The sequence below is a fragment of the Massilia sp. TS11 genome, assembly GCF_022012445.1.
Classification (GTDB): Bacteria; Pseudomonadota; Gammaproteobacteria; order Burkholderiales; family Burkholderiaceae_D; genus Telluria.
Window position 1 is genome coordinate 1 of the sequence record NZ_JAKLTS010000019.1, and the last position, 55,621, is coordinate 55,621.

The window sequence follows — 55,621 nt, forward strand, 5'->3', positions numbered from 1 at the left end:
TTTTTTCCCGCCAGATAAATGGGGTCTGACCCCGATTTGTTTGGCGGGCAAGGGGGGCGGGCTCAGATCAGCAGGGCAGCGGCCAGCGCGGCCACTTCGTCTTGCGACTCGGCCAGAATTTGGGCCAGGGTGCCGTCGCCGACGGCAAAGTCGATCGTGGTCGCTTCCTGCAGCGTGGTGGCGCCGGGGCGGTGGTGCAGGGGGGAATGCACGGGCGCCAGGTCATTGGCCAGCATCAGGGTGTCGCCCAGAGTCTCGGGCGGCAGCGCGCGCATGCCGACCCACAGGGCATTGATCGCCTGCATGACGGGGCCGGGCACGTTCAGTTCGTTCAGCACGGCGCGCCCGATCGTCATCTCGCCATGCGTGGTCCAGTCTTCCGGGTCGCCATCGAGAATCTCGGGCATGGCCTCGGCCTTGGACAGCAGATAGAAGCCGCCGACTTCGTGCACGATGCCGGCGAACAGGGCGGTGTTGGCGTCGACCTTCGACACGCGCCGCGCGATGATCGCGGCCAGCGCCGCCACGTGGGCCGAGTGCTGCCACAGCTGCTCGGCATGCTGGCGCACCAGCGGGTGGGTGATCTCGCCCTCGAGCTGGCGCACGATGGTGGCCGCGACCAGGGCATTCAGGGTGGAAAAGCCGAGCCGGCTGACGGCGGCCTTCACATGCGTGACGTCCGGGCCGCCGCGGCTGTAGGCGGCCGAATTGGCGATCGCCACCGTGCGCGCCGCCAACAGCGGCTCGGCCTGCACCAGGCGCGCCGCCTCGTCCACATGGCAGCCGGGATCTGCCAGGGCCTCGCGCAGCTTCAGCGTGGCCTGGACATGGGTCGGAAAATGCAGCTCGCCGCGCGCCGCCTGGTGCGCGATATGTTTGAAGGCGTCGATCCTGTTCAAGAAAGCCTCCTTGCCTGGTTGGCGCCCTAGCCGGCGCTGAAGATCGCGTCGCAGCCTTCGCGCGTGCCGTCCTCGCCGTCCAGCTCGTCGCTCAGGTCCAGGTCGATCAATTCCTCGACCGCATTGGTGAAGCTATTGGCCTTGGTGGCGCCGATCAGGCGGTAGATCTCGCCGTCGGCATTGCGCAGGCCGATGATCATTTTTTCCTTGCGCACTTCGTCTTCGCCGACCGTTTCGAGCAGCAGGTTGGCGGTGATTTTCTTGTCGAATTTGGCGGGGGCCTTACCGGCAAGCAGACAGGTTTTCAGCATTCAGGGGCCTCATCCGATAGGGGATCGGCAGCCGTGCGGCCGGCCGCGATCCGTTCTTTTAATTGCTGGAGCTGGGCATCGAGGGCGCCAAACTCCGCGTCGCTGTAACTGGCAAACAGCAGCTTGCCGTAATTGACCACTTTCGGGAAGGCCTCGGCAAACATCGCCTCGCCCTTGGGCGTCAGGCGCACGAAGAACGAGCGCTTGTCGGTGCTGCTGCGTTCGCGCTCGACCAGGCCTTTCTGTTCCAGCCTTTCGATCACGCCCGTCAGCGTGCCCTTGGTGATCAGGGTTTTTTCGCCGAGCTGCTTATAGCTCATGCCGGACGTATTGCCGAGCGTGGCGATGATGTCGAACTGGGGCGGCGTCAGATCACACCCGCGGATGGCCTCCGCCGTGTGCCGTTCAAAGCCTTGCATGCATTCCGCCAGCAGGCGGATGCTCTTCAGATAGCGCTCTCCCATGGGCCGATTATAGCTGGCTTGGCCGGGGCCGGTTACCATTATGCCCTTGTGACATTTTCCGGCGCCCTCCGTATGAGCCAGCATCTGCGCGGCATTTTTGCCCTGATCGTCGTCACCCTTGTGTGGGGAACAACTTTTCCGGCGATGAAAGACCTGACCAGCCATTTCTCGCCGCTGTGGATCATCTTCAGCCGCTTTCTGCTGGCGGCCGCCGTGCTCAGCCCGTTTTTATGGGGGGCGCGCCTGCGCGACCTCGGCCTCGGGCTTGGGATCGGGGTGCTGTTGTTCTTCTGCTATGTGTTCCAGGTCGAGGGCCTGGCTCTGACGAGTTCCAACCGCAATGCCTTCATCACCGGCCTGAATGTGCTGGTGGTGCCCCTGCTCGGTGTGCTGGCCGGGCGCCTGCCGGAAAAGCGCATCGTGCTGGCGCTGGCCCTGGCCCTGGGCGGCCTGTTCGCGCTCTGCTACGACGACGGCGCCTGGAGCCGGGGCGACACCCTGGCCCTGTGCGGCGCGCTCAGCTTCGGGCTCTACATCAAGTGCATGGAAGTCGGCACGCGCCGCGTCGAACGCCTGATGAGCCTGACGGCGGCCCAGATCCTCTCGGTCGCCCTGTGCGCCGGCCTGTGGCTGGCCGTGCGCGAGGTCCCGGGCGCGGCCGACGCGGCCGGCTACTGGCGCGCGCTCGGCGCCGGCCTGCAGCAGTCCTGGCCGTATGTGGCCTATCTGGGCCTGGTCTGCACGGCCGCGATCATCTCGCTGCAGAGCTGGGGACAGCGCCACGCCTCGGCCAATGAGGCGGCCGTCATCTATGCGTTCGAACCGGCCAGCGCCGCCTTCTTCGCCTACTTCTGGCTGGGCGAGACGATGACGGCGCGCGCCTGGCTCGGCGCGGCGCTGTTGATCTCCGGTATGATAGTCAGCCAATGGAACGCCGACAGCCGGCCGGCCGCCGCCCTGGCGCCCGAGTGAAGGCTGCGCCCCCTCGATGCCGTTTTCCCATCTTGCCAGTCTTGCCCATGAGAGCCCGCTGCGCCTGCTGCTGATCAATGCAGGCGAGCCGGATGCCTTGTCCTGGGCGGGCCTGCTGCAGCCGCTGCGCCTGGCCGCCAAGTTCGCCGGCCCGCAGCGCCTGATGGTGGACGTGCGCACGCCCGACAAATTCGCGGCCGAGGCGCGCCGCCACTGGCATCTGGTGATGCTGGTGGCCGAGGAGGACCAGGCCGCGCGCCGTCCGCCCCAGCTGCGCCAGACCATCGAGGGCCTGCGTGCGGCGCCGTTCTGGGGCGGGGTCGGCGCGGCCGTGCTGTGGCTGGCCGATGCGGGCGTGCTCGACGGCGTGCGCGCGGCCCTGCCCTGGCAGCTGGCCGACGAGGTCGGCGGCCAGGCCGAGCGCGCCATTCTCAGCCAGCATCTGTACGAGGCCGACGGCGCGCGCCTGTCCTGCTGCGGCGGGGCGGCCAGCCTTGACTTCGCGCTGGTGCTGATCGATGCCGTGTTCGGCCCCGATCTGCAGGCCCAGGTCAAGGAGGCCCTGTGCATCGACAAGGTGCGCGGGCCCGAGGAGCGCCAGCGCGTGGCCCTGCAGGCGCGCTTCGGCGCGCTGCAGCCCAAGCTGTCCGAGGCCGTGACCTTGATGGAGGCGAATATCGAGGAACCGCTCTCGGCCGACGATATCGCCCAGCTGGTCGGCATCTCGCGGCGCCAGCTGGAACGCCTGTTCAAGCAGTATCTGGGCAGCCTGCCCTCGCGCTACTACCTCGAGCTGCGCCTCAAGCGCGCGCGCCAGCTGCTGCTCGATACCAACTACTCGATCGTCCAGGTGGGCCTGATGTGCGGCTTCTCCTCGGGCTCGCATTTCTCGACCGCCTTTGGTCAATTGTTCGGCAATACCCCGCGCGAAGAGCGCCAGCGCAAGATGGACGCGCGCGCCTGAACGGCGGCATTGGCATTCGGACAAGCCCCAATTCTGAAAATGCCTGTCGCGTTTTCAAAAGAATCTGCCGGGGGCGCTTCCTATAATCGCCAGACTGTCCACCGTTTGTAAGGAATTGCCATGACTGCTATGCACGACCTGACCACCCGCCCGGTCACCCGCCAGACTTTTGACGAAGTCATCGTCCCCACTTATGCGCCGGCGGCCATGGTTCCCGTGCGTGCCCAGGGTCTCGATCTGTGGGACCAGTCTGGCAAGCACTACCTCGATTTCACCTCGGGCATCGCCGTCAGCAGCCTCGGCCACTGCCATCCGGGCGTGGTCGACGCCGCCACCAAGCAGATGAACACGCTCTGGCACCTGGGCAATGGCTACACCAATGAGCCGGTGCTGCGTCTGGCCTCGGCCCTGGTGGAAGCGACCTTCGCCGACCGCGCCTTCTTCTGCAACAGCGGCGCCGAAGCCAATGAGGCGGCCCTGAAGCTGGCGCGCAAATACGCGCACGAGAAGTTCGGCCCGCACAAGTCGCGCATCGTGTCCTGCCTGTCGTCCTTCCACGGCCGCACCCTGTTCACCGTCTCGGTCGGCGGCCAGCCGAAGTACACCGAAGGCTTCGAGCCGCTGCCGCCCTCGCTCGACCACATCCCCTACAACGACATCGCCGCTGCCAAGGCCGCCATCAAGGATGACGTCTGCGCCGTGATCGTCGAGCCGATCCAGGGCGAAGGCGGCGTGGTGCCGGGCGACGTGGCCTATCTGCAGGCCCTGCGCGAGCTGTGCAACCAGACCGGCGCTCTGCTGATTTTCGACGAAGTGCAGTCGGGCGTGGGCCGCACCGGCCACTTCTACTGCTACCAGGGCAAGGGCGTGACCCCGGACATCCTGACCTCGGCCAAGGCGCTCGGCAATGGCTTCCCGATCGGCGCCATGCTGACCACCAACGAGATCGCCAAGCACCTGGGCGTGGGCTCGCACGGCACCACCTACGGCGGCAATCCGCTGGCCACCACGGTGGCCCTGAAAGTGGTCGAGACGATCAATCAGCCGGCCTTCCTGGCGCGCGTGCGCGAAGCCTCGGCCAAGCTGTTCACCCAGCTGGCGGCGCTGGCCGGCGAGTACCCGCAGGTGTTCGGCCAGGTGCGCGGCGAAGGCCTGTTGATCGGCCTGCCGATGGCCGGCGACTTCAAGGGCAAGGCCAAGGACCTGCAGAAGGCCGCCGAAGCCGAAGGCCTGATGGTGCTGATCGCCGGTCCCGATGTGCTGCGTCTGGCCCCGGCCCTGATCGTCAGCGACGCCCAGATCGACGCCGCCATGGCGATGCTGCGCACGGCCACCGCCAAGCTGGTCGCCGCCCAAGCCAAGTAATCCCTTCCCATGGCCCGGCCAGTGCGCCGGGCCCGCCTGGAGCCACTATGTTTGTAGTCCGTCCGGTTCAAGTTTCGGATATCGACGCGCTCGAAGCGATGGCCAGCAGCAGCATGCCCGGCGTGCACACGCTGCCGCGCACGCGCGACCGGATCCAGGAAGCGATCGAGACCTCGCTGGCTTCGTTTGCCGCCGCCGTCGACATCCCGAGCGAAGAGCGCTACCAGTTCGTGCTGCAGTCGCTGGCCGATGGCCAGGTGCTGGGCACGGCCACGATCCACGCCTCGGCCGGTTCGAACGGCACCTATTTCGCCTTCCGTAACGATGTGATCCAGCAGGTCTCGCGCGACCTGAACATCTGCCACAACGTGCACGCGCTGACCCTGTGCTCGGAGCTGACGTCCTACTCGCAGCTGTCGGGCTTTTACATCGCCCACCGCGCCAATGCCGGCCTGGAGGCGGCCCTGCTGTCGCGCGCGCGCCTGATGTTCGCCGCGCTGGCGCCGCACCGCTTCGCCGACCACTTCTTCGTGCCGCTGGCCGGCGTGACCGACAGCGACGGCCGCTCGCCGTTCTGGGAGGCGCTCGGCCGCAAGTTCTTCAAGAAGGACTTCCTCGAAGTCGAGCGCATCATCGGCGGCGCGCGCAACCGCACCCTGATCGTCGAGCTGATGCCGCACTACCCGGTGTATGTGCCGCTGCTGCCCGAGGACGCCCAGGCCGTGATGGGCCAGATCCATCCGGGCTGCGAGCTGCCGTTCCGCCTGCTGACGGCGGAAGGCTTCCAGGCCGACGAATACATCGACATCTTCGACGGCGGCCCGATTCTGCAGGCCCACAAGCATGGCCTGCGCACCTTCAGCAGCGCCAGCGTGAAGAAGGCCGTGCACGGCGAGGGCGCCGGCGCCCTGGTGCCGTATGCGGTGGCCAGCGCGCGCCAGCAGGACTTCCGCGTGGTGACCGTGCACGTGCCGGCCATCGAAGCCCAGGACACGATTCCCCTGCCGCCCCAGGTGTTCGAAGCCTTGCGTATCGGCCTGGGCGAGCCGGTCCTGTGCGTGCGAATCTGAGAGAGACACCTATGCTAGTTGTACGTGCAATCCGCGCTTCCGATCTCGATGCCATGATCGTCATGGCCAGCCAGGTCGGCAGCGGCATGACCACCCTCAAGCCGGACCGCAAGATGCTGGGCGACCGCATCGAGGTGGCGGTGGCCTCGTTCGCCGGCAGCATCGCGCCGGACAAGCGCGACTACATGTTCGTCATGGAGGACCTGGAGAACCAGCGCCTGGCCGGGGTGTGCGCGATCAAGGCCGCCGTCGGCCTGGACGAGCCCTTCTACAACTACCGGATCGGCACCCTTGTGCATTCGAGCCGCGAGCTGGGCGTGTTCTCGCGCATGGAGACCCTGTACCTGTCGAACGACCTGACCGGCGCCACCGAACTGTGCTCGCTGTTCCTGCATCCCGACTACCGCGAGGGCTATAACGGCAAGTGGCTGTCCAAGTGCCGCTTCCTGTTCATCGCCCAGTATCCGCAGCTGTTCACCACCAAGATCATCGCCGAGATGCGCGGCTATATCGTGGGCGAGCGCTCGCCCTTCTACGAGGGCCTGGGCCGGCACTTCTTCAAGATGGACTTCAATGCCGTCGACGCGCTCACCGCCAAGGGCAAGAAGAGCTTCATCGCCGAACTGATGCCGCGCCAGCCGCTGTACGTCGATTACCTGCCCGAGGAGGCGCGCGCCGTGATCGGCAAGGTGCACGACAACACCGTGCCGGCGCGCCGCATGCTGGAAGCCGAGGGCATGCACTACGAAGGCTATGTCGATATTTTCGACGCCGGCCCGGTGCTGCAGGCGCGCGTGTCCGAACTGCGCGCCCTGCGCGAATCGACCCTGTGCACGGTCGACGCGGCGGCCGCTTCGGCCGACAGCGAGCCGCTGCTGGTGTCGAACACCGATATGCAGAACTTCCGCATGATCGTCGCGCGCAGCAATCCGGTGGGCGGCCGCATCGCCCTCAGCGCCGCCGAGCAGGACCTGCTGCAGGTCGGCGCCGGCGCCAGCGTGCGCACCCTGTCTCTCAATATCCGGAAACCGAATCATGGCTAATCTCTCCAACTTCATCGACGGCGTCTGGCTGGCCGGGCATGGTGCCGAACTGGTCACCGTCGATCCGTCCACCGGCCGCCAGACCTGGACCAGCAATGCCGCCAGCGTAGAGGATGTGAACGCCGCCGTGGCCGCGGCCCGCGCCGCCTTCGAAGACTGGGCCCTGCGCCCACTCGAGGAGCGCATCGCCATCGCCACCCGCTTTCGCGATCTGCTGAAAGCGCAGGCCGAGGACCTGGCCCGCACCATCGCCGAAGAAGTCGGCAAGCCGCTGTGGGAAGCGCGCACCGAAGTGACGACCATGGCCAACAAGGTCGACATCTCGATCCAGGCCTACCACGCGCGCACCGGCGAAACGGCGGCCAGCGTGGCCGACGGCACGGCCGTGCTGCGCCACCGCCCGCACGGCGTGTTCGCCGTGTTCGGCCCGTATAACTTCCCCGGCCACCTGCCGAACGGGCATATCGTGCCCGCCCTGATCGCCGGGAACACCATCGTCTTCAAGCCGAGCGAGTACGCGCCGCGCACCGCCGTCAAAACCGTCGCCCTGTGGGAGCAGGCCGGCCTGCCCAAGGGCGTGCTGAACCTGGTCAATGGCGCGCGCGACAGCGGCGTGGCCCTGGCCAATGCGGCCATCGACGGCCTGCTGTTCACCGGCTCCTGCCAGACCGGCGTGGCCCTGCACAAGGCCTTCGGCGGCCAGCCGGGCAAGATGCTGGCGCTGGAGATGGGCGGGAATAATCCGCTGGTCGTGTGGGACGTGCAGAACCTCGACGCCGCCGTGCACCACGCCGTGATGTCGGCCTTCCTGTCGGCCGGCCAGCGCTGCACCTGCGCGCGCCGCCTGATCGTGCCGGACAATGCCTTCGGCCAGGCCTTCATCGCCCGCGTCACCGAGGTGGCCGCGCGCCTGGTGGTCGGCCCCTCCGACGCCGAGCCGCAGCCTTTCATGGGTCCGGTGGTCTCGAGCGCCGTGGCGGCCCGTCTGGTGCAGGCCCAGGCCGCGCTGGCGGCCAAGGGCGGCAAGGTGCTGCTGCAGATGCGCCAGCTGGACCCGAACACCGGCTTTGTCACGGCCGGCATCGTTGATACCACCGACGCCGTCGGCGTGCCCGACGAGGAGTGGTTTGGCCCGCTGCTGCAGGTGATCCGCGTGAAGGACTTCGACGCCGCCATCGCCAAGGCCAATGACACCGCTTTCGGCCTGTCGGCCGCCCTGCTGTCCGACGACGAGGCCCTGTGGAAGCGCTTCAGCGTGCGCGTGCACGCCGGCGTGGTGAACTGGAACCGCCCGACCAATGGCGCCGCCTCCTCGGCCCCGTTCGGCGGCGTCGGCCAGTCCGGCAACCACCGTCCGAGCGCCTACTACGCGGCCGACTACTGCGCCTATCCGGTGGCCTCAATCGAAAACCCGAAACTCGAACTGCCGGCCAAGCTGTCGCCTGGTCTGAGCCTGTAAGGAGAGCCTGATGCCGCTCGCGCGCGAATTCAATTTCGACGGCCTGGTGGGCCCGAACCACAATTACGCCGGTCTGTCCTTCGGTAATGTGGCCTCGTTCAGCAATGTGAAGAGCGCCTCGAACCCGAAGCAGGCCGCCCTGCAGGGTCTGGCCAAGATGCGCGCCCTGGCCCAGCGCGGCTTCGGCCAGGGCCTGCTGCCGCCGCAGATGCGCCCCAACTTCCGCCTGCTGCGCAGCCTGGGCTTCACCGGCAGCGACGCCGCCGTGATCAGCAAAGCCTGGAAGGAAGCGCCGGTGGTGCTGGCCTGTGCCTATTCGGCCTCGCCGATGTGGACCGCGAATGCGGCCACCGTCAGCCCCGGCGCCGACACCGACGACGGCCGCCTGCACTTCACGGCCGCCAACCTGAATAACAAGCTGCACCGCGCCTTTGAGCATCCGCAGTCGACCCGCACGCTCAGGCAGATCTTCGGCGACGAGCGCTATTTTGCCCACCACGAGGCGCTGCCCGGCTGCCCGGCCTTCGGCGACGAGGGCGCGGCCAACCACACGCGCCTGTGCGCGCGCCACGAGGACGCCGGGGTCGAATTCTTCGTCTACGGCCGGGTGGAGTTCGACCCGAACGCCGCGGCCCCGAGCCGCTACCCGGCGCGCCAGACGCTCGAAGCCTCGCAGGCCATCGCCCGTCTGCATGGCCTGAACCCGGCGCGCACCGTGTACGCCCAGCAGAACCCGGGCGTGATCGACCAGGGCGTGTTTCACAATGACGTGATCGCCGTCGGCAGCGGCCAGGTGCTGTTCTATCACGAGCAGGCCTTCCGCGACGAAGCCGCCACCCTGGACGATCTGCGGCGCGCGATGGACAGCGTCGGCAGCGCCTTGATCCCGGTGCGCGTGGACACGGCCGATGTGCCGGTGGCCGACGCCGTCGCCAGCTATCTGTTCAACAGCCAGCTGCTGATGAAGGACGACGGCAAGTACGCGCTGGTGGTGCCGCAGGAGTGCAGCGAAACGGCCAGCGTGGCGCGCTACCTCGACCAGCTGATCAAGTCGGGCGGCCCGATCGACGAGCTGCTGACTTTCGACCTGCGCCAGTCGATGCGCAACGGCGGCGGGCCGGCCTGCCTGCGCCTGCGCGTGGTGCTCAGCAATGAGCAGGCCGCGGCGATGCACCAGGGCGTGCTGATGACCGAGGCCCTGTACCCGCGCCTGGTGGCCTGGGTCGAGAAGCATTACCGCGACACGCTCGCCCCGCAGGACCTGGCCGACCCGCAGCTGGCCATTGAATGTCAGAGCGCGCTGGAAGACCTGGCGCGCCTGCTCGAGCTGCCGATGCTGTATCAGGATTGAAGACGTAGAGGAAGACGCGGCGCACCCGGTTTGATTCGCCGCAGAAGAACTGGTCTAATAGCGGGCATTTCAGGGCGGAGACCCCGCCTGGGAAGCAAGCCTGAAGCCCTCCACAAGTGGGCGACCGGCACAAAAAACACATCACCAAAAGCATGGAGAAGTTATGAAACAGACGCCTCAAGAACTGCGCACGCAGACGCTTGATCTGGTCAACGCCAACGCGGGCACCATCCCGGCCCCGGTGGCCAAACTGATCGCCGCCTGGATCGGCGCGCTGGACGACGAAGACCTGGCCGGCATCGCGCCCGCCGCTTTCGCTCCCGTCCTGGCCGACGCCTTCACCCAGGCCGGCACCCGTGCCGCCAAGGGCTGCCAGATCGTGCGCAGCACCTACGCGGACGGCCGCGGCGGCCAGGCCAGCGCTCTGTTGATCATCAACGACGACATGCCCTATCTGGTCGATTCGATCGTGATGGCGATGCGTAAGCAGCGCGTGGCCGCCGCCGGCGTGATGAACGCCGTGCTGGGCGTGCGCCGCGACGCGCAGGGCGTGCTGACCAGCGTCGGTGAAGCTGGCGCCCCGGCCGAATCGCTGGTGCTGGTGCTGCTGCAGGACACCCTGCCGGCCGAAGAACTGAATGCCCTGGTGGCCAAGCTGGAGATGGTGGCGAAGGACGCCGCCGTGGTGCGCCGCGACGCCGTCGCCATGGCCGACCGCCTGACCCAGATCGCCGCCGCAAATGCCGGCAAGGGCGCCGAAGGCCAGGAAACCGCCGCCTTCCTCGAGTGGGCCAAGAACGAAGGCTTCGAGCCCTTCGGCTATGCCTACTACGTGGTCAAGGCCGGCCAGCGCGAACTCGAACGCGATCTGCCCAGCCGCGTCGGCGTGCTGCAGGATACCGCCCATCCGGTGTACGGCGCCTGCATCGCCAACATCCCGGGCGACCTGGAAAATCTGAAGGCCCGCGCCGACGCCCTGTCGATCGTGAAGGCCGACGTCGAAGGCACCCTGCACCGCGACGAGCAGCTCGACTTCATCGGCGTGCGCGACACCAATGACAAGGGCGAGGTGATCGGCGAACACTGCTTCGTCGGCCTGTTCACCCGCGCTGCCCGCAATACCCCGCTGAACCGCCTGCCGTTCGCGCGTGGCCGCGTGGCCAAGGTGCTGGCCATCGCCGGCGTGCGCCAGGAAGGCTTCCGCGCCGAGAAGTTCGTCGAGATCCTCGAATCGCTGCCGCGTACCGAAGCGATGGAAGGCGAGCCGGAATGGCTGGCCCAGGTGTGCTCCTCGGTGGTGTCGCTGTACAAGCAGCCGCGCGCCAAGGTGTTCGCCCGCCGCGACGTCTACCAGCGCCACCTGAACGTGCTGGTCTACCTGCCGCGCGAGCGCTATTCGGCCGCCGTGGCCCAGGCCCTGGCCGCCGCCCTGAAGGATTCCTCGGGCGCCGCCGACGTCAAGGTGCAGACCCTGGTGGCCGATGGCCCGCTGGCGCGCGTCTACCTGATCGCCCACGCCGCGCGCTATCCGCTCGACCTCGAAACCGACATCCAGCAGCCGCTGCTGAACGTGCTCGATGGCTGGCATGACGCCTTCGCCCTGCTGGCCGAAGGCGTGGCCGATCTGAGCGCCCGCTCGGCCCTGCGCAAGCTGGCCACCAGCCTGCCGGCCAACTACCTGGGCGCCACCGCGCCCGACGTCGCCTTCCGCGACCTGACCACGATCGTCGCCCGCGCCGACAGCGCCCGCATCGCCGTGCGCGTGGAGCTGGCCGGCGAGCAGCCGACCATCCGCCTGTACTCGGTCGACCAGGTGACCTCGCTCTCGCGCATCCTGCCGGCCCTGCACAATGCCGGCATCGCGATCGACCGCGAGCAGTCCTACACGATCACCCGCGCCGACGGCCGCAAGGCCTTCGTCACCACCCTGGTGGTGGACGCCAATTCGGCCTTCAAACTGGGCAAGCTGCATGATGTCGGCGTGGCCGAAGACCTGTTCGAACAGCTGTTCAACGACGAAGCCGAAGACGGCCGTCTGAACGGCCTGGTGATCGAAGGCGGCCTGTCGACCCGCGAAGTGCAGCTGGTGCGCGCCTACATCGCCTACTGGCGTCAGACCGGCAGCAAGTTCTCGGTGCGCTACATGGCCGACTGCCTGCGCCGCCAGCCTGGCCTGGTGAAGGATTTCGTGGACGGCTTCAAGGCCCGCTTCAACCCGGCCAACAACGAAGCCGAGCGCGAAGCCGGCAGCGCCGTCATCGCCTCGATCAAGACCCGTCTGGCCGCCGTCAACCACGCCGACACCGAGGAAATCCTGGCCGCCATGAGCGATCTGGCCCTGGCCACCCTGCGCACCAACTACTTCCAGCAAGTGGGGCAGGGCGACAAGATCATCTTCAAGTTCAATACCTCCAACCTGCACCTGGTGCCGGAACCGCGCCCCTATCGCGAGATCTACGTGTTCTCGCGCCGCTTCGAAGGCGTGCACCTGCGCGGCGGCCCGGTCGCGCGCGGCGGCCTGCGCTGGTCGGACCGCATGGAGGACTACCGCACCGAAGTGCTTGGCCTGGTCAAGGCCCAGATGGTGAAGAACGCCGTGATCGTCCCGGCCGGCGCCAAGGGCGGCTTCGTCTGCAAGATGATGCCCAAGGACGCCACCCGTGAAGTGATCGCGGCCGAAGGCGAAGCCGTCTACCGCCTGTTCATCGCCAGCCTGCTGGAAGTGACCGACAACCGCTCGCGCGGCGCCGTGGTGCCGCCGGCCGACACCGTGCGCTACGACCAGGACGACCCGTATCTGGTGGTGGCCGCCGACAAAGGCACGGCAACCTTCTCCGACATCGCCAACAGCATCGCGGTCGGCCGCGGCTTCTGGCTCGGCGACGCGTTCGCCTCGGGCGGCTCGAACGGCTATGACCACAAGAAGATGGGCATCACCGCCAAGGGCGCGTTCGAAGCCGTCAAACGCCACTTCTACGAGCTCGAACACGATATGAACACCACCCCGTTCAGCGTGGTCGGCGTGGGCGACATGTCGGGTGACGTGTTCGGCAACGGCATGCTGCTGTCGAACCAGATCAAGCTGGTGGCCGCGTTCGACCACCGCCACATCTTCCTCGACCCGAATCCGGATGTCGCCGTCTCCTTCGCCGAACGCCAGCGCATGTTCGCGCTGCCGCGCTCCTCGTGGGAAGACTATGACAAGAGCCTGATCTCGCAGGGCGGCGGCGTGTATCCGCGCTCGGCCCGCGCGATCGAACTGTCGCCCGAAATCCGCGCCGTGCTCGATATCGAAGAGAGCAGCCTGACGCCGGAAGAACTGATGCACCGCATCCTGAAGGCGCCGGTCGACCTGTTCTACAACGGTGGCATCGGCACCTACATCAAGGCCTCGAGCGAGACGCATGCCCAGGTCAAGGACCGCGCCAACGACAATATCCGCGTCAGCGGCAATGAGCTGCGCTGCAAGATCGTGGCCGAAGGCGGCAACCTGGGCGCGACCCAGGCCGGCCGTATCGAATTCGCGCTGGCCGGCGGCCGCATCTTCACCGATGCGATCGACAATTCGGCCGGCGTGGACTGCTCCGACCACGAAGTCAACGCCAAGATCTGGCTCGACACCGAAGTCAATGCCGGCCAGCTGTCCGAGGCCGACCGCAACCAGCTGCTGCTGGATATGACCCAGGATATCGAAGACCTGGTCCTGCGCGATAACACCCTGCAGACCCACCTGCTGGTGCGCGAGCTCGAAGCCCAGGCCGATCCCTCGGTGGTCGATGCGTATGCCGCCCTGATCACGGCGCTGGAAGCCGAAGGCGCGGTCAACCGCGAACTCGAATTCCTGCCGACCGACGCAGAACTCAAGCGCCGCAAGCAGCACGGCATCGGCCTGACCACGCCGGAACTGGCGGTGGTGGTGGCGAACGTAAAGAACCGCTTCAAGAAGACCCTGTCGGCCATCAACCTGCTGGACGCACCCTGGGCCAAGCAGATCCTCACGCCTTACTTCCCGGCCCAGCTGGTGGCCAAGCGCGACCCGCTGCAGCACCCGCTGGCGAACGCCATCCTGGCCACCGTGCTGGCCAATGAAGTGGTCAACCGCTGCGGCCCGCTGATGGTGCGCGAACTGGCGCTCGAACACAACGCCGACGAGAACGACGTGGTCAAGGCCTGGGCCCAGGCCTGGGCGGCGCTGAATCTGGCGCCGCTGTTCGATACGCTCGACGCCCACGCCCTGCGCATTCCGCGCGCCGTCTCGCAGAAGGTCGATGCCCGCACCCGCGTGCTGTTCAAGGCCGCCATCGAAGGCGCGCTCGGCGTGCCGCACGATGCGCGCGGCCAGGCCGCGATGGCCGAACTGGCGCGCCTGTTCGCCGATCCGGCCATGCTGGCCTCGCTGCTGCAGGGCGAGTCGGAAGCCGATGGCGAAGCCGGTCTGGATGCAGGCTTCGCCCAGGCCTGGAAGTCGGTCGAGGCGATTGAAGCCGTGGCCACCTTCCTGTTCGCCGCCGTCTCGGTGGTGCGCCCGGCCGGCATGAGCCTGGCCGACTTCCTCAAGGTCGGCATGGCCCTGCGCGCCCAGGTCGGCATCGACACCCTCGAGCGCGGCCTCAAGCTGCACCCGCACAGCAAGGCCCAGGCCCAGCTGCGCAACTACGCCCAGCAGGCCCTGCGCCGCACCCAGCAACGCCTGCTGTCGCAGGTGCTGGCCAAGGCCGATGGCGCCGACGTGATGGAAGCCGTGGAACTGGTGACCAACACCATGGGCCTGACCGGCTACGACCCGGCGCACGACCTGGCCCAGGCCATGCTCGACGTCTGGGCCCTGTCGGAAGCCACCAGCACCGCGGTGGCGGCCTGATGGCGCCAGCGCTGCCAGCGGCCGTCGCCGCCCTCGCCAGGGCCGACTTCTCGGCTCTGGTGGCGCGCTACCGCGCGGCCGGTTTCGTCTGTGACGAGCCGGCGCGCGGCATCCTCAGTCTGAAGCAGTCCGGCGCGCGCGCGAGCGTGCTGGTCTCGGTCGGCGTGCATGGCGACGAGACCGGCCCGATCGAGATGCTGGCCTGGCTGCTCGATGGTCTGGCGCCGCAGGCGCTGGCCGTCAACCTGATGGTCTGCGTCGGGAACATCGAAGCCATCGCCGCCGGCAAGCGCTTCATCGACGCCGACTTGAACCGCATGTTCCGCGCCGAGCGCGGCGATCTGGCCACGGCCGCCGAAGCGGCGCGCGCCGACGTGATGATCGCCGCCACGCGCGCCTTCTTCGCCGACGCCGGGCCGCAGCGCCTGCACCTCGATCTGCACACGGCGATCCGGCCCTCGCGCTATCCGATGTTTGCCATCGTGCCCGAACTGATCGAGGACGGCGCCCGCGCGCGCCTGATCGACTGGCTGGGCGAGGCCGGCATCGAAGCCGTGATCATGAATCCGAAATCGGCCGGCACCTACAGCTACTACAGCGCCGAGCACCATGCGGCGGCCGGCACCACGGTGGAACTGGGCCGGGTCGGCACGCTCGGGCAGAATGACCTGAGCCAGTTCGCCGCCACCAGCGCCGCCCTGCAACGCCTGCTGACGGGCGGTCCCGCCCCGGCCGGCGGCGCGCGTCCGCAGCTGTTCCTGACCGCGCAGTCGATCATCAAACTGTCGGACGGCTTTCAGATGCAGGCCTTCGACAGGCAGACCCAGAACTTCACGCCGGCGCCGCGCGGCACCGTCATCGCCACCGACGGCGACACCGTCTACCGCGTCGAGCACGAGCAAGAGTACGTGGTCTTCCCCAATCCCGATGTACGGGTCGGCCTGCGCGCCGGCCTGATGGTGGTGCGCGCGCCGTGAGCGGCTATTCGGGCACCCCGCTGGCGAAGAAGCTCGGTCTGAAGGCCGGGCTGCGCTACTGGGTGCATGGCGCGCCGCCGCAGCTGCAGGAGCTGCTCAGCCCCATTCCCGAAGGCCTGCTGCTCGATCCGCAGATGTCGGCGGCGATCGACGTCGCCCACATCTTCAGCACCAGCCAGGCCGAACTCGCGCACTGGCTGCAGGCCTGGCGCCCCGTGCTCAAGCCGAACGGCGCGCTGTGGGTGTCGTGGCCGAAGAAGGCCGCCAAGGTCCCGACCGATGTCAGCGAGGACGCGATCCGCGCGCTGTGCCTGCCGCTCGGCTATGTCGACATCAAAGTGTGCGCGGTAGACGAGGTGTGGTCCGGCCTCAAGCTGGTGATCCGCAAAGAATTGCGCTAGGCGCGCAAACTGGCCCATAATCGGCGCACGCCACCCCCGCTCCGGGCCATGACCGAAATCGACACGCTGACCGCCGCAGCCGAACAGGGCGATGTACAGGCCCAGTACCAGCTCGCCCATGCCTACCATCTGGGCTGGCTGGGCGTGGCGCGCGATCTCGCCCAGGCCATCCACTGGTACCGCGCGGCCAGCCGCGGCGGCCATGCCGACAGCGCCCTGCAGCTTGGCCTGATCCACCTGAAGGAGCTGCCGCAGCCCGACGCCGAACAGGCCCTGGCCTGGTTCGAGCGCAGCGCCGCCCTGGGCAACCACGAAGCCGCCTTCCAGATCGGACGCACCCTGTTCAATGGCGACGGCGTGCCGAAGGACCTGGCCACGGCGCTCGACTGGTTCGTGAAGGCCGCACGCGCCGGCTTCGGTCCGGCCCTGCACCAACTCGGGATGATGGCCCTGACCGGCGATGGCGGCGTGCGCCAGAACGCCGAAAAGGCGCTCGACTGCTTCCGCCGCGGGGCCCTGGCCGGGCACGCCCAATCCGAATACGACTATGCGCGCTGTCTGCTGGACGGCACCGGCGCGCCGCAGGACGAAGCGGCCGCCCTGATCGCCCTGCGCGCGGCCGCCGCCAAAGGCCATGCGCTGGCGGCCACCCTGGCCGGGCAGCTGCTGCTGGCCGGGCGCGGCTGCCTGCCCGATGCCGTGGCCGCGCTGGCCATGTTCGAGCAGGCCGCCATGCGCGAAGAGCCGACCGCCCTGTACCAGATGGGCCGCCTGTACGAAAACGGAGAGGGCGGGGCCGTCGACGAGCTGGGCGCGATGATGGCCTACCGGCGCGCGGCCGAGCGCGGCCACCTGGACGCCATGTACGCGCTGGCCCAGATGCTGGCGCGCGGCCCGCTCGGCCAGCCGCCCGACCTCGACGGCGCCGCGCGCTGGTACGCCCAGGCCGCCCTGGGCGGCCACGCCGCCGCCGCCACCGCCATGCAGTCCCTGCCCTGAGCCCCCGTTTCCCCGCAAACAAATCGGGGTCAGACCCCATTTTTCCCGCCAGATAAATCGGGGTCAGACCCCATTTTTCTTTGAGGCAGGCTTGGGGCGTCGGCTGCGGGCGCGGCCGCCTGCCGGTTTGCTTCTTGGATAAATGGGGTCTGACCCCGATTTGTTTGGGGGGAAATGGGGCTGGGGGCGGGTTTTGCGCCGTTCATCCCTTGTTTCGTGCAGATCGTCGCAGCCGCGTGGCCGGCGCGCGCGCCCTCGCTTAGCATGCGCAGCATACCAACTCGAATAAGGTGTTTTGCCATGCGTACCTCCCTGACCGTACTCGCCTGCGCCCTGGCCCTCGGCGGCTGCGCCATCATCGTCACGCCCGACAGCGGCGACTTCCGCGTGCATACCGCCTGGAGCGGCGAAGCGGGCAATGGCAATGTGCAGACGGAACAGCGCGCCATCGGCGCCATCCAGTCGGTCGAGATCAGCGGCCCGATGCGCGTCGACCTGCAGGTCGGCCAGAGCCCGGCCCTGGCCCTCAGCGCCGACAGCAATCTGCTGCCGATGATCCGCACCGAGATGCGCGGCGAGACCCTGCGTATCTGGGTCGACGGCAATATCAGCAGCAGCCGCGAACTGGCCGTGCAACTGGCCCTGCCGCAGCTGCAGCGCCTCGCCCTGAATGGCTCGGGCAAGGTGGTCGTGCGCGACCTGAACAATACTCCCTTCTCGCTCGAGAAGAACGGTTCCGGCAGCACGCAGCTGACCGGTCAGGTGCAGCGCTTCGAGGTGCGCGTCAATGGCTCGGGCAGCGTGAATGCGACCGCGCTGAGCAGCGGCACCACGCGCGCTTCGCTCAACGGCTCGGCCCGGCTGGAGCTGGGCAGCGTGCGCGGCGACGCCCTCAATCTGTCGATCAATGGCTCGGGCAATGCCTCGGTCCAGGGCGGTACGGTGCAGTCGGTCAATGCCGTCACCTACGGCTCGGGCGGCGCCAACCTGACCGCGCTGACGGCCCTGCAGGGCGATCTGTCGACCCACGGTTCGGGCGACATCTACGCGACCGTGCGCGAGAACGTGATCGCGAACAGCCATGGCTCGGGCCGCGTGACCGTGTATGGCAATCCGCCGCAGCGCACGGTCTCGGGCCGCCATGTGAATGTGCTGTAAGCGCCCACGGCCCCCGAAAAAAAACGCCCGGTCATGCCGGGCGTTTTTGTTTTACAGCAGGTGGTCGAGCAGCTCGGGGCCGAAGACTTCGCGCCGCAGCAGGCTGGCCGGCACGCCGGCGGCCTGCAGGGCCTGCCACTGCGCGCGCATGAAGCCGACCGGGCCGCACAGATAGACCGGGGTTTCGCTGCGCGGCCAGTGCGGCAGGGCGGCCACGTCCATGCGGCCATTGCTGTCCTCGTAGAAGTTGACGACCCGCAGATTCGGCATGCGCGCCTGGGCGGCGGCGACGTCGGCCTGGTGGGCGTGGTGGGCGGCGTCGCGCGCGGCATGGGCGAAGATCACATGGCGCTGCGGCTGGACGGCGGCGATGCGGTTGAGCACGCTGATCATCGGGGTGATGCCGACGCCGGCCGAGAGCAGCACGATCGGTTCGGCCGATTCGCTGTCGGGCGTGAAGTCGCCGAACGGGTGCACGAGCTCGAGCACGCTGCCTTCGGCCACGTTATCGTGGATCCAGTTCGACACCTGGCCGTCCGGCTGGGCGCCGCCATGCTCGCGCTTGACGCTGATGCGCAGGCTGTCCTGGTCGGGCGCGTCCGACAGGCTGTACTGGCGCAGCTGGCGGCTGCCGTCGGCGAAGTCGACCGCCACGCTCACATACTGGCCGGGCTTGAAGGCGGGCACGGGCTGGCCGTCGGCCGGCACCAGACGCAGCGAGATCACATCGGCCGCTTCCTTGCGCACGGCGCTGACGCGGAACGGGCGGGTCTGGCCCGGGGCGACCTGGGCGCTGCCGTACAGGGCCGCCTCGGTATCGATCAGCAGCTTGGCCAGCGCCCCATAGGCCTCGGCCCAGGCGGCGATCAGCTCGGGCGTGGCGGCCTCGCCCAGCACTTCGCGGATGGCGCCGAGCAGGTGCTCGCCGACGATCGGATAGTGCTTGGCTTCGATCCCGACCGACACGTGCTTGTGCACGATGCGCTCGACCACGGGGCCGAGGGCGCCCGGATTGCCGATATTGGCGGCGTAGGCGAACACGGCCATCGCGAGCGACTGCTGCTGGCTGCCATTGGCCTGGTTGCCCATATTGAAGATGCGCGTCAGTTCGGGGTGGGCCGCGAACATATTCTTGTAGAAGGTGCGGGTGATGCTGAGGCCGTGCTCGCGCAGGACGGGCACGCTGGCGTCGATATACGGACGGGCTGCTGCAGAAATCATGGGTTCTCCCTTAATAAGGTATTTAAAATGCATATTTAAGATGAAACTTCGCCCGCGAAGGGGCGGTCAGTCCCGGGCCGTCAGTGAACGGGGCTCAGGAACATCCGGTGCATCTGGACGAGCTTTTCACCCGTGTGGCCACGGGCCATGTCGTCCAGACTGTATTTGTCCATGGTGTCGTAGAAGGCTTTCATGCCGACCCGCATGGCGGCGCGCAGGCGGCAGTCGCTGAGCAGGGTGCAGGCCATCTTGTCGCAATCGATCAGCTCGTTTTCGCCTTCCAGATTCTTCAGCACGGTGCCCAGACGCAGCTGCTGCGGATCGGCCTGCAGACGCAGTCCGCCGTTGCGGCCCCGTTGCGAATACACCCAGCCCGTATGCGCCAAATGCGCCACCACCTTGACCAGATGGTTCTGGGGAATGGTGAATTGGTTGGCGATTTCGGCCACGGTAACGGGACGGCGCTCATCGCCCGCTTTGGCGAGATAGAGCAGGACGCGCAGGCCGATGTCGGAAAAACGGGTCAGGTGCATGATGTGCCTCGGATGTAGTGACGGCATCCTAGCACCGGTGCAGAAACCAGAATCTTAAAACTATATTTAATTTTGCGGCGCACGCTTGCTATGCGCCTATAATCGCAGCTTTTGGCAGCCTAACAAGATTCGAGAGACACCGTGACTTCGCCACTTGCCCAGAAACTCTTTCGTACCAAGCCCGTCGTCCCCGTTGCCGAGGAAGGGCATCTGAGTAGCGGCGGCCTGGGCCGGACGCTTGGGCTGTTCCCCCTGACCATGATCGGCGTCGGCGCCACGATCGGCACCGGCATCTTCTTCACGATGGTGGAAGCGGTGCCCAAGGCCGGGCCCTCGGTGATCCTGTCCTTCCTGATCGCGGCCCTGACGGCCGGGCTGACGGCGCTCTGCTATGCCGAGCTGTCGTTCAAGATTCCGGCCTCGGGTTCCTCTTACTCGTATGCGTATGCGAGCGTGGGCGAGTTCGGTGCCTTCGTCGTGGCCGCCTGTCTGCTGCTCGAATACGGGCTGGCCGTCAGTGCGGTGGCGATCGGCTGGTCCGACTATCTGAATAATTTTGTCCAGAACGCCTTCGGCTGGCATATTCCGGCGGCGCTGCGCTCGCCGATGATCGCCTCGGTCGATAACACGATGGTGTTCCACTTCGACCGCATCAATCTGCCGCCGATGCTGCTGGTCGGCCTGTGCTGCTTCCTGCTGGTGCGCGGCACCAAGGAGTCGGCCACGACCAATGCCATCATGGTGCTGATCAAGCTGGCGATCCTGATCTTCTTCGTCGTCATTGCCCTGAGCGGCTTTGACAGCAAGAACTTCTTCCCCTTCTTTAATACCGACAACAGCAAGGGCATGGCCGGCATGGCCGGGGTAACGGCTGCGGCCGGAACGGTGTTCTTCTCCTTTATCGGGCTCGATACGGTGGCCACGGCCGGTGAGGAAGTGCGCGATCCCAAGCGCACGGTGCCGGCCGGTATCCTGCTGGCCCTGCTGATCGTGACGGTGTTCTACATGCTGGTGGCGGTGGCCGCGATCGGCGCCCAGCCGGCCGCCAAGTTCGCCGGGCAGGAAGCCGGCCTGGCCGTGATCCTGCAGGACGTCACCGGCCAGACCTGGCCCGCCCTGGTGCTGTCGGCCGGCGCCGTGCTGTCGGTGTTCAGCGTGACCCTGGTGACCCTGTACGGCCAGACCCGCATCCTGTTCGCCGTCTCGCGCGATGGCCTGATCCCGCCGCTGTTCCACAAGGTCAATCCGACCAGCCTGGCCCCGGTCGAGAACACGATGATCGTGGCGGCCCTGGTGGCCGTCGTCGCCGGTACGGTCGACGCGACCTTCCTGTGGGACATGGTGTCGATGGGCACGCTAACGGCCTTCATCATCGTCTCGATCGCTGTGCCCGTCATGCGGCGCAAGGACGGCGACGCGCGCGGCGGCTTCCGCGTGCCCTTCGGCCCCTATGTGATCCCGAGTCTGTCGGTGATCGCCTGCCTGTACATCATGAAGGACCTGCCGGGCGTCACCTTCCGCGTGTTCGTGGTCTGGATGACGGCCGCGATCGCCACCTACCTGCTGTACGGCCACAAACACTCGAAGCTGAACAAAGCCTAAGACGCGCGCGGCGCGAGGCGCAGCCACAGCAGGCCGAGCAGGCCCGCGCCGAGCGAGGCCAGCAGGATCGCCATCTTGGCGGCATTCACCACGGCCGGGCTGTCGCCGAAGGCCAGGTTGGTGATGAAGATCGACATCGTGAAGCCGATGCCGCCGAGGATGCCGGCCCCGGCCAGCTGGGCCCAGCCCACGCCGGCCGGCAGCGCGCACAGGCCGAGGCGCACCACTAGCAGACACATCAGCGTAATCCCCAGCGGCTTGCCCAGCATCAGGCCGGCCAGAATCCCCAGACCATTCGGCGCCAGCAGTTCGGCTTCCCAGCCGGGTGTGATCAGGATGCCGGTATTGGCCAGCGCAAACAGTGGCAGGATCAGAAAGGCCACCGGCCGGTGCAGCGCGTGCTCGAGCCGGTGCGAGGGCGAGGCCGCATCTTCGGCGCGCGCCGAGAACGGAATCGCAAAGGCCAGCAGCACGCCGGCGATGGTCGCGTGGACGCCCGAGCGCAGCATGCAGTACCACATGAGGGCGCCGCCGAGCAGATAGGGCGCCAGGGCCATCACCCGGCCCCAGCGGTTGAGCGCGAGCAGCGCGCCGAACACGGCCAGGGCCGCGCCCAGCCACAGGGCCTGCACGCCGCTCGAATAGAACACGGCAATGACGACGATAGCGCCGAGGTCGTCCATGACGGCCAGGGCCGTCAGAAAAATTTTGAGCGCGGGCGGCACGCGCGCGCCCAGCAGGGCCAGGGCGCCCAGCGCGAAGGCGATGTCGGTGGCCATCGGAATACCGGCGCCGGCCTGGCTCGGCAGGCCGCGGTTCAGGGCAAAGTGGATGCCGGCCGGCAGCACGATACCGCCGATCGCCGCGAAGATCGGCAGCAGCGCCTTCTTCCACTGCGACAGTTCGCCCACATACAGTTCGCGTTCGAGCTCGAGGCCGACGAACAGGAAGAACACGGCCATGAGGCCATCATTAATCCAGTGCTCGAGCGCCATGCCGCCCAGGGGCAGATGCCACAGGCCCAGATAGGCCGGCCCCAGGGCCGAATTGGCCAGCCCGAGCGAGACCAGGGTACAGGCGATGAGCACCAGCCCGCTGGCCTTCTCGGATGCAAAAAACCGCTGAAACGTTGCACTCAACATTGCATGCTCCCGGAGCGGGGTCAGGTCCGGCAATCGGACATCGAAGAACTTTTCGACCGACGCATGGTCGTCAGCGAGTGACGACAATGATATCGGCTGAAAGTTCTCAGATGTCCGATTGCCGGACCTGACCCCGTAAAAAAAGGGCGGCCGGAGCCGCCCTGCTTGCTGCTGGCGCTGGGATTACAGCGCGTTCATTTCTTTCAGCAGATTGTCGGCTTTGTCGACGTGCTTCATGTTCCACAGGATGTAGCGCAGGTCGACCTGGATGTCGCGCGTCATCGCCTTGTTGAAGTCCCAGTCGGAGATGATCGAGTCGAGCGTGCCGTCAAAGGCCAGACCGATCAGCTCGCCCTTGGCATTCAGCGCGGCCGAACCGGAGTTGCCGCCGGTGATGTCGAGCGTGGCCAGGAAGTTCACGGGCACACTCTTCAGCTTGGCGTCGGCGTAGATGCCGTACTCCTTCTTGCGGATCGCGGCCAGCTCGGCTTCCGGCGCATTGAACTCGCCTTCGCCCGTGTGCTTGGCGGTGATGCCCTGCACGGTGGTGAAGGCGGTCCAGCCGGTGGTGCCGTCGGCGCCCTTGTCGCGCCCGGCCACTTTGCCGAAGGTCACGCGCAGCGTGCTGTTGGCGTCCGGGTAGACCGGCTTGCCCAGGCTCTTCATGTAGGCCAGCTTGGCCTTCATGTAGTTGGCATAGGCGGCCTGGATCTTGCCGCTCAGCTCCTCGCTCTCGGCTTCGCGCTTGAGGCCGTCTTCATACATGGCCACGGCGGCCTTGATGAAGGCGTCGTTGCTGGCCTTGAAGTCGGCCGGGGTCTTGCCGATCCAGGCCAGGCGCGCTTCCTTGCTGCCCAGCTGGCTGCCGGCATAGGCGCCGTCCAGCACGGCCTTGAGTTCGGCGGCGCTCATGCCATCCTTGATGCCGAGCGCGGCGTCGAAGCTGGCCACGCGCTTGGCGGCCGGCAGCGCGGCGTAACGCTTGAGGCTGTTCATCACGAGGGCCTTGTCGACTTCCTCGTCGTAGCTGGTTTCCACCGACTGCACGCCGGCCTGGAAGCGCGGCAGATCACGGTCCTGGAAGCCGGCCTTGCGCTCGGCGTCGGGCTTCTGGCGCTCATTCGCCAGACGGTAGAGGCTGCGGGCCATGCCGAGCAGACGCGGCTGCGAGGCGCCGAAATCCGATTCGGTCTCGTCCTTGGCGTCGCGCTGGGCGATCAGGGCTTCGATGGCCTCGATGTCGGCGGCGTACTCGGCCTTGCGCTTGGCGTCGCTGTTGATCCAGGCCTTCATCGCATTGTGTTCGGCCGTCTTACGCTGCAGGAAGTCGCTCTCGGCATACGAGTTCAGCATGCCCTTGCGGTTCTTGTAGTAGTTGAGGATGGCAACCTTGCGCGCCTGGTATTTGGCGGCGGCCTCCGGACGGTTCTTGGTCACGGCCTCGATCGTGGCGATCGTCTCGCCTGAGCTCTGGACGAAGTGCGGGTAGCCTTTGGTGAAGGTGTACTCGACTTCGGACGGCAGGCGGTGGCGGTTGGTGCGGCCCGGGTAGCCGGCCACCATCACGAAGTCGCCTTCGCGCACGGGGTCCTTGGCCAGCTTCAGGTAGTGCTTGGGCTTGTAGGGCACATTGTCTTTGCTGTAGTCGGCCGATTTGCCGTCCTTGCTCACATAGGCGCGGTAGAAACCGTAGTCGCCCGTGTGGCGCGGCCACATCCAGTTGTCGGTCTCGCCGCCGAACTTGCCGACGCCGGCCGGCGGTGCGTGCACCAGGCGCACGTCGCGGATTTCCATCTGCTTGATCAGGTAGAACTCGAGGCCGCCGTAGAAGCTCGGCACATTGCAGCGGTAGCCCTTCTCCTGCTCGCAGGCGCTCTGCAGGGCCTTGATGTTCTTCTCCATCGCGTCGATGCGGGCCTTGCCCTGCAGCTTCTTGACCTCGGCCGTCACGACCTTGTCCGTCACATTCGTCACGGCCTCGGTCACGAACACGCGCGAACCGGGCGAGGCCGGCAGTTCCTCGGCCAGGCTCTTGGCCAGGAAGCCTTCATTGATCAGGTCCTTCTTCAGGCGCACGGCATTCGTCGCCACCGAGTCATACACGCAGTGGTGATTGGTGATCACCAGGCCCTGGGGCGAGACGAAGGAGGCCGAGCAGCCGCCGAGGCTGACGATGGCGCCCATCGGGAACTCGGTCAGCTGGCTGAGCGACTTGGGATCGAGCTTGAGGCCGGCAGCTTTGAGCTGCTTGGCCACTTCCGGCAATTGTTGCGGCATCCACATGCCTTCGTCGGCCTGGGCGTACAGGCTCACGAGAGCAAGCGCAAGAAGGGATTTTTTCATAATTATTCCTGGTGGAAATTCTGTATGGACGTGGTCTTCCCCGGTCGGGAAGCCCATGAGTATCCGACCCTCAGCGGGCGCCGTCAATCAGATGGCAATGCATATGTTGTGTGCATGTCATGCCGTCTGGCGCGCATGCAGGGCTTGCTCGAGGGCGGCGGTCAGGGTTTCCACCCGTACCGGCTTGGTGACATAGCGGAAAAAGCCCTCGGCCAGGGCATTGGTGATGTCGTCCGGCATGGCATTGGCCGACAGGGCGATCACCGGCGTCTTCTGCAGATCGGGCGCGGCGCGCAGGCGGCGCAGCACTTCGCGCCCCGACAGGCCGGGCAGGTTCATGTCGAGCAGGATCACGTCGGGCAGCTGCTGCAGGGCCTTGTCCAGGCCTTCGGGCCCGCTGGTGGCGGTGAGCAGGTCGACGTCGGCATGCAGACGCAGGATGTGCTCGACCAGCTTGAGGTTGGCCGGATTGTCCTCGACATACAGCACGCACGGGCGCCCGCCCGGCGTGCGGTTGGGCGGCGGCGCGGCCGGATAGCCGGGCACGGGCTCGGGCGCCTCGGCCGGCGGCAGCATGACGGTGAACACGCTGCCGATGCCGGGCGTGCTGGTGACGGCGATGCTGCCGCCCATCAGCTCGGCCAGGCGCTTGGTGACGACCAGGCCGATGCCCGTGCCTTCCTCGGCCCCGCCTTCCTGGCCGAGGCGCTGGAAGGGCTGGAACAGCTCGCTGATCTGGGCCGGCTGCAGGCCGCTGCCCGTATCCTGCACCGAGATGCGCACCGGCCCTTCGACGGTGGCGCCGCAGGACACCAGCACCGAGCCCTGCGGGCGGTTGTATTTGATCGCGTTCGACAGCAGGTTCAGCAGGATCTGCTTGAGGCGGATGCGGTCGACATACACATGCTGGGGCACCTTGTCGGGGAAGACCAGGCGCACATTGCGCTGCTCGGCCTGGGGCGCCATCATGCTGTGGCATTCGGCCAGCACCTCGGCCAGCGCGACCGGCTCGAGCGAGACCGAGAGCGTGCCCGACTCGATCTTGGCGAGGTCGAGAATCTCGTTGATCAGGGCCAGCAGGTGCTGACCGGCCTGCAGGATGGCGCCGGTGAATTCGATGCGCTGCTCGGGCGTGATCGGCAGGGTTTTGCTCGACAACAGCTGGGCGAAGCCGAGGATGGCATTGAGCGGCGTGCGCAGCTCGTGGCTCATGGAGGCGAGGAAGCGGTCCTTGGCCTGGTTGGCCTGCTCGAGCGCCTGCTTCTGTTCGGACAGCGTGCGTTCGATGCGCTTGCGGTCGGAGATGTCGCGGATCGCGCTCATGACGAGGCGGCCCTCGTCGGTCTGGATCGGGCTCAGCGAGATTTCGAGCGGGAACTCGGTGCCGTCCTTGCGCACCCCGTTCAGTTCGAGGCCGGCGCCCATGGTGCGCGTGCGCGGCTGGGCGAAGAAGCCGGCGCGGTGGCCGACGTGGGTGTCGCGCAGGCGCTGCGGCAGCAGTTCCTCGATGACCTGGCCGCGCAGCTCGCCGTGGCCGTAGCCGAACAGGCGTTCGGCCTGGGAATTGGCCAGCACGATGCGGCCGGCCGAATTGGCCATGATGATGGCGTCCGGCGTCGACTCGAGCACCGACAGGAAGCGCGATTCGACCAGGCGGGCGTCGCGCAGCGACTTCTGGCGCGTGACGTCGCGTGCCGAGACCAGTTCGTAGTCCTGGTCGGTGCCGACGCTGCGGCTGACGGTTTCCACGTGGATCAGGGCGCCATCCTTGCGGCGGCGCAGCGTGGTGTCGTCGGCGCGCAGGCCCTCGACCCCGATCAGCTGGTGCAGGCGGCTGCCGATCGCTTCCTCGGGCGCGTAGCCAAACACCTTCTCGGCGCCGCGGCTCCAGTGGACGACCACCTGCTCGCGGTTGGTAATGTAGATGCCGTCCGGGACCTCGTCGAGGATCAGCTTATCGAAATCAATAGGCACGCGCCGATGGTAGCACTTCGGCGCGCGCCGGCTCGCACAATAAACATACGGAACATCACCGAAAAAAATCGGGGTCAGACCCCGATTTCCCCGTCAGGCAAAACTACTTGCCGGCTGGAGAAATCGGGGTCTGACCCCGATTTTTCTGTGCTGCAGGTTTAGTCGGCTTTCAGGGCTTCGACCTGGATCTGCAGACGCACTTCGGGGGCGAACATCGGGGTGCCGTAGCTGACGCCGAAATCGGTGCGCTTGAACTCGGCCGAGGCGTCGGCGCCGCACACTTCTTTCTTGTAGCGCGGGTGCATCATGCACTTGAACTTGTTGATCTTCAGGCTGACCGGCTTGGTCACGCCGTGCAGGGTCAGCTCGCCCTCGACCGAGGTCGGCACCTCGCCCGTGAACTTGATCGTGCCCTTGTAGGTCGACTCCGGATACTTGGCGGCGTCGAAGATGTCCGGGCTCTTGGCGTGGTCGTTCATCGCGGCCAGGCCGAAGTCGATCGAGCCGGTCTCGATCTTGATGTCGACGCTGCCGGTCTTGGCGGCGCGGTCGAGCGTGATCTTGCCGCTGCTCTTGTTGAACTTGCCGCGCCAGTAGGACAGACCGCCGAAGTGGTCGGCCTCGAAGCTCGGGTAGGTGTGGCTCGGGTCGATGTTGTAGGTGTCGGCGGCGACGGCGCTGCCGGCCGCGCACACGGCCAGGGCCGCGATCAGTGCTTTGAGTTTCATGCTTTCCCTTTCGGTTTTATTTGCCCGCCGTCAGGCGGAACTTGATGACGACCTCGTCGGCGACCATGCTCGTGTCTTTCCACGCGCCTTCGCCAACATTGAAGGCCAGGCGCTTGATCGGCAGACTGCCTTCAAACACTTGGTTGTTGCCCTCGGTCTTGAGCGTCAGCGGGAAGCTGACGTCCTGGACCAGACCTTTGATGCTCAGCTTGCCGCTGACCTGGAGCTTGCCGGCGCCGGCCGGCTTGATCGCGCTCGAGACGAAGCTGGCCTTCGGATACTTGGCCGCATTGAACCACTCGGGTTTCTGCGCTTCCTTGTTGATCTCGGCCTCGCCCACGTCGATCGAGGCGATCTCGATGTCGATGCTGGCCTTGGCCGCTTCCGGCTTGGCCGCGTCGTAGTCGATGCTGGCGGCGAAGCGCTTGAAGCGCGCTTCCACCGGCACCCCTTGTTCCTTGAAGGTGGCGCTGACCTGGCTCTTGGCCGGGTCGGTCTTGAGCGGGGCGGCGAGGGCGCTGGCGGCGACCACGAGGGCGCCCAGCAGGGTGTAGCGGTTCATGCTTTCTCCTTCAGCGGCAGCATGCGTTCCATGATGCCGTCCTTGTCGATGAGGCGGTGTTTGACGGCCGCGGCCACGTGACCGGCGACCACCAGGGCCATCAGCCAGTTGAGGAGCTCGTGGGTCTCCTTCAGCAGCGGTTTGAGTTCGGGATTCGGGTCGATCAGCACCGGCAGCGGCAGCACGCCGAACAGCACCACCGGGAAACCGGCCGCCAGCGTGTAGAAGTAGCCGCTCAGGGGCACGGCGAACATCAGCAGATACAGCAGATGGTGGCCGCCATGGGCCAGCTTCTGCAGCAGCGGCGACATGCTGGCCGGATAGGCGGGCGGGCGGTGCGCCAGGCGCCACAGCAGGCGCGCGGCGACCAGGCCGAGAATGCAGACGCCGAGCCACTTGTGGTAGTTGAACAGCTTCAGGCGGGTCGGCGACAGGGGCATGTCCGCCATCGTCAGGCCCACGATGAAGGCGATCACGATGAGGATGGCGATCAGCCAGTGCAACACAATGGCCGGCAGGGTGTAACGCATGGCCGCTCCCTTCATAATTAGTACGTATTAGAACTAAATATACCAAAAAATGTGCGCGCGTGCAGGAACCCGCTTGCCCTGTCAAACAGGCAAGTCTGGCGACGATAGCATGATTTGGGGGAACAGGTGGGAGCAGGCCGCGGCCCGCTCCCGGCGGACGGCTTAGATGGCGGCGGCCAGCTGGGCGGCCAGGCCCGTGTAGTTGGCCGGGGTCATGGCCAGCAGCAGGTCCTTGGCGTCCTGCGGAATGGCGAGCGTGGCGATGAAGGCGTGCAGGGCCTCCTTGGTGATGCCCTTGCCGCGGGTCAGCTCCTTCAGCTGCTCGTAGGGGTTGGGCACGCCGTAGCGGCGCATCACGGTCTGGACCGGCTCGGCCAGCACTTCCCAGGCGGCGTCGAGGTCCTGGGCCAGGCGCGCGGCATTGACTTCCAGCTTGTTCAGGCCGCGCAGGCAGCTGTCATAGGCCAGCAGGCTGTAGCCGAAACCGACGCCGATATTGCGCAGCACGGTCGAGTCGGTCAGGTCGCGCTGCATGCGCGAGACGGGCAGCTTCTCGGCCAGGTGGTGCAGCACGGCATTGGCCAGGCCCAGATTGCCTTCCGAGTTTTCGAAGTCGATCGGGTTGACCTTGTGCGGCATGGTCGAGGAGCCGATCTCGCCGGCCTTGGTGATCTGCTTGAAATAGCCGAGCGACACATAGCTCCAGATGTCGCGGTTCAGGTCGAGCAGGATGGTGTTGGCGCGCGCCACGGCATCGAACAGCTCGGCCATGTAATCGTGCGGCTCGATCTGGATCGTGTAGGGATTGAACGTCAGGCCGAGGCGCTGCTCGACCACCTGGCGCGCAAAGGCCGGCCAGTCGAAGCCCGGGTAGGCCGACAGGTGGGCGTTGTAGTTGCCGACCGCGCCATTCATCTTGCCCAGGATCTGGACTGCGCCGATGCGTTCGGCCGCGCGGCGCAGGCGCGCCACCACATTCGCCAGTTCCTTGCCGAGCGTGGTCGGGCTGGCCGTCTGGCCGTGGGTGCGCGAGAGCATCGGCTGCGCGGCCTGGGCGTGCGCCATGGCGCTCAGCTTGTCGATGATGGCCTGCAGGGCCGGCAGCATGACCTGGTCGCGCGCGGCCTTGAGCATCATGCCGTGGCTGGTGTTGTTGATGTCTTCCGAGGTGCAGGCGAAGTGGATGAACTCGGTAGCGGCGACCAGTTCGGGCACGTCCTGGATCTTTTCCTTGAGCCAGTACTCGACCGCCTTGACGTCGTGGTTGGTGACGGCTTCGATGGCCTTGATGCGGGCCGCGTCGGCCTCGTTGAAGTCCTCGGCCAGACGGCTCAGCAGGGCGTCGGCGGCCGGCGAGAACGGGGCGATTTCGGCAAAGCCGGCCTGGGACAGGGCCTGCAGCCAGGCGATTTCGACTTTCACGCGGTGGTGCATGAAGCCGGCTTCGGACAGGATGGGGCGCAGTTTGTCGGTCTTGGCGGCATAGCGGCCGTCCAGCGGGGACAGGGCCGACAGCGAGGTCAGGTTCGTGCTCATGGCGGATGTGGAGATGGTGGGAAAGGCAGGCGGCCGCGGGCCGCGCGAAGCCGCTATTCTAGCATTGCGCGGCCGTGGCCGGCACGGCGCGGGCGGGCGAGGGGGGCGCCCGGGGGCGGGTGCTATACTGGCGCCGACATCTTCCGCGAGCGCGCTCATGAAACTGATCGGTTCCCTCACCAGCCCCTTCGTGCGCAAAGTGCGCGTGGTGCTGGCAGAAAAAAAACTGGACTACAGCTTCGAACTTGAAGACGTGTGGTCGGCTGCCACCCACATCCAGCAGTCCAACCCGCTCGGCAAGGTGCCCTGCCTGATTCTCGAAGACGGCACGCCGATGATCGATTCGCGCGTGATCGTCGAATACCTCGACACCCTGACCCCGGTCGGCAAGCTGATTCCGCCCAACGGGCGCGAGCGCGCCGACGTCAAATGCTGGGAGGCCCTGGCCGACGGCGTGCTCGACGCCGCCATCCTGGTGCGCCTGGAGCGCACGCTGCGTCCGCCCGAGCAGCAGAGCGCGGCCTGGATCGAGCGCCAGTTCGTCAAGGTGCACGGGGGACTGGCCGTGCTGGCCGATATGCTCGGCGATAAGCCCTTCTGCACGGGCAAGCACTACAGCCTGGCCGATGTGGCCACAGGCTGCCTGCTCGGCTGGCTGCTATTCCGCTTCCCGGAGATCGACTGGCGCACGCCGCACCCGAATCTGGGCCGCCTCTACGACAAGCTCAGCGAACGCCCCTCGTTCAAGGACAGCGTGCCGCGTTAAGCGTCGAGCTGAGCCTGCAGATAGTTCGGCAGGCCGAGCTTGGCGACCAGCTCGAGCTGGGTTTCGAGCCAGTCGATGTGTTCCTCGGTGTCCTTGAGGATCGCCAGGAACAGGTCGCGCGAGACATAGTCGGCCGCGGCCTCGGCGGCGGCGATGCCTTCCTTCACGGTCTGCTGGGCGCCCTGTTCGAGCTTGAGGTCGCAGGCCAGCATTTCCTCGGTGTTCTCGCCGATCAGCAGCTTGTGCAGGGCCTGCAGATTGGGCAGGCCGTCGAGCGTCAGGATGCGCTCGATCAGCTGGTCGGCATGCTTCATCTCGCCGATCGACTCCTCGTATTCCTTCTTGCCCAGCTTGACCAGGCCCCAGTGGCGGTAGACGCGGGCGTGCAGGAAGTACTGGTTAATCGCGGTCAGTTCATTGGTCAGCTGCGCGTTCAGCAGGCGCAGGACATTGGCGTCGCCCTTCATGGCTGGCTCCTGGCGGGGGAAAGATGTCAGGATTGTAGCTGGAAGTTGAGCGTGACGAGCACATACACGCTCTGCGCCTGGCCGTTCTCCAGATAGGGCTTGAAGCGCGCGCCCAGCGCGGCCTGGCGGCCCGCTTCGTCGAGCCGGGCCGAGCCCGAACTCTGCTGCACCTGGGCGCCTTCGGCCAGCCCGCGTTCATTGACCAGCACGCGCAGCACCACCTTGCCCTGTTCGCCCAGGCGGCGCGCCATCGGCGGATAGACCGGCTGCGGCGGCTGCAGATATTCGACGCCGCTGGTCAGCAGGCGCGGGCCGCTGTGGGCCGGGGCCGGGGCCACTGCGGCGACGGCCACGGCGGGCGCCGGCGGGACGGGGCGGCTGTCGGGCGCAGCGCTCGCGGCCGGCGCCGTCGGCGCGCTCTGCACGGGCTCGACGGCCGGCACGAACAGGCTGGGCGGGGTGAGCGGGGCGCTGGTCTGCAGCGGCTGGGCCGGCGGCGCCGGCGGGGCGGCCGGCACCGGCGCGAACTGGACAAAGATTTCGGCCGGCGCGTTCAGCACCACATGGCGGTGCAGCATGCCCTGGTAGATGGCGGCAAAGGCCAGCGCATGGCCGCCCACGGCCAGCAGCAGGGCGCGCCATTTGCGCGGCGCGGCCGGCGCCGCCAGCGGATCGAGGCTGAACACGGCTTGCATGGCTCAGGCCGCCTCAGGCAGGCTGGCCACATGCGCCTCGAGCACCTGGCAGGCGCATTCGCGGCACTGGCCGCAGCAGGTGGCCACGCCGAGTTCGCGCTGCAGCTCGTCAAAGGATGTCAGGCCGAAGTCGGCCGCCTGGCGGATTTCGCGGTCGGAGATGTTATTGCAGACACAGACGATCATGACAGTCCTTTAATGAGAATCATTATCATTACGCTTCCCATTCTGCGACAATTCGGCAGGCAATGCAAGCCTCTTTTTTGAGCAAAATTGACTGTGGTCAAAAAAATCTCTAAATAAGAATGGTTCGCATTTCCGTTTATCGTGGTAGTATGTTCCGCAGATCGCTTAATTCCGGACCCTGACCATGAGCCTCGCCCCCCAGCTGACCACCCTCGACGCCCTTGCGGCCGGTCGCAGCGCGACCGTGATCCACCTGGCGCCGTCCCAGCACGCGGCCGGTGGCGATCTGGCGCGCCGTCTGATGGAGCTGGGCTTCGTCCCCGGTGAGCGCATCCGCATCCTCAAGCGTGGCGTGCCGGGCGGCGAACCGCTGGCCGTCAAGGTCGGCCAGTCGACTTTTGCGCTGCGCCGTTTCGAGGCGGCCCTGGTCACCGTCGATCCCGAGTAAAGCATGAGCGCCCAGGCTAACGCGGCGCCGACGACGGAGCGCCCGCCCTTGATCGCCCTGCTGGGCAATCCGAATTGCGGCAAGACGGCCCTGTTCAACCGCCTGACCGGCGCGCGCCAAAAGGTGGCCAATTACGCCGGTGTGACCATCGAGCGCAAAGAGGGCAGTTTTACTTCGCCGGCCGGGCGCGTGTTCCGCGTGCTCGACCTGCCGGGCGCCTACTCGCTGTCGGCCCACACCCCGGATGAAGCGATCACGCGCGACGTGGTGGCCGGCCGGCGCGCCGGCGAGGCTGCGCCCGACACCATCGTCTGCGTCGTCAATGCCACCAATCTGCGCCTGAACCTGCGCCTGGTGCTGGAGCTGCGCCGCCTGCAGGTGCCGATGCTGCTGGCGCTGAACATGGCCGACGTCGCGCGCAAGCGCGGCCTGACGATCGACACCGCGCGTCTGCAGCAGGAGCTGGGGATTCCGGTGGTCGAGACGGTGGCCGTGCACAGCGGCGGCGAACAGGCCCTGCTGGCCGCGCTCGACGCGATGGCGCACCGCCCGCTGGCGCAGCCGGCCGATCTGGCTCGCATCGACACGGTGCCGGTCGAAGAAACCCAGAAGGAAGTGCGGCGCATCCTGGCCGCCTGCGTGACCGAGCCGGGCGAAGCCGACACCCTGACCGAGAAAATCGATCAGGTGGTGCTGCATCCGCTGCTTGGCCCGGCGATTCTGGCGCTGCTGATGTTCCTGGTGTTCCAGGCCGTGTTCAGCTGGGCCGCTGCGCCGATGGACGCGATCAAGGCCGGGGTCGAGGACCTCGGTCAATGGGTCGGCACGGCCATGGCCGACGGTCCCCTGCGCTCGCTGCTGGTCGAGGGCATCCTCGGCGGCGTCGGCGCGGTGCTGGTGTTCCTGCCGCAGATTCTGATTCTGTTCTTCTTCATCCTCGTGCTCGAAGACTGCGGCTATCTGCCGCGCGCGGCCTTCCTGCTCGACCGCCTGATGGGCAGCGTCGGCCTGTCCGGGCGCGCCTTCATTCCGCTGCTGTCCTCGTTCGCCTGCGCGATCCCCGGCATCATGGCCGCGCGCACGATCCAGAATCCGCGCGACCGCCTGGTGACGATCATGATCGCGCCGCTGATGACCTGCTCGGCGCGCCTGCCTGTGTATGCGCTGATCATCGCCGCCTTCATTCCCGAGCGCGAGATCGGCGGCTTCCTGAATCTGCAGGGCCTGGTGCTGTTCAGCCTGTACCTGGCCGGCATCCTCGGGGCGATGGGCGTGGCCTGGCTGTTCAAGCGCACCCTCGGCGCCAACGCCCAGCAGCCGCTGATGCTGGAGCTGCCGGCCTACCATCTGCCGCATCTGCAGAATCTGCTGCTGGGCCTGTGGGAGCGCGCCAAGATCTTCCTGACGCGGGTCGGCACCATCATCCTGAGCCTGATGGTGCTGCTGTGGTTCCTGTCGAAATTCCCTGGCCCGCCGCCGGGCGCGACTCAGCCCGACATCTACTACAGCCTGGCCGGCATGCTGGGCCGCGCGCTCGAAGTGGTGTTCGCGCCGATCGGCTTCAACTGGCAGATCTGCATCGCCCTGGTGCCCGGCCTGGCCGCGCGCGAAGTGGCCGTGGGCGCGCTCGGCACCGTGTATGCGCTGTCGGCCACGGGCGAAGAACTGGCCACCTCGCTGCAGCCGATCATCGCCGCCTCCTGGGGCCTGCCGACCGCGCTCGCCCTGCTGTGCTGGTATGTGTTTGCGCCGCAGTGCATGTCCACCCTGTCGGTGGTGCGGCGTGAGACCAATTCCCTGCGCTATCCGCTGCTGATGGCCGGCTATATGTTCGCGCTGGCCTATGTCAGCACCTTCCTCACCTACCGTCTCGCCCTGTACTTCGGGGCCTGAGCCATGCAGACCCTCGTCACCGCCCTGATCATCCTGGCCGCCGCCGTCTACGCCGGGCGGCGCTGGCTGTTCAAGCGCAAGGCCAAGGACTGCGCCAGCGGCTGCGGCGGCTGCGCCAGCGGCTGCAGCACGCCGCCCGCCGCGGCGGACGGACGGCGCACGATTCCGATCCGGCCGCGCTAGGCGGCCGGGCGGCTTACTTCACCAGCGGCAGTTCGACCGCGCTCTCCATGCCCGGCGCATGGTAGATGCGCTGGGTCGCCTTCTGATAATCGCCCGGCTTGGCCAGGAAGATGTTCGGCACGAAGGTTTGCGGATTGCGGTCGTACAGCGGGAACCAGGACGACTGGATCTGCACCATCACGCGGTGCCCGGGCAGGAACACGTGGTCGGCGTTCGGCAGGGCGAAGCGGTAGCGCTGTACGGTATTGGCCGGAATCGCGCTCGGCTGCTCCAGGCTGTCGCGGTAGCGGCCGCGGAAGATGTCCATCGCAATACCGAGCTGGTAGCCGCCCATTTCGGGCTGGGCCGCCACTTCATCCGGATACACGTCGATCAGCTTGACGACCCAGTCGGCGTCGGTGCCGCTGGTGGCGGCGAACAGATTCACCATCGGCTGGCCGGCGATGTGCAGCGGCGCCGTCAGCGGCGCGCTCACATAGGTCAGCACGTCGGGCCGGTCGGAGAAGCTGCGCTGGTCGCTGGCCAGCCACGGGCCCCAGACATTGCGCTCGCCCATGCGCACCGGGCGCGGCACGAAGGGCACCGGCTTGGCCGGATCGGACACGTATTCGTCATAGCCGGCGGCCGGCTTGTCGAAGCCCAGCGCGGCGCCCGGCTTCAGATACAGGGGCGTGAGCACGTCGGCCAGCGGCCAGCGCGTCAGGCGGCGCCAGGCATTGGTGCCGGTCTCGTAGGAGAACACGGGCGGGGTGGCGGCCTTGGGCGCGCCCGGCTTCAGATAGCTGTCGAAGAAGGGCAGCATGACCTCGCGCCGGAATTCTTTGGCGGTGTCGCCGGTGAACTTGAGCGCGCCCAGGCTCGAACCCTCGTAATTGACGCCGCTGTGACGCCACGGACCGACCACCAGGAAGTTCTTGTCGTTGCCCTTGTCCTGAGGTTCGAGCGCCTTGTAGACGGCATAGGCGCCATAGATGTCCTCCTGGTCCCAGCGGCCGACGATGGTCATGGTCGGCACCTTGAGGCCGGCCTTGGCGACCAGTTTGTCGAGCGCCTGGTGCTGCCAGAAGGCGTCGTAGCTCGGGTGCTCGAACAGCTTCTTCACGAAGGGCAGCTGTTCGAGGCCGTAGCGCTGGGCGTAGGCGCCGATCGAGCCGGCGCGCAGATAGGCTTCGTAGTCGTCGTAGATGCCGACCGGGATATCGACGCCGCTGCCGCGCGCCGCGTTCTGGTGGGCGATGTAGCCCAGATTGGTGCTGCGGAAGGCGCCGTTGTGGAACCAGTCGTCCCCCATCCAGCCGTCGACCATCGGGCTCATGGGCGCGGCCGCCTTCAGGGCCGGGTGCGGATTGAGCAGGGCCATCATCACGGTGAAGCCCTCGTAAGAGGAGCCGACCATGCCGACCTGGCCGTTCGATTCCTTGACGTTCTTGACCAGCCACTCGATCGTGTCCCAGGCGTCGGTCGTGTGGTCGACCTTGGTGTTATTGAGCGGGCCGACCGGCGGGCGCGTCATCACGTAGTCGCCCTCGGAGCCGTATTTGCCGCGCACGTCCTGGAACACACGGATATAGCCGCCGGCGATGAAGGCGTCGTCGCCGTCGCCGAGGGTGGAGGCCAGCGCCGGCGAGACCATGCGCTCGGCGCGCTTGCTGGCGTTGTAGGGCGTGCGGGTCAGCATGATGGGCGCATTGCTGGTGCCCTTGCGGATCACGATCACCGTATGCAGCTTGACGCCGTCGCGCATGGGGATCATCACATGCTGGCGCGTGTACTCGGCGTCGGGGTTGAGGATCTCGAACTTGGCCGGGATATCCGGGGTCATCGGCGCCGTCTGGGCGCCGGCATAGGCGCTGGCCAGGGCCAGGCCGAGCGTCATTACAAAGGGCAGAACTCGCATCACGTCTCCAAGGAAGGCAATCCGCCTATGCTACACCGCTTCAGGCGGCTGCTGCCGTCTGCGGCTGGAAGGAGGCGGCGCTGGCCTGCGGCCAGTAGTAGGCGAAGACGGGCGGCAGGCGCGCGAACTGGGCCGGGTCGAGCAGCTCGCCCGGGTCCAGATAGGGCAGCAGGGTCGAGGCCAGCTTGACCTGATTCGGCGAGACGCGCCGCACCAGATGGTGCGGGCGCAGCTGGTCGGGATGGGTGAGGCCGGCCGCGCCGATCAGCTGGGCCAGGGCCTGCATGGTGTTCTTGTGGAAGTTGGCCACGCGCTGGGTCTTGTCCTCGACCACCAGGGCGCGCTGGCGCAGCGGGTCCTGGGTGGCCACGCCGGTCGGGCAGCGGTCGGTGTGGCAGCTCTGCGACTGGATGCAGCCGAGCGCGAACATGAAGCCGCGCGCGCTGTTGCACCAGTCGGCGCCCAGGGCCAGGGTGCGCGCGATGTCGAAGGCGCTGATGATTTTGCCGGAGGCGCCGACCTTGATGCGCGCGCGCAGGCCGGCCCCGACCAGGGTGTTATGCACGAGCAGCAGGGCTTCCTGCAGCGGCGTGCCGATATGGTCGGTGAATTCGACCGGAGCCGCGCCGGTGCCGCCTTCGCCGCCGTCGACCACGATGAAGTCGGGCGTGATCCCCGTCTCCAGCATGGCCTTGACGATGGCGAAGAACTCCCACGGATGGCCGATGGCGAGCTTGAAGCCGGTCGGCTTGCCGCCGGCCAGCGTGCGCAGACGCTCGATGAAGTGCATCATCTCGAGCGGCGTGCCGAAGGCCGAGTGGCTGGCCGGCGAGACGCAGTCCTGGCCGAGCGGCACGCCGCGCGCGGCCGCAATCTCGGGCGAGACCTTGGCCGCCGGGAGCACGCCGCCGTGGCCCGGCTTGGCGCCCTGCGACAGCTTCAGTTCGATCATCTTCACCTGCGCCGTGCGTGCGTTTTCGATGAAGCGCTCCTCGCTGAAGCGGCCATCGGCATCGCGGCAGCCGAAGTAGCCGGAGCCGATCTCCCATACGAGGTCGCCGCCGCCTTCGCGGTGATAGCGGCTGATCGAACCTTCGCCGGTGTCGTGCATGAAGCCGCCCTGGCGCGCGCCCTGGTTGAGGGCGCGGATCGCATTCGCCGACAGCGCGCCGAAGCTCATCGCCGAGATGTTGAAGACGCTGGCGCTGTAGGGCTGGGCGCGGTCGGCGCCGATCGTGATGCGGAAGTCGGCGTCCTCGAGTTCGACCGGCTTGATCGAATGGTTGATCCACTCGTAACCGTCGGCGTAGACATCGAGCTGGGTGCCGAACGGGCGCTTGTCGGTCTGCTCCTTGGCGCGCTGGTAGACGATCGAGCGCTGGTTGCGCGAGAACGGCTTGGCGTCGGTGTCGTCCTCCAGGAAGTACTGGCGGATCTCGGGGCGGATGGCCTCGAAGAAGAAGCGGAAGTGGGCCAGGATCGGGTAGTTGCGGCGCAGCGCGCGGCGCGGCTGGCGCAGGTCGGCGATGCCGACCACGCTCAGGGCGCCGGCCAGCACGGCCAGCCACCAGCCCTGGCCGATCAGGGCCGCCACCACGGTGGCCAGCACGAAGACGAAGACGACGATGGCGAAAGTCAGATAGCGGATCGGGAAGGGGTGCATGGTGCATGGGCTCCTGCGGCGCGGGTGGGGGCAGTGTAGTCCCGCTTGGCGCCGCTGTCATCAGGGCGGCGCGCCGGAGCGCGGTGCCGACAGTGGTAAGCTAGCGCTTTGTTCTGCCCGTGTGCGTCATGATCATCGTCCACCACCTGAATAATTCGCGTTCGCAGCGCATCCTGTGGCTGCTGGAAGAACTCGGCCTGCCCTACGAGATCCGCGCCTACCAGCGCGACCCGAAGACCATGCTGGCGCCGCCCGAGCTGCGCGCCGTCCACCCGCTCGGCAAGGCGCCGGTGATCAGCGATGGCGATATCGTGGTGGCCGAATCGGGCGCCATCATCGACTACCTGACCGAGAAGGCGGGCGCCCTGGTGCCGCCGGCCGGCACGGCCGACAAGCGCCGCTACACCTATTTTCTGCACTTCGCCGAGGGCTCGGCTATGCCGCCGCTGCTGATGAAGCTCGTGTTCGAGAAGGTGAAGTCGGCGCCGATGCCCTTCTTCGTGCGGCCGGTGGCGCGCGCCATCGCCGACCAGGTGCTGGGCAGCTTCGTGCAGCCGAATATCACGCGCCTGTTCGATTTTCTCGAAGCCGAACTGCAGACGCGCGACTGGTTCGCCGGCGCCGACTTCAGCGCGGCCGATATCCAGATGAGTTTTCCGGTCGAAGCGGCGGCCGCGCGCGGCGCCCTCGATGGCCATCCGCACCTGGCGCACTGGCTGGCGCGCATCCACGCGCGCCCAGCCTACCAGGCCGCGCTGGAACGCGGCGGTCCCTACGAACTGCTGAAGTAAATGAAGCTGCTGGCGATCGACGGCCTGAACATCGTGCGCCGGGTCTACGAGGCGAGCCCGGAGCCGGATTCGCCCGAGAAGGCCGAGACGGCGCTGCGCCATGCGCTGTCCTCGTTCCGGCGCCTGCTCACGACCCATGCGCCGAGCCACGCACTGGCTGCCTTCGACGCCGGCGGCAGCACCTGGCGCCACGCCCTGTATGCGCGCTACCGCGAAGGACGCGCGCCGATGCCGGCCCCGCTGCGCGCGGCCCTGCCCGAGTTTCATGCACGCCTGGGCAGCGAGCTTGGCCTGCAGGTGGCCGTGCTGCCCGAGGTCGAAGCCGACGACGTGATCGCCACCGTGGTCACGCGCTGGCTCGACGAGGGGCGCGGCGAGGCGATCATTGCCAGCACCGACAAGGACCTGCACGGCCTGATCGCGCGCGGCGCGCTCGTGTGGGACCACTTCAAGGGCGAATGGCATGACCGTGCCTGGGTCGAAGCGCGCTACGGGGTGCCGCCCGAACTGCTGCTCGACCTGCTGGCGCTGGCCGGCGACGCCACCGACGGCGTGCCCGGGGTCGAACGGATCGGCGCCAAGACGGCGGCCCGCCTGCTCAGCACCTATGGCAGTCTGGAAGCCGTGATGGCCGGCGCCGGCATCCTCAAGACGCCGACCGGCGAACGCCTGCGCGCCGGCCGCGAGATGCTGTACATTTCACGTCAACTGGTTCAACTGAAAACCGATGTGCGGCTGGGCGTCAGCTGGAAGATGCTGGCCCGGCACAGCGCTTAGCACAAGGAAGCAAGGATGTTAAAGGCAGTTCTGGTGGATTCGAATGCGGTCTCGCGCGGCCTGTTGAATACGGTCCTGACCGACGCCGGTTGGGAGGTGGTGGCCCAGACCCACACCAGCGCCCAGGGTTACGCCCTGGTGCTCAAGCACAAACCGCATTTCATCTGCGTCGCCAGGGAGCAGGTCGAGGATGGCGCCCAGATCGTCGAGCAGCTGCGCGCGCAGGCGCCCAAGACCCTGATCTTCATGGTCTCGGGCCAGCTCGATGCCGACACCGTGCGCGAGGCGGTCGCGCGCGGCGTGCATGGCTTCATCGTCAAGCCGTTCAAGGCCGACGCCGTGCTCAAGACCATCCGCAACACGGTGATGGCCGTGGTGCGCAAGGGCCAGACTTAGGCGCCGGCGCTGGCGATGATGCCACCGCCGAGGCAGATTTCGCCGTCATAGAGCACGGCCGACTGGCCCGGCGTGACCGCCCATTGCGGCTCGTCGAAGGCGAGCGTGAAGTGCTGGCCGTCCTGGGCGGCCAGGCTGCAGGCCACATCGGCCTGGCGGTAGCGCGTCTTGGCCGACAGGCGGCCCGCGGCCGGCGGTGCGCCGGCGATCCAGCTGGCCTGGTCGGCCGCCAGCGTCGGCGACAGCAGCCACGGATGGTCGTGGCCCTGCACGATGTACAGGGTATTGCTGGCGACGTCCTTGCGCGCCACATACCAGGCGTCGTTCGAGCCGTCGGCGTTTTTGTACTCCTTGATGCCGCCCACACCAATGCCCTTGCGCTGGCCCAGCGTGTAGAAGGACAGGCCGACATGCTCGCCGACGGTCTTGCCGTCGGCCGTCTTCATCGGGCCCGGCTGGTAGGACAGATAGCGGTTGAGGAATTCGCGGAACGGGCGCTCGCCGATGAAGCAGATGCCGGTCGAATCCTTCTTCTTGGCGTTCGGCAGACCAAGGCGCTCGGCGATGGCGCGCACTTCGGTCTTCGGGATTTCGCCCAGCGGGAACAGGGTGCGCGACAACTGCGCCTGGTTCAGGCGGTGCAGGAAGTAGCTCTGGTCCTTGGTGTGGTCGAGCGCCTTGAGCAGCTCGAAGCGGCCGTCGCGCTCGCGTACGCGGGCGTAGTGGCCGGTGGCGATCAGATCGGCGCCCAGCTTCATCGCATGGTCGAGGAAGGCCTTGAACTTGATCTCGGCATTGCACAGCACATCGGGATTCGGGGTGCGTCCGGCCTGGTACTCGCGCAGGAATTCGGCGAACACGCGGTCCTTGTATTCGGCCGCGAAGTTGACGGCCTCGATGTCGACCCCGACCACGTCGGCCACGCTGGCCGCGTCGATCCAGTCGACGCGCGAGGAGCAGTACTCGGAGTCGTCGTCGTCCTCCCAGTTCTTCATGAACAGGCCGATCACCTCATAGCCCTGCTCCTTCAGCATCCAGGCGGCGACCGAGGAATCGACCCCGCCCGACATGCCGATCACGACACGCTTTTTGCTCATACGCCCCCCTCGAACACGGAAGGATGGGTGTGCAGCAGATCGAGCGCGGCGCGGCGCCCGGCCAGGTAGTCGTCGACGCAGGCCAGCAGCAGCGGGCTACGGTGGCGCTCGGGGCAGGCGGCGATCTCCTCGCGCGTCATCCACAGCACGCGCACGATGCCGTGATCGAGCGCGCGCTGGTGCTGCACGCCGAGGCGGCCGCAGAAGGCGAAGCGCAGGTAGGTGACATCCTCGCCACTGCGCGGCGAGCGAAAGCGCGACAGGTACATGCCGACCAGGGCCTCGGGCGTGAAGTCGTGCGCGGTTTCTTCGAGCACTTCACGCACGACGGCCTCGGCGAGGCTTTCGTGGGGATCGAGGTGGCCGGCCGGCTGATTCAGGCGCAGGCCTTCGCTGGTCTCTTCTTCGATCAGCAGAAAGCGGCCGTCCTGTTCGATGATGGCGGCCACGGTGACAGAGGGTTTCCAGATATGCGACATAGGGGACTTCCGACGGAAGTCCCCATTTTACCGCAGCCGCCGCTTCAGGCTTTGGCGGCCTGCGCGACGGCCTGACGGCGGCCGCCCCCGCGCAGCAGGCGCAGGGCGAACAGGGCCAGGCACAGCACCCCGAGGCTGAACACCACGTCGCCGGGCACGCGCAGCCAGACCATGTTCTCCATGAAGGCCGAGTGGATCACTTCGGGCGAGCGGGCGAACCACATGCCTTTCGAGACCGAGGCCCAGGCCTGGTAAATGCCGGCCGGGACCAGCGACAGGAATACCATCATGGCCAGGCCGATGTTGAGCAGCCAGAAGCACGGGCGCAGCAGGCCGTCGGACCAGGCGGCGCGCTCGGACAGGCCGCGCAGGCAGAACAGCATCAGGCCGATGCCGAGCATGCCGTAGACGCCGAACAGGGCGGCGTGGCCGTGGGCGGCCGTCATGTTCAGGCCCTGCATGTAGTAGAGCGCGATCGGGGTGTTGATCGAGAAGCCGAGCAGGCCGGCGCCGACCGTATTCCAGAAGCCGACCGCGATGAAGCACAGGATGGCCCATTTGTAGCTCTGCACCCAGGGCGCGGCATGGGCGCGCCGGTAGTTGCGGTAGGCCTCGACGCCGATCATCGACAGCGGCACCACTTCAAGGGCCGAGAACATGGCGCCGATCGCGATCACCGAGGTCGGGGTGCCGGTGAAGTACAGGTGGTGCAGGGTGCCGAGGATGCCGCCGAACAGGAACACGATGGTCTCGAGCACGATGGCGCTATTGGCCGAGGCGGCGCCGATCAGGCCGAGGCGGGTGAACAGCAGGGCGATGACGGCGGTCGCGAAGACTTCGAAGAAGCCCTCGACCCACAGGTGCACCAGCCACCAGCGCCAGTACTCGATCATCGAGTAGTGGGTGTGCTGGCCCCAGGTCAGCGAGGTGGCGTAAAAGCCGCCGATGCAGCAGGCCGCGAGGAAGACCATGGCGATCAGGCCGCGGCTTTCGGACGGCTTGCGCAGGGCCGGCCACAGACCGCGCCCGAGCAGCAGGGCCCAGAACAGCAGGCCGATGAACAGCAGGATCTGCCAGACCCGGCCCATGCTGGTGAATTCCAGGCCCTGGTTACCGAGCCAGAACGAGAAGTCGACGCCCTTGTGCTGCAGGGTGCCGAGCCAGCCGGTGGCGGTCGAACCGACCACGATGAACAGCAGCGCGTAGAACAGCAGGTCGACGCCGAGCTTCTGGTATTTGGGCTCGTGGCCGGAGATGGCCGGCGCGATGTACAGGCCGGTGGCCAGCCAGGCGGTGGCGATCCACAGCACGGCGAACTGGGTGTGCATGGTGCGGCTGGTCACAAACGGCAGCACTTCGGCCAGCGGGATGCCGAAGAAGCTGTGGCCTTCGACCGCATAGTGGGCGGTGATGACGCCGAGGCCGACCTGGGCCAGGATCAGGCCGATCACGACGGCGAAGTATTTGCGCGTCGCCAGCATCGACGGGGTGGCTTTCAGCGACAGCAGGGGATCGGCTTTGGGCGGGGTCGGATCGGCTTCGTCGCGCTGGGTGGCGTGGAAGAAGACCATGCCTGCGATCGCGCCGATCATCAGGATCACCGAGACGATCGACCAGATGCCGGCGCCGGTGGTCGGGGTGTTCCCCACCAGCGGTTCATGCGGCCAGTTGCTGGTGTAGGACAGGCCGCTTTGCTGCGGACGGTCGGTGACGGCGGCCCAGGCGGACCAGAAGAAGAAGGCGGTCAGGGCCTCGCGGTCGGCCGCATCGGGCAGCGAGCCGGGGTTCATCGCATATTGTTCGCGCAGCTTGTCGAGGCGGGGATCGCTGCCGAACAGGCCCGCGTAGTGGCTGGCCACGCCGCGGATGGCGGCGGCGCGGTCGGCCGAAAAGCGCAGGGTGTCGCTGGCGGCGTCGTAGCTATTGCGCCGCATCTCGTCCTTCAGACGTCCTTCGAGCGCGCCTTTCTGGGACGGGTCGAGCAGGGCGTAGGGCGCGCCGAAGTCGCGCGTGGCCCAGATGTCGAGCAGGGCCAGAGCTTCGCGGTGCAGCCAGTCGGCCGACCAGTCGGGCGCGACATAGCTGCCGTGGCCCCAGACGGTGCCGAGCTGCTGGCCGCCGGCCGCCAGCCAGGCCTGCTGGCCGCGGCGGATCTGGTCGCCCGTGTAGAGCACCGCACCGGAGGCGGTCTGAATCGATTGCGGGATCGGGGGCGCCTTCAGGTAGATCTCGCGTCCGACCAGGCCGAGGGCGGTGAACGAGAGAATGCAGATGATGGCGAGCCAGGTCCACAGTTTGCGCGTGGCGTGCATGGCAGTTTTCCTTTGCAGGTGAGAGAAAGGGCAGCGCCGGACACGGCGCTATAGATACATTCTATCTGTATGTTTTGATAGATGCAAACAAAATGTATGTTTATACGCGTTTGAACAGGTAGAATGGATGCGTGTTTATCGGCTTCCCCTGTCCGCCATGCGTCTGACCGCCTATACCGACTATGCCCTGCGTACCCTGATGTATGTGGCCCAGCACCGCGAGCGCCTGGTGACGATCCAGGACATCGCCGATGCCCAGGGCATCGCCAAGAACCACCTGACCAAGGTGGTCAATCACCTGGCCCAGCTCGGTTATCTGGAGACGGTGCGCGGGCGCAATGGCGGGCTGCGCCTGGCGCGCGAGCCCGAGCAGATCAATGTCGGCCAGGTGGTGCGCGCCACCGAGACCGACTTCCACATGGCGGCCTGCTTCCAGCCGAGCGACAAGAGCTGCGCCTTCCTGCCCCATTGCGCGCTCAAGCACACGCTGACGCAGGCGGCCCAGGCCTTCCTGGCCGTGCTCGACGCGGCCACGCTGGCCCAGATGCTGACGCGGGCGCCGGCGCGGACCAGCGCCGTGCGCCTGAAGCCGCGCGCCAAGCCCGAACCCGCCTGAAAAATGGGGTCAGACCCCATTTTTCCGCACAGATAAAAGGGGTCTGACCCCATTTTTCTTAAAAAAAAGGCCGCCCGCAGGCGGCCTTGGTCTGCCTCAGCTGCGCTTAGAAGCGGTACTGGTAGGAGACGTTGAAGATGCGGCCCAGCTGGCTGAAGTGCGAGCCATCGTAGGACACCATCGAGTAGCGGCCGTTGAAGGTGACCGCGTTGAACTGCATGTCGACCGGCAGCAGGCCCGCATAGCCGGGATCGGTGACCGGGGTCTTGCTGTCGAGGATGGCCTGGCCCTTGGCGTTCAGGGCCTTGAAGCCCCAGCTCGGCGTCACATTGAACATATTGTTGATGTTGAAGGTGAAGGTCTGGTTCTTGGCCAGCTGGTAGTTGACCGACAGGTCGGACACGGTCTTGGTCTTGAACTCCAGGCTCAGGTTCTCGTCCATGCCGGCATTGCGGAACTTGGTCGGGCCGTACACCGTGTTGTTCAGCGTGACCGTCATGTCGCGGTATTCCCAGTCGCCACCGAAGATGGTCTTGAACTTCGGCCGCGAGGTGAAGATCAGCGCTTCCTGGGTGGCGTCGAGCACCGACTGGCCAGCCGCGGCCACCGGGCCCGGATTGCGCACGGCGCCGATGCGCTCGTTCTTGAGCGTGTAGTTACCCGACAGGTTCAGGGTCAGCTTGCCGTCGGCCAGCGGGATGTTCTTGCGGCTGGCGACGTAGTCGATGCCGTCGGTGCGGCTGTCCATCGCATTGACGAAGAAGGACACCGAGCGGAAGCCCGATTTCTTCAGCAGCTGGTCGAGCGCCGTCGTGCCGCTGTCGGACTGGACGATCTCCTTGCCCAGCACGATGCGGTCCTTGACCTTGATGTTGTAGTAGTCGATCGTGATCGAGGTGTTCTTGTCCGGATTCAGACCGAGGCCGAAGGTGATGTTGTCCGACTTTTCGGCCTTCAGCGGGGCCACGCCGAGCGCCTGGGCCGAGGCGTTGTTGATCAGGCCAGAGACCTGGATCGCGCCGCCGGCGACGAACGAGTACTGTGCCTTCTGGGTCACGATCTGGGCCAGCGAGGGGGCGCGGAAGCCGGTCGAGCCGGAGGCGCGCAGCGACACGCCGTCGGACAGCTTGTAGCGCGAGGACAGCTTCCACACGGTGGCGCTGCCGAAGTCGCTGTACTTCTCGTAGCGGCCGGTGGCGTCGAGGTTGAAGTCCTTGGACAGGTCGAAGGTGCCGCCGAAATAGGCGCCGTAGTTGGAGCGCGAGAAGGAACCGGAGTCGCGCGGCGAGTTGCCCGCATACGAGTCGGCGCCGGCGCCGTAGTAGGAGGCCGGCTCGCCGGCGATCACTTCATAGTTCTCGTGGCGGATCTCGGTGCCGAAGTAGGCGGTCGTGCTCTTGTCGATCTGCTTGCTGGCGTCGTAGTTCAGCACATAGTGGTTGAACTTGACGGCGCCGGCGTCGAAGCGGGTCGGCGAGGGCGTGTTGATCTTCTTGTCCAGGTAGTCCTGCTGCATGCCGCGGTTGACCGTGTGGTCGACCACGTACTTCTGCTCGTTGCCGCCGGTGGTCAGCGACAGGTCCATGTCCCAGCCGGCCGTACTCCACTTGACGCCGGCAGTGGCGTTGTAGTCGTCGAGTTTGCCGATGAAGTCCGGCACATAGCCTTCATACGGAGTGCCGGCCGCGTGCAGCAGGCCGTAGTCGGTCGGGCGCCAGTAGGGATTGCGGTAGTTGGCGTAGGAGTGCACGTCCTTGTGCACATAGGCGCCGTTGGCGTAGAAGCTGGCGTTGTCGCTGAAGTCATAGCGCATGTTGAACAGGCCCTTGCCGGAGACCGTCTTGGGCGCGCCATTGATATTGCCGGCGTCCGGGTGCTTGGCCAGGAAGGGCAGCACGTCCTTCTGCAGGTCGGCGCCGAAGTCGCCCGCTTCGCCCTTGGCGCTGACCACGCCGGGGCGGTTGGACAGGCCGACGTGCGAGGCTTCGAGCGTGTAGTTGAAGAAGCCCTGGCCGCCGATGTCGAGGCCCTGGTTGAGCGAGAAGCTGCCGGTCTTGCCGTCGTGTTCGTGGGTCATGCCGGCGCGCGCGGTGGCGGCGCCGCCGGTGGCGCCATCCTTGAGGATGATGTTGACGACGCCGGCGATGGCGTCCGAGCCGTACTGGGCCGATGCGCCGTCACGCAGCACGTCCATGCGCTTGATGGCGTCGGTCGGGATGGCCGAGATGTCGGCGCCCGATTCGCCGCGGCCGGGCGAGGTCTGGGTGTAGACCAGCGAGGACATGTTCTTGCGCTTGCCGTTAATCAGGATCAGCACGCGGCTCGGGCCCATGTTGCGGATTTCATAGGGGTCGAGCAGGGAGGTGGCGTCGTTGACCGGGGTCTGCACGGTATTGAACGAGGGCACCAGGGTCTGCATGGCCTTGTCGAGCGTCAGCTGGCCGGTCTTGGTCAGGTCTTTGGCGCTGATGATGTCGACCGGCAGCGGGGTGTCGGTCATCGTGCGCTGGGCCCCGCGGGTACCGGTGGCGACGATCTCGACGCGCTGCATGTCTTCAGCGGCGGCGTCTTTCTTGGGGGCGGGCTGGGCCGCTTCCTGGGCCTGGGCGAGCAGGAAGGGGCTGGCGGATAGCAGCAGTGCGGCGATTGGAAAACGGGGCTTCATGTACTTCCCTTTCTTTATGTGCTCACAGTCGCCGTCACGCGGACGGCAACGAGGGTTTTGGTCGTCAGGTGTAAACCTGCTTGGGAGAAACTCCGGAAAAGACTGTAAAGCGACCACCGGTTATACGTCCATGAATTTCTGTATAGACCAGTGTAAACATGGCGCGGACGCAACGCTGCACCTAATACGGATGACAAGAAGCGGAGTTTGTGTTTGGCGAATGCGCGCCGTCGCCAAACAAATGTTGTAGAGTCCCGTCATTTGCCCATATCTAAAACGGTTTGACCCGACGATACCTTCTAGAATTTGGGCTGCCCACTCGCAAGCCGGATGACTCGTGTAAGATCGCTGTAAGTTTCCATCCAATACATACGGAGGCATACATGAGAATTGGCATACCGGCCGAAACGCGGCCGGGTGAGACGCGCGTGGCGGCGACGCCCGAGACGGTGAAGAAGCTGGCCGCCAAGCACGAGCTGATCGTGCAGGCCGGCGCCGGCCAGCACGCGGCGATTCCCGATGCGGCCTTCGCGGCGGCCGGGGCGCGCATCGGCACGGCGGCCGAGGCCCTGGGCGCCGAGGTGGTGCTCAAGGTGCGCGCGCCGAGCGAGGCCGAGCGCGCGCTGATGGCGCCGCAGGCGGTGCTGATCGGTATGCTCAATCCGTTTGACCGCGCCGGCCTGGAAGCGCTGGCCGCGGCCGGCCTGCGCGCTTTCGCCCTCGAGGCGGTGCCGCGCATCACGCGCGCCCAGTCGATGGACGTGCTGTCCTCGCAGGCGAATATCGCCGGCTACAAGGCGGTGCTGCTGGCGGCCAATGCCTACCAGCGTTTCATGCCGATGCTGATGACGGCGGCCGGCACGGTCAAGGCCGCGCGCGTGCTGATCATGGGGGTCGGCGTGGCCGGCCTGCAGGCGATCGCCACCGCCAAGCGCCTGGGCGCCGTGATCGAAGCCTCGGACGTGCGCCCGCCGGTCAAGGAGCAGGTCGAGTCGCTCGGCGCCAAATTCATCGATGTGCCGTATGAGACCGAGGAAGAGCGTGAGATCGCCCAGGGCGTGGGCGGCTATGCGCGTCCGATGCCGGCCGCCTGGATGGCGCGCCAGGCCGCCCTCGTGCACGAGCGCGCCAAGCAGGCCGACATCATCATCACCACCGCCCTGATTCCGGGGCGGCCGGCGCCGCAGCTGATCAGCGCCGAGACCGTGCAGGCGATGAAGCCGGGCGCGGTGATCGTCGACCTCGCGGCCGAGCAGGGCGGCAACTGCGCGCTGACCGAGCCGGGCCAGACCGTCGTCAAGCACGGCGTGACCATCATCGGCGAGCCCAACCTGGCCTGCATGGTCGCGGCCGACGCCTCGGCCCTGTATGCGCGCAATGTGCTCGACTTCCTGAAACTGATCATCGACAAGGACGATCAGCTCGTGATCGACCGCGAGGATGAAATCCTGAAAGCGACCCTGGTCTGTGCCGACGGCCAGGTCCTGCGCACCTAGTTTTTTTAAACCCTGAAAGAAAGAAGTACCACGATGTCCATGCAACGAGTCATGCTGCGTTCCAAACTGCACCGCGTCACCGTCACCGAAGCCGACCTCAACTACGAAGGCTCGTGCGGGATCGACCTGGATCTGCTGGAAGCGGCCGATATCTGGGTCAATGAAAAGATCGAGCTCTACAACATCAACAATGGCGAGCGCTTTTCGACCTATGCGATTCCTGGCGAGCGCGGCAGCGGCGCCATCTCGCTCAATGGCGCGGCCGCGCGCAAGGCCCAGCTGGGCGACCTCTTGATCATCTGCACCTATGCGCCGATGACCGAAGAGCAGGCGCGCGGCTACACGCCGAAGATCGTGTTCGTGGACGGGAACAACAAAATCACCGGTCTCAAAAAATAGGAGAACCCATGGAAGTCAGTCCTACCATCATCAATCTGATCATCTTCGTGCTGGCGATCTACGTCGGCTACCACGTCGTCTGGAATGTGACGCCGGCCCTGCACACGCCGCTGATGGCGGTGACCAATGCGGTGTCGGCCATCGTGATCGTCGGCGCCATGCTGGCCGCCGGTCTGACCGAGGGCGTGGTGGGCCAGGTGGCCGGCACGGTGGCCGTGGCCCTGGCCGCGGTGAATGTGTTTGGCGGCTTCCTCGTCACCCAGCGCATGCTGGAAATGTTCAAGAAAAAAGCACCGAAGGCCGGCAAGGAGGACGCATGAGCGCCATCTCGATGAACCTGGTGACCCTGCTCTACCTGGTCGCCTCGGTGTGCTTCATCCAGGCCCTGAAAGGCCTGTCCTCGCCGGCCACGGCGCGCCAGGGCAATGCGTTCGGCATGATCGGCATGGCGCTCGCGGCCGCCACCACGGTGGCCCTGATCCTGAAGATGCAGGCCCAGGCCGAGGCCGGCAAGGGGCTGGGCTTCCCGCTCGTGCTGCTGGGCGTGGTGGTCGGCGGCGGCATCGGCGCCACGCTGGCGAAGAAGGTCGAAATGACCAAGATGCCGGAGCTGGTGGCCGCCATGCACTCGCTGATCGGCATGGCCGCCGTGTGCATCGCGATTGCCGCCGTGTCCGAGCCCTGGGCCTTCAATATCGCCCATGCGGGCCAGGGTCTGCCGTTTGGCAACCGGCTCGAACTCTTCCTCGGCACCTTTGTCGGCGCGGTCACCTTCAGCGGTTCGGTGATCGCCTTCGGCAAGCTGTCGGGCAAATACAAGTTCCGCCTGTTCCAGGGCGCGCCGGTGGTGTTCGCCGGCCAGCACCTGCTGAATCTGGCCATCGCGCTGGCGATCATCGGCCTGGGCCTGGTGTTCTGCTTCGCCGAGGGCGCCAGCCCGGCCTGGACCCCGTTCCTGCTGATGGCCGTGCTGTCCTTCGTGCTCGGCGTGCTGATCATCATCCCGATCGGCGGCGCCGATATGCCGGTCGTGGTGTCGATGCTCAACTCCTACTCCGGCTGGGCCGCTGCCGGGATCGGCTTCTCGCTGAATAATGCGATGCTGATCATCGCCGGCTCCCTGGTCGGCTCCTCGGGCGCGATTCTGTCCTACATCATGTGCAAGGCCATGAACCGCTCCTTCTTCAATGTGATCCTGGGCGGCTTCGGCGGCGAGGCCGATAGCGGCGCCGGCGGCGGCGCCAAGGAACAGCGCCCGGTCAAGTCGGGTTCCCCCGACGATGCGGCCTTCATCATGCAGAACGCCGAGAGCGTGATCATCGTGCCCGGCTACGGCCTGGCCGTGGCGCGCGCCCAGCACGCGCTGAAGGAACTGGTCGAGAAGCTGACCCACCACGGCGTGAGCGTGCGCTACGCGATCCACCCGGTGGCCGGGCGCATGCCAGGCCACATGAACGTGCTGCTGGCCGAGGCCGAAGTGCCCTACGACCAGGTGTTCGAGATGGAAGACATCAATGGCGAATTCGGCCAGGCCGACGTGGCCCTGATCCTCGGCGCCAACGACGTCGTGAATCCGGCCGCGAAGGATCCGAAATCGCCGATCGCGGGCATGCCGATTCTCGAGGCCTACAAGGCCAAGAGCATCATCGTCAACAAGCGCTCGATGGCCTCCGGCTATGCGGGCCTGGACAATGACCTGTTCTATCAGCCGAATACGATGATGGTCTTTGGTGACGCCAAAAAAGTCATCGAAGCGATGGTCAAAGCCGTCGAGTAAGCGCCTTCAGTGCCCGTTGAGGGCGGTGATCGCATAGCCTTTTTCGGCCAGCTGGCGGCGCAGCTGGCCGATTTCATAATCGGGTAGCTGGTCGGCCTCGTCATCGATGTCGAGGCCGCGGGCCGCGCATTGCCAGTCGGTGTTGGTGGCTTCTTCGGGGATCGGCCGCTCGGCCGGCACGGCCAGGTAGCTGGGGTGGCCCGGCGTGCCCGGGCGCTGGTAGATATCGAGTCGCATGGGACCTCCTTGCTTACGTCCCCATCCTAGGCCGGCGCGCGCCCCCGCGGCGCACGGCTGGCCCGCGCTCAGCGGCGGCCGAACATCATCAGCTCGGCCAGAATGGCGCGCGCCGGATCGAGCGTATCGAGCACGGCCAGACCGGCGCCGAGCACATGCTGGAGCGGCCCGCGCTGGGCGAAGATGCGCGCCAGCGTATCGGTCAGATGCACGGTGGTGTGGCGGTCGCGCATGCGCGCGGTGGCGTACTCGGCCAGCACCGGCGGCTGGAAGGAACGCGCCAGCATCGGCGCCAGCACGGCGGCGTCGCGCAGGCCCAGGTTCATGCCCTGGCCGGCCACCGGGTGCAGGGTCTGGGCGGCATTGCCGATGGCCACCGTGCGCGCCGTGGCACGCGCCTCGGCATTCAGGCCGAGCGGATAGCCGAGCCGCGCGCTGGTCTTCTGGAACTGGCCGAGGCGCTGGCCAAAAGCCGCCTCGAGCGCCTGCAGAAAGGCCGTATCGTCGAGGGCCAGCAGCTGCTCGGCGCGTTCCGGCCGCACACACCAGACCAGGGCGTAATGCAGGCCGTCGCTGCCGCTCTGGGGCAGCAGGGCCAGCGGCCCTTCCTCGGTAAAGCGCTCGAAGGCGCGCGTCAGCTGCGGCGCGCTGACGGCCACGCGCGCGATGATGCCGGTCTGGGCATAGTCGCGCCGCAGGCTGCGTTCGCTCTGGTCGCTGAACACGCCGCCCTCGGCCTGGACCACGATGGCCGCGCTCAGATTGCGGCCGTCGTCCAGATGCAGCTGCACGCTGTCGCTGTCTTCCAGATGGCCGGCCACGCGCGCCGGGCGCAAGGTGCTGATGCCGGCCGCGGCGCAGGCGCGCGCCAGGGCCGCCACCACGTCGCCGTAGCGGCACACATAGCCGAGCGCGGGCAGATCGTGGTCGGTGCGGTCAATCAGGCTGCGCCCGAAGTGGCCGCGGCGCGACACGTGGATCTGCTCGATCGGGGTGGCCGGCAGCGGCCACGCGCCCAGCTGCTCGAGCAGCTGGCGGCTGCCGTAGGACAGGGCGATCGAACGCGGATCGTCGATCGCCTGCTCGAGCGGGCGCGCGTCGATCAGGGCGATGCGCGCCGGCGCCATGCCGCGCCGCGCGAGCAGGGCGGCCAGGGCCATGCCGACCGGGCCGGCGCCGCAGATGGCGGTATCAAAATGCTGTTCAGTCATGCTGCATCAGGTCTTCGATTTCGCGCACGGTTTTCGGCGCGCCGGCCGACAGCAGGCGCGCGCCGTGGGCGGTGACGGCGGCATCGTCTTCGATGCGGATGCCGGTGTTCCAGAATTCGCGCGGCACGCCCTCGGCGGCCCGCACATAGATGCCGGGCTCGACGGTCAGCACCATGCCCGTTTCCAGCAGGCGCGAAGGGCGCTCGCTGTGGTGCACGTCCTTGTAGTTGCCGCAGTCGTGCACATCCATGCCGAGCCAGTGGCTGGTGCCGTGCATGTAGAAGGGCAGATACAGGCGCTGTTCGAGCGCCTGCTCGAGCGAGACCAGGTGGGTGATCAGGCCGAGGTCGAGCATGCCCTGGGTCAGCACGCGCAGGGCCGCCTCGTGCACTTCGGCTACGCGGCGCCCGGGCGCGATGGTGGCGATCGCGGCCGCCTGGGCCGCCAGCACCAGTTCGTACAGATCGCGCTGGGCCGGGCTGAAGCGGCCGTTGACGGGGAAGGTGCGCGTGATGTCGCTCGCATAGCCGTCGAGTTCGCAGCCGGCGTCGATCAGCACCAGGTCGCCATCGCGCAGCAGCGCGTTATTCGCCACATAGTGCAGCACGCAGGCATTCGCGCCGCCGGCCACGATCGAGGGATAGGCCGGGGCCTGGGCGCCGTGGCGGCGGAACTCGTACAGCAGCTCGGCTTCGAGCGCGTACTCCGGCATGCCGGGGCGCACCGCGCGCATCGCGCGCGCATGGGCCTGGGCGCTGATGCGGCCGGCCTGCTCCATCGTGGCCAGCTCGCCCGCATCCTTGATCAGACGCATTTCCTCGACCAGGGGCGTGAGGTCGCCCAGCACGGCCGGCGCCTGCACGCCCTTGCGCGCCTGCGCCCGTACGCTGTCGAGCCAGCCACGGGCGCGCGCATCGAGGGCGGCGTCGCGCGCCAGCGGCAGGTACAGGGCCGGGGCGTCGGCCAGCAGCTCGGCCAGGTGCACGTCGAGGTCGTCGATCGGATAGGCTTCGTCGACGCCGAACGCGGTCTGGGCCGCCTCGGGGCCGTAGCGAAAGCCGTCCCAGATTTCGCGCTCGGCATTCTTCTCGCGGCAGAACAGCAGGCTGCGCGGGCGCTGCCCGGCCACGATCACCAGCACCGCCTCGGGCTCGGGAAAGCCGCACAGGTAGTAGAAACTCGAATCGTGGCGGTAGGGATAATCGCTGTCGCCATTGCGCCGCCGCTCGGGTGCGGTGGCCAGCACGGCCACGGCGCCGGCCGGCAGCTGGGCCGCCAGTCGGGCGCGCCGGGCGAACCAGTCGCTCATGCCTGGCCCCGTCCGCCGTAGGGGGCGTTGAGCGCTTCGAGCTGGGCGATCGTGCCGACATTGGTCCAGTCGGTGTCGATCAGCTCGCCGCCGACGCGGCCGCGCTCGGCCCAGGCGCGGATCACCGGGCCCATGCGCGCATGGGTGCCGGGCACGATGTCGGCAAACATCTCGGGCCGGTACACGCCGATGTTCGCGAAATTCCACTTCGGCTCGCCCGTGTTCGATACCTGGTACAGGGTCAGGCCGAAGTCGCCGTGCGGATTGTGCCAGGGGTTCTTGGTCAGGTAGATCCAGGCCATGTCGCGCTGCTCGGGCGGAATCGGGTTACCGAGCACGTCGGTATCCTTGAGCACGTCGAGCGTGTCGGCGAAATCGAAATACGGACAGTAGATGTCGGCCGAGACCGCCAGAAACGGTTCCGGCCCCAGCAGCGGCAGGGCCTGGGCGATGCCGCCCCCGGTTTCCAGCGCCGGATCTTCGGGCGAGTAGGCGATGCGCGCGCCGAACTGGCTGCCGTCGCCGAGCGCCTGCTCGATCAGGTGGCCGAGGTGGGCGTGGTTGATCACGATCTCAGTGATGCCCGCGCGCACCAGATTCAGGATGTGCCAGACGATCAGGGGCCGCCCGCGCACCGTCAGCAGGGGCTTGGGCAGGCTATCGGTCAGCGGGCGCATGCGCTCGCCGCGCCCGGCCGCCAGGAGCATGGCTTTCATCGCCGGCTCCTCAGAAGGTGTAGCGCACGTCGGGCGCCTTGCCGTCCACACTGTCGAGCAGACGCAGCAGGGGCTTGAGTTCGGGATAGCGCCCGGCCGTCTTGCGCACGTAGTCGAGCACGGTCGGCAGGTCGCCCAGATAATGCGGCTTGTTATCGCGGTAGTTGAGGCGGCAGAAGATGCCGAGGATCTTCAGGTGGCGCTGCAGGGCCGTGAATTCGAAATCGCGGTAGAAATCGTCGATGTCGGGCCGCACGGGCAGGCCGAGCCGCTTGGCCGTCTGCCAGTAGCGCACCACCCAGTCGAGCACCTGCTCTTCGTCCCACTGGATGTAGGCGTCGCGGAAAAGCGAGGCCAGGTCATAGGTGATCGGACCGTAGACGGCATCCTGGAAGTCGAGCACGCCGGGATTGTCCTGCTCCAGCCACATCAGATTGCGCGAGTGGTAGTCGCGGTGCATATACACCTGCTGCTGGGCCAGCACGACGGCGCTGATCGTCTCGAACACCTGCTGCAGGCTGTCGGCCTGGGCGGGCGTCAAGCTCACGCCCAGGTGCTTGCCGATATACCACTCGGGGAAGAGGTCGAGCTCGCGCTTGACGAAGGCGCGGTCGAATTCGGGCAGCACGCCGGGTTTGCTGGCCACCTGGAAACGCAGCAGGGCTTCGACGGCGTCCGAA

General features: G+C 66.9%; 51 protein-coding genes (1 of these 51 cut by a window edge). 25 read left to right on the forward strand and 26 right to left on the reverse strand.

Going from position 1 to position 55,621, the window contains the following annotated elements; translation table 11 throughout:
* Positions 1–62: 62 nt before the first annotated feature.
* From LZ005_RS20220 to LZ005_RS20230, 3 genes are read right to left on the reverse strand one after another with little or no spacing between them, the layout of a single operon-like run.
* On the reverse strand, positions 63–899 hold the full coding sequence (locus tag LZ005_RS20220) for an HDOD domain-containing protein (RefSeq protein WP_237810318.1): 837 nt from the start codon (positions 897–899) through the stop codon (positions 63–65).
* A 26-nt stretch (positions 900–925) separates the two neighbouring features.
* Positions 926–1,210, reverse strand: a complete 285-nt coding sequence (locus tag LZ005_RS20225; RefSeq protein WP_307727825.1) for a hypothetical protein — start codon at positions 1,208–1,210, stop codon at positions 926–928.
* Positions 1,204–1,674: a MarR family winged helix-turn-helix transcriptional regulator gene (locus LZ005_RS20230; RefSeq protein ID WP_237810319.1), complete on the reverse strand. Its 471-nt coding sequence runs from the start codon at positions 1,672–1,674 to the stop codon at positions 1,204–1,206. Before LZ005_RS20230 ends, LZ005_RS20225 begins: the two co-directional genes overlap by 7 nt.
* A gap of 72 nt (positions 1,675–1,746) precedes the next feature.
* Here LZ005_RS20230 and LZ005_RS20235 point away from each other — a divergent pair, with 72 nt between their 5' ends.
* From LZ005_RS20235 to LZ005_RS20290, 12 genes are all read left to right on the forward strand, one after another.
* Positions 1,747–2,646: a DMT family transporter gene (locus tag LZ005_RS20235; protein ID WP_237810320.1), complete on the forward strand. Its 900-nt coding sequence runs from the start codon at positions 1,747–1,749 to the stop codon at positions 2,644–2,646.
* Positions 2,647–2,662: 16 nt separating this feature from the next.
* Entirely contained in the window at positions 2,663–3,610 is a 948-nt protein-coding gene (locus LZ005_RS20240; protein WP_237810321.1) for a GlxA family transcriptional regulator, read from the forward strand.
* Positions 3,611–3,739: 129 nt separating this feature from the next.
* A complete protein-coding gene (gene astC, locus LZ005_RS20245) occupies positions 3,740–4,975 on the forward strand; it encodes an acetylornithine/succinylornithine family transaminase (RefSeq protein WP_237810374.1) in 1,236 nt (411 codons plus the stop codon).
* Positions 4,976–5,022: 47 nt separating this feature from the next.
* Positions 5,023–6,045, forward strand: coding sequence for an arginine N-succinyltransferase (locus tag LZ005_RS20250; protein WP_237810322.1), 1,023 nt, complete (start codon positions 5,023–5,025; stop codon positions 6,043–6,045).
* 11 nt (positions 6,046–6,056) lie between these two features.
* Positions 6,057–7,088 carry an arginine N-succinyltransferase gene (gene astA, locus LZ005_RS20255; RefSeq protein ID WP_237810323.1) on the forward strand — a complete coding sequence of 344 codons (1,032 nt, stop codon included), beginning with the start codon at positions 6,057–6,059 and terminating at the stop codon, positions 7,086–7,088.
* Positions 7,081–8,547 carry a succinylglutamate-semialdehyde dehydrogenase gene (astD, locus tag LZ005_RS20260; protein ID WP_237810324.1) on the forward strand — a complete coding sequence of 489 codons (1,467 nt, stop codon included), beginning with the start codon at positions 7,081–7,083 and terminating at the stop codon, positions 8,545–8,547. The genes astA and astD overlap by 8 nt, the downstream gene beginning before the upstream one ends.
* A gap of 10 nt (positions 8,548–8,557) precedes the next feature.
* Positions 8,558–9,898, forward strand: coding sequence for an N-succinylarginine dihydrolase (astB, locus tag LZ005_RS20265; protein WP_237810325.1), 1,341 nt, complete (start codon positions 8,558–8,560; stop codon positions 9,896–9,898).
* 163 nt (positions 9,899–10,061) lie between these two features.
* Entirely contained in the window at positions 10,062–14,759 is a 4,698-nt protein-coding gene (locus LZ005_RS20270) for an NAD-glutamate dehydrogenase domain-containing protein (RefSeq protein ID WP_237810326.1), read from the forward strand.
* Positions 14,759–15,736 carry a succinylglutamate desuccinylase gene (locus LZ005_RS20275; protein WP_237810327.1) on the forward strand — a complete coding sequence of 326 codons (978 nt, stop codon included), beginning with the start codon at positions 14,759–14,761 and terminating at the stop codon, positions 15,734–15,736. The genes LZ005_RS20270 and LZ005_RS20275 overlap by 1 nt, the downstream gene beginning before the upstream one ends.
* Entirely contained in the window at positions 15,733–16,137 is a 405-nt protein-coding gene (locus tag LZ005_RS20280; protein WP_237810328.1) for a DUF3052 domain-containing protein, read from the forward strand. The genes LZ005_RS20275 and LZ005_RS20280 overlap by 4 nt, the downstream gene beginning before the upstream one ends.
* Before the next feature lie 48 nt (positions 16,138–16,185).
* On the forward strand, positions 16,186–17,136 hold the full coding sequence (locus tag LZ005_RS20285) for an SEL1-like repeat protein (protein ID WP_237810329.1): 951 nt from the start codon (positions 16,186–16,188) through the stop codon (positions 17,134–17,136).
* 300 nt (positions 17,137–17,436) lie between these two features.
* Positions 17,437–18,294: a GIN domain-containing protein gene (locus tag LZ005_RS20290; protein ID WP_237810330.1), complete on the forward strand. Its 858-nt coding sequence runs from the start codon at positions 17,437–17,439 to the stop codon at positions 18,292–18,294.
* A 51-nt stretch (positions 18,295–18,345) separates the two neighbouring features.
* Here LZ005_RS20290 and hmpA read toward each other — a convergent pair whose 3' ends face one another.
* Together hmpA and LZ005_RS20300 are read right to left on the reverse strand one after the other, a co-directional pair.
* Complete coding sequence (gene hmpA / locus LZ005_RS20295) at positions 18,346–19,515, reverse strand: NO-inducible flavohemoprotein (protein WP_237810331.1); 1,170 nt, start codon at positions 19,513–19,515, stop codon at positions 18,346–18,348.
* Between the two features lie 80 nt (positions 19,516–19,595).
* Positions 19,596–20,048, reverse strand: a complete 453-nt coding sequence (locus LZ005_RS20300) for an Rrf2 family transcriptional regulator (RefSeq protein WP_237810332.1) — start codon at positions 20,046–20,048, stop codon at positions 19,596–19,598.
* A 141-nt stretch (positions 20,049–20,189) separates the two neighbouring features.
* Between LZ005_RS20300 and LZ005_RS20305 the strand changes: the two genes are divergently transcribed.
* A complete protein-coding gene (locus tag LZ005_RS20305; RefSeq protein WP_237810333.1) occupies positions 20,190–21,650 on the forward strand; it encodes an amino acid permease in 1,461 nt (486 codons plus the stop codon).
* Here LZ005_RS20305 and nhaA read toward each other — a convergent pair.
* From nhaA to purB, 7 genes are all read right to left on the reverse strand, one after another.
* Positions 21,647–22,792 (reverse strand): Na+/H+ antiporter NhaA, encoded by a 1,146-nt coding sequence (gene nhaA / locus LZ005_RS20310; RefSeq protein WP_237810334.1) that lies wholly within the window; start codon positions 22,790–22,792, stop codon positions 21,647–21,649. The genes LZ005_RS20305 and nhaA overlap by 4 nt on opposite strands.
* A 183-nt stretch (positions 22,793–22,975) precedes the next feature.
* The gene (locus LZ005_RS20315) at positions 22,976–25,135 is read right to left on the reverse strand and encodes a S46 family peptidase (protein WP_237810335.1); all 2,160 of its coding nucleotides are present in this window, start codon (positions 25,133–25,135) and stop codon (positions 22,976–22,978) included.
* A gap of 117 nt (positions 25,136–25,252) precedes the next feature.
* Positions 25,253–27,109 carry a PAS domain S-box protein gene (locus tag LZ005_RS20320; RefSeq protein ID WP_237810336.1) on the reverse strand — a complete coding sequence of 619 codons (1,857 nt, stop codon included), beginning with the start codon at positions 27,107–27,109 and terminating at the stop codon, positions 25,253–25,255.
* A 158-nt stretch (positions 27,110–27,267) separates the two neighbouring features.
* Positions 27,268–27,837, reverse strand: coding sequence for a YceI family protein (locus LZ005_RS20325; protein ID WP_237810337.1), 570 nt, complete (start codon positions 27,835–27,837; stop codon positions 27,268–27,270).
* 16 nt (positions 27,838–27,853) lie between these two features.
* Positions 27,854–28,399: a YceI family protein gene (locus tag LZ005_RS20330; RefSeq protein WP_237810338.1), complete on the reverse strand. Its 546-nt coding sequence runs from the start codon at positions 28,397–28,399 to the stop codon at positions 27,854–27,856.
* Positions 28,396–28,929, reverse strand: a complete 534-nt coding sequence (locus tag LZ005_RS20335; protein ID WP_237810339.1) for a cytochrome b — start codon at positions 28,927–28,929, stop codon at positions 28,396–28,398. Before LZ005_RS20335 ends, LZ005_RS20330 begins: the two co-directional genes overlap by 4 nt.
* Positions 28,930–29,091: 162 nt before the next feature.
* Positions 29,092–30,465 (reverse strand): adenylosuccinate lyase, encoded by a 1,374-nt coding sequence (gene purB, locus LZ005_RS20340; protein WP_237810340.1) that lies wholly within the window; start codon positions 30,463–30,465, stop codon positions 29,092–29,094.
* A gap of 157 nt (positions 30,466–30,622) precedes the next feature.
* On the opposite strand from purB, the gene LZ005_RS20345 reads away from it, so the two are divergent.
* On the forward strand, positions 30,623–31,231 hold the full coding sequence (locus LZ005_RS20345; RefSeq protein WP_237810341.1) for a glutathione S-transferase family protein: 609 nt from the start codon (positions 30,623–30,625) through the stop codon (positions 31,229–31,231).
* Here LZ005_RS20345 and bfr read toward each other — a convergent pair.
* From bfr to LZ005_RS20360, 3 genes are read right to left on the reverse strand one after another with little or no spacing between them, the layout of a single operon-like run.
* Positions 31,228–31,698 (reverse strand): bacterioferritin, encoded by a 471-nt coding sequence (gene bfr / locus LZ005_RS20350; protein WP_237810342.1) that lies wholly within the window; start codon positions 31,696–31,698, stop codon positions 31,228–31,230. The genes LZ005_RS20345 and bfr overlap by 4 nt on opposite strands.
* A 26-nt stretch (positions 31,699–31,724) precedes the next feature.
* Entirely contained in the window at positions 31,725–32,393 is a 669-nt protein-coding gene (locus tag LZ005_RS20355; RefSeq protein WP_237810343.1) for an energy transducer TonB, read from the reverse strand.
* A gap of 3 nt (positions 32,394–32,396) precedes the next feature.
* Complete coding sequence (locus LZ005_RS20360; RefSeq protein WP_237810344.1) at positions 32,397–32,579, reverse strand: bacterioferritin-associated ferredoxin; 183 nt, start codon at positions 32,577–32,579, stop codon at positions 32,397–32,399.
* A gap of 184 nt (positions 32,580–32,763) precedes the next feature.
* Here LZ005_RS20360 and LZ005_RS20365 point away from each other — a divergent pair, with 184 nt between their 5' ends.
* Genes LZ005_RS20365 through LZ005_RS20375 form a run of 3 tightly spaced genes read left to right on the forward strand, consistent with a single transcriptional unit; the run spans position 32,764 to position 35,103 of the window.
* On the forward strand, positions 32,764–33,027 hold the full coding sequence (locus LZ005_RS20365; protein WP_237810345.1) for a ferrous iron transport protein A: 264 nt from the start codon (positions 32,764–32,766) through the stop codon (positions 33,025–33,027).
* A gap of 3 nt (positions 33,028–33,030) precedes the next feature.
* Positions 33,031–34,920, forward strand: a complete 1,890-nt coding sequence (locus LZ005_RS20370) for a ferrous iron transporter B (protein WP_237810346.1) — start codon at positions 33,031–33,033, stop codon at positions 34,918–34,920.
* Between the two features lie 3 nt (positions 34,921–34,923).
* Positions 34,924–35,103, forward strand: coding sequence for a FeoB-associated Cys-rich membrane protein (locus tag LZ005_RS20375; protein WP_237810347.1), 180 nt, complete (start codon positions 34,924–34,926; stop codon positions 35,101–35,103).
* A gap of 13 nt (positions 35,104–35,116) precedes the next feature.
* Here the strand turns inward: LZ005_RS20375 and LZ005_RS20380 are convergent, their stop codons facing one another.
* Both LZ005_RS20380 and LZ005_RS20385 read right to left on the reverse strand, forming a co-directional pair.
* Positions 35,117–37,000 carry a CocE/NonD family hydrolase gene (locus LZ005_RS20380; RefSeq protein WP_237810348.1) on the reverse strand — a complete coding sequence of 628 codons (1,884 nt, stop codon included), beginning with the start codon at positions 36,998–37,000 and terminating at the stop codon, positions 35,117–35,119.
* Between the two features lie 40 nt (positions 37,001–37,040).
* Positions 37,041–38,663 carry an FMN-binding glutamate synthase family protein gene (locus LZ005_RS20385; RefSeq protein WP_237810349.1) on the reverse strand — a complete coding sequence of 541 codons (1,623 nt, stop codon included), beginning with the start codon at positions 38,661–38,663 and terminating at the stop codon, positions 37,041–37,043.
* Positions 38,664–38,791: 128 nt separating this feature from the next.
* Between LZ005_RS20385 and LZ005_RS20390 the strand changes: the two genes are divergently transcribed.
* The 3 genes from LZ005_RS20390 to LZ005_RS20400 are packed head-to-tail and all read left to right on the forward strand — an operon-like array spanning position 38,792 to position 40,627.
* Positions 38,792–39,454, forward strand: a complete 663-nt coding sequence (locus LZ005_RS20390; RefSeq protein ID WP_237810350.1) for a glutathione S-transferase — start codon at positions 38,792–38,794, stop codon at positions 39,452–39,454.
* Complete coding sequence (locus LZ005_RS20395; RefSeq protein ID WP_237810351.1) at positions 39,455–40,231, forward strand: 5'-3' exonuclease H3TH domain-containing protein; 777 nt, start codon at positions 39,455–39,457, stop codon at positions 40,229–40,231. It abuts the gene before it with no gap.
* Positions 40,232–40,246: 15 nt separating this feature from the next.
* Positions 40,247–40,627 (forward strand): response regulator, encoded by a 381-nt coding sequence (locus tag LZ005_RS20400; RefSeq protein WP_237810352.1) that lies wholly within the window; start codon positions 40,247–40,249, stop codon positions 40,625–40,627.
* On the opposite strand, the gene mnmA is transcribed toward LZ005_RS20400, so the two are convergent.
* Genes mnmA through LZ005_RS20415 form a run of 3 tightly spaced genes read right to left on the reverse strand, consistent with a single transcriptional unit; the run spans position 40,624 to position 44,515 of the window.
* Positions 40,624–41,724 carry a tRNA 2-thiouridine(34) synthase MnmA gene (mnmA, locus tag LZ005_RS20405; protein WP_237810353.1) on the reverse strand — a complete coding sequence of 367 codons (1,101 nt, stop codon included), beginning with the start codon at positions 41,722–41,724 and terminating at the stop codon, positions 40,624–40,626. The genes LZ005_RS20400 and mnmA overlap by 4 nt on opposite strands.
* Positions 41,721–42,203, reverse strand: a complete 483-nt coding sequence (locus LZ005_RS20410) for an NUDIX hydrolase (protein ID WP_237810354.1) — start codon at positions 42,201–42,203, stop codon at positions 41,721–41,723. The genes mnmA and LZ005_RS20410 overlap by 4 nt, the downstream gene beginning before the upstream one ends.
* A 44-nt stretch (positions 42,204–42,247) precedes the next feature.
* Positions 42,248–44,515: a nitric-oxide reductase large subunit gene (locus tag LZ005_RS20415; protein ID WP_237810355.1), complete on the reverse strand. Its 2,268-nt coding sequence runs from the start codon at positions 44,513–44,515 to the stop codon at positions 42,248–42,250.
* A gap of 157 nt (positions 44,516–44,672) precedes the next feature.
* On the opposite strand from LZ005_RS20415, the gene LZ005_RS20420 reads away from it, so the two are divergent.
* Positions 44,673–45,131 (forward strand): Rrf2 family transcriptional regulator, encoded by a 459-nt coding sequence (locus tag LZ005_RS20420; RefSeq protein ID WP_237810356.1) that lies wholly within the window; start codon positions 44,673–44,675, stop codon positions 45,129–45,131.
* A gap of 106 nt (positions 45,132–45,237) precedes the next feature.
* Here the strand turns inward: LZ005_RS20420 and LZ005_RS20425 are convergent, their stop codons facing one another.
* Positions 45,238–47,796: a TonB-dependent siderophore receptor gene (locus LZ005_RS20425; protein WP_237810357.1), complete on the reverse strand. Its 2,559-nt coding sequence runs from the start codon at positions 47,794–47,796 to the stop codon at positions 45,238–45,240.
* 383 nt (positions 47,797–48,179) lie between these two features.
* Here LZ005_RS20425 and LZ005_RS20430 point away from each other — a divergent pair, with 383 nt between their 5' ends.
* The 4 genes from LZ005_RS20430 to LZ005_RS20445 are packed head-to-tail and all read left to right on the forward strand — an operon-like array spanning position 48,180 to position 51,468.
* Positions 48,180–49,292, forward strand: coding sequence for a Re/Si-specific NAD(P)(+) transhydrogenase subunit alpha (locus LZ005_RS20430; RefSeq protein WP_237810358.1), 1,113 nt, complete (start codon positions 48,180–48,182; stop codon positions 49,290–49,292).
* Positions 49,293–49,331: 39 nt separating this feature from the next.
* The gene (gene panD / locus LZ005_RS20435; RefSeq protein ID WP_237810375.1) at positions 49,332–49,691 is read left to right on the forward strand and encodes an aspartate 1-decarboxylase; all 360 of its coding nucleotides are present in this window, start codon (positions 49,332–49,334) and stop codon (positions 49,689–49,691) included.
* Between the two features lie 8 nt (positions 49,692–49,699).
* Entirely contained in the window at positions 49,700–50,011 is a 312-nt protein-coding gene (locus LZ005_RS20440) for an NAD(P) transhydrogenase subunit alpha (RefSeq protein ID WP_237810359.1), read from the forward strand.
* The gene (locus tag LZ005_RS20445; RefSeq protein WP_237810360.1) at positions 50,008–51,468 is read left to right on the forward strand and encodes an NAD(P)(+) transhydrogenase (Re/Si-specific) subunit beta; all 1,461 of its coding nucleotides are present in this window, start codon (positions 50,008–50,010) and stop codon (positions 51,466–51,468) included. The genes LZ005_RS20440 and LZ005_RS20445 overlap by 4 nt, the downstream gene beginning before the upstream one ends.
* Before the next feature lie 6 nt (positions 51,469–51,474).
* On the opposite strand, the gene LZ005_RS20450 is transcribed toward LZ005_RS20445, so the two are convergent.
* The 5 genes from LZ005_RS20450 to LZ005_RS20470 form a co-directional block, all read right to left on the reverse strand.
* Positions 51,475–51,705, reverse strand: a complete 231-nt coding sequence (locus tag LZ005_RS20450) for a DUF6139 family protein (RefSeq protein ID WP_237810361.1) — start codon at positions 51,703–51,705, stop codon at positions 51,475–51,477.
* 68 nt (positions 51,706–51,773) lie between these two features.
* A complete protein-coding gene (locus tag LZ005_RS20455) occupies positions 51,774–52,916 on the reverse strand; it encodes a UbiH/UbiF/VisC/COQ6 family ubiquinone biosynthesis hydroxylase (protein ID WP_237810362.1) in 1,143 nt (380 codons plus the stop codon).
* The gene (locus tag LZ005_RS20460) at positions 52,909–54,225 is read right to left on the reverse strand and encodes an aminopeptidase P N-terminal domain-containing protein (protein WP_237810363.1); all 1,317 of its coding nucleotides are present in this window, start codon (positions 54,223–54,225) and stop codon (positions 52,909–52,911) included. The genes LZ005_RS20455 and LZ005_RS20460 overlap by 8 nt, the downstream gene beginning before the upstream one ends.
* Entirely contained in the window at positions 54,222–54,941 is a 720-nt protein-coding gene (gene murU, locus LZ005_RS20465) for an N-acetylmuramate alpha-1-phosphate uridylyltransferase MurU (protein WP_237810364.1), read from the reverse strand. Before murU ends, LZ005_RS20460 begins: the two co-directional genes overlap by 4 nt.
* Before the next feature lie 10 nt (positions 54,942–54,951).
* A protein-coding gene (locus LZ005_RS20470) for an aminoglycoside phosphotransferase family protein (RefSeq protein ID WP_237810365.1) crosses the window boundary here: on the reverse strand, positions 54,952–55,621 show its 3' portion. Its footprint extends 377 nt past the window's final position; the window shows 670 of its 1,047 coding nt (coding positions 378–1,047); the start codon falls outside the window, past its right edge; its stop codon occupies positions 54,952–54,954.

What these genes read in the sequence shown, in the direction of transcription:
- LZ005_RS20415 (WP_237810355.1), bottom strand. Translation starts at nt 44,515, where the DNA reads ATGCACGCCACGCGCAAACTGTGGACCTGGCTCGCCATCATCTGCATT.
- LZ005_RS20235 (WP_237810320.1), top strand. Translation starts at nt 1,747, where the DNA reads ATGAGCCAGCATCTGCGCGGCATTTTTGCCCTGATCGTCGTCACCCTT.
- LZ005_RS20430 (WP_237810358.1), top strand. Translation starts at nt 48,180, where the DNA reads ATGAGAATTGGCATACCGGCCGAAACGCGGCCGGGTGAGACGCGCGTG.
- LZ005_RS20285 (WP_237810329.1), top strand. Translation starts at nt 16,186, where the DNA reads ATGACCGAAATCGACACGCTGACCGCCGCAGCCGAACAGGGCGATGTA.
- astB (WP_237810325.1), top strand. Translation starts at nt 8,558, where the DNA reads ATGCCGCTCGCGCGCGAATTCAATTTCGACGGCCTGGTGGGCCCGAAC.
- LZ005_RS20300 (WP_237810332.1), bottom strand. Translation starts at nt 20,048, where the DNA reads ATGCACCTGACCCGTTTTTCCGACATCGGCCTGCGCGTCCTGCTCTAT.
- LZ005_RS20385 (WP_237810349.1), bottom strand. Translation starts at nt 38,663, where the DNA reads ATGCACCCCTTCCCGATCCGCTATCTGACTTTCGCCATCGTCGTCTTC.
- LZ005_RS20330 (WP_237810338.1), bottom strand. Translation starts at nt 28,399, where the DNA reads ATGAACCGCTACACCCTGCTGGGCGCCCTCGTGGTCGCCGCCAGCGCC.
- LZ005_RS20225 (WP_307727825.1), bottom strand. Translation starts at nt 1,210, where the DNA reads ATGCTGAAAACCTGTCTGCTTGCCGGTAAGGCCCCCGCCAAATTCGAC.
- LZ005_RS20335 (WP_237810339.1), bottom strand. Translation starts at nt 28,929, where the DNA reads ATGCGTTACACCCTGCCGGCCATTGTGTTGCACTGGCTGATCGCCATC.
- hmpA (WP_237810331.1), bottom strand. Translation starts at nt 19,515, where the DNA reads ATGATTTCTGCAGCAGCCCGTCCGTATATCGACGCCAGCGTGCCCGTC.
- murU (WP_237810364.1), bottom strand. Translation starts at nt 54,941, where the DNA reads ATGAAAGCCATGCTCCTGGCGGCCGGGCGCGGCGAGCGCATGCGCCCG.
- LZ005_RS20425 (WP_237810357.1), bottom strand. Translation starts at nt 47,796, where the DNA reads ATGAAGCCCCGTTTTCCAATCGCCGCACTGCTGCTATCCGCCAGCCCC.
- LZ005_RS20290 (WP_237810330.1), top strand. Translation starts at nt 17,437, where the DNA reads ATGCGTACCTCCCTGACCGTACTCGCCTGCGCCCTGGCCCTCGGCGGC.
- LZ005_RS20230 (WP_237810319.1), bottom strand. Translation starts at nt 1,674, where the DNA reads ATGGGAGAGCGCTATCTGAAGAGCATCCGCCTGCTGGCGGAATGCATG.
- LZ005_RS20325 (WP_237810337.1), bottom strand. Translation starts at nt 27,837, where the DNA reads ATGAAACTCAAAGCACTGATCGCGGCCCTGGCCGTGTGCGCGGCCGGC.
- LZ005_RS20360 (WP_237810344.1), bottom strand. Translation starts at nt 32,579, where the DNA reads ATGATCGTCTGTGTCTGCAATAACATCTCCGACCGCGAAATCCGCCAG.
- astC (WP_237810374.1), top strand. Translation starts at nt 3,740, where the DNA reads ATGCACGACCTGACCACCCGCCCGGTCACCCGCCAGACTTTTGACGAA.
- LZ005_RS20450 (WP_237810361.1), bottom strand. Translation starts at nt 51,705, where the DNA reads ATGCGACTCGATATCTACCAGCGCCCGGGCACGCCGGGCCACCCCAGC.
- bfr (WP_237810342.1), bottom strand. Translation starts at nt 31,698, where the DNA reads ATGAAGGGCGACGCCAATGTCCTGCGCCTGCTGAACGCGCAGCTGACC.
- LZ005_RS20375 (WP_237810347.1), top strand. Translation starts at nt 34,924, where the DNA reads ATGCAGACCCTCGTCACCGCCCTGATCATCCTGGCCGCCGCCGTCTAC.
- nhaA (WP_237810334.1), bottom strand. Translation starts at nt 22,792, where the DNA reads ATGTTGAGTGCAACGTTTCAGCGGTTTTTTGCATCCGAGAAGGCCAGC.
- LZ005_RS20455 (WP_237810362.1), bottom strand. Translation starts at nt 52,916, where the DNA reads ATGACTGAACAGCATTTTGATACCGCCATCTGCGGCGCCGGCCCGGTC.
- LZ005_RS20270 (WP_237810326.1), top strand. Translation starts at nt 10,062, where the DNA reads ATGAAACAGACGCCTCAAGAACTGCGCACGCAGACGCTTGATCTGGTC.
- LZ005_RS20240 (WP_237810321.1), top strand. Translation starts at nt 2,663, where the DNA reads ATGCCGTTTTCCCATCTTGCCAGTCTTGCCCATGAGAGCCCGCTGCGC.
- astD (WP_237810324.1), top strand. Translation starts at nt 7,081, where the DNA reads ATGGCTAATCTCTCCAACTTCATCGACGGCGTCTGGCTGGCCGGGCAT.
- LZ005_RS20275 (WP_237810327.1), top strand. Translation starts at nt 14,759, where the DNA reads ATGGCGCCAGCGCTGCCAGCGGCCGTCGCCGCCCTCGCCAGGGCCGAC.
- LZ005_RS20395 (WP_237810351.1), top strand. Translation starts at nt 39,455, where the DNA reads ATGAAGCTGCTGGCGATCGACGGCCTGAACATCGTGCGCCGGGTCTAC.
- LZ005_RS20460 (WP_237810363.1), bottom strand. Translation starts at nt 54,225, where the DNA reads ATGAGCGACTGGTTCGCCCGGCGCGCCCGACTGGCGGCCCAGCTGCCG.
- panD (WP_237810375.1), top strand. Translation starts at nt 49,332, where the DNA reads ATGCAACGAGTCATGCTGCGTTCCAAACTGCACCGCGTCACCGTCACC.
- LZ005_RS20345 (WP_237810341.1), top strand. Translation starts at nt 30,623, where the DNA reads ATGAAACTGATCGGTTCCCTCACCAGCCCCTTCGTGCGCAAAGTGCGC.
- LZ005_RS20355 (WP_237810343.1), bottom strand. Translation starts at nt 32,393, where the DNA reads ATGCAAGCCGTGTTCAGCCTCGATCCGCTGGCGGCGCCGGCCGCGCCG.
- LZ005_RS20380 (WP_237810348.1), bottom strand. Translation starts at nt 37,000, where the DNA reads ATGCGAGTTCTGCCCTTTGTAATGACGCTCGGCCTGGCCCTGGCCAGC.
- LZ005_RS20445 (WP_237810360.1), top strand. Translation starts at nt 50,008, where the DNA reads ATGAGCGCCATCTCGATGAACCTGGTGACCCTGCTCTACCTGGTCGCC.
- LZ005_RS20250 (WP_237810322.1), top strand. Translation starts at nt 5,023, where the DNA reads ATGTTTGTAGTCCGTCCGGTTCAAGTTTCGGATATCGACGCGCTCGAA.
- LZ005_RS20315 (WP_237810335.1), bottom strand. Translation starts at nt 25,135, where the DNA reads ATGAAAAAATCCCTTCTTGCGCTTGCTCTCGTGAGCCTGTACGCCCAG.
- LZ005_RS20420 (WP_237810356.1), top strand. Translation starts at nt 44,673, where the DNA reads ATGCGTCTGACCGCCTATACCGACTATGCCCTGCGTACCCTGATGTAT.
- LZ005_RS20440 (WP_237810359.1), top strand. Translation starts at nt 49,700, where the DNA reads ATGGAAGTCAGTCCTACCATCATCAATCTGATCATCTTCGTGCTGGCG.
- purB (WP_237810340.1), bottom strand. Translation starts at nt 30,465, where the DNA reads ATGAGCACGAACCTGACCTCGCTGTCGGCCCTGTCCCCGCTGGACGGC.
- LZ005_RS20365 (WP_237810345.1), top strand. Translation starts at nt 32,764, where the DNA reads ATGAGCCTCGCCCCCCAGCTGACCACCCTCGACGCCCTTGCGGCCGGT.
- LZ005_RS20390 (WP_237810350.1), top strand. Translation starts at nt 38,792, where the DNA reads ATGATCATCGTCCACCACCTGAATAATTCGCGTTCGCAGCGCATCCTG.
- mnmA (WP_237810353.1), bottom strand. Translation starts at nt 41,724, where the DNA reads ATGAGCAAAAAGCGTGTCGTGATCGGCATGTCGGGCGGGGTCGATTCC.
- LZ005_RS20410 (WP_237810354.1), bottom strand. Translation starts at nt 42,203, where the DNA reads ATGTCGCATATCTGGAAACCCTCTGTCACCGTGGCCGCCATCATCGAA.
- LZ005_RS20400 (WP_237810352.1), top strand. Translation starts at nt 40,247, where the DNA reads ATGTTAAAGGCAGTTCTGGTGGATTCGAATGCGGTCTCGCGCGGCCTG.
- astA (WP_237810323.1), top strand. Translation starts at nt 6,057, where the DNA reads ATGCTAGTTGTACGTGCAATCCGCGCTTCCGATCTCGATGCCATGATC.
- LZ005_RS20370 (WP_237810346.1), top strand. Translation starts at nt 33,031, where the DNA reads ATGAGCGCCCAGGCTAACGCGGCGCCGACGACGGAGCGCCCGCCCTTG.